Origin of the sequence: Dongia deserti (assembly GCF_003574735.1) — a bacterium.
Classification (GTDB): Bacteria; Pseudomonadota; Alphaproteobacteria; order Dongiales; family Dongiaceae; genus Dongia_A; species Dongia_A deserti.
In genome coordinates, this window is the sequence record NZ_QORW01000002.1 from 398,466 (window position 1) to 445,086 (window position 46,621).

Genomic DNA, 46,621 nt, shown 5'->3' on the forward strand with positions numbered 1-46,621 from the left:
CAGCTACGCGAAGGGCGATCTCGGCGAGACCAGCATCAAGATTCAGGATGTCGACCGCATCATCGCCATCGGCTCCGACGGCATGATGGCGGCGGTGGCGCGGGCGCGGCACGACGTGCTGAAGCCCTATCTCAAGTCGTCGCATTGCGCGATCGGCTCCATCAACTCGCCGATGCAATGCATGATGAAGGAGATCTGCGCCCAGTGCCTGCAGCCGCACAAGGATCCGGTGACGGGCGAGGAGACGGTGGTGTTCTCCTGCTTCAACCAGGACCAGAAGCTGGACGAGGTGGATTTCGGCGCCTTGCGCCAGCGCCTCGGCCAGAACTCGGTGCACGAGAAACTGACCGTGCAGTGGATCGATCATTCCCTGAAGCAGTTGGACGAGAAGCGCGCCACGGCTTGAATGAGCGCTTGAAGGCGCGGACCTGGAACGACCACATATAGTCCGTCCGCGACAGGGGCTCGGTCGCTTTCAGGCGATCCCCGGTCGCGGCAATAGCAGCCCGGCAACCCTGCCGCGCTTAAGGATTTGACCCGAGAAGGCGGCGTCCTGGTGGATGCCGGATCGACGGTATGGCGGACGGCCCGAAGACCCTCTTTATCGCTTGCGGCGCGCTGGCCAAGGAGTTCCTGGCGGTGAGCAAGGCCAGCGGCTGGGACGGGCGCGTCGAGATCACCTGCCTGCCGGCGATCTGGCACAACCGGCCGGAAAAGATCGCAGGCGGCGTGCAGCGCAAGATCAAGGCGGGCAAGAAGAAGTTCGACCGCATCTTTGTGCTCTATGGCGATTGCGGCACCCAGGGCGAGCTGGACCGCGTGCTGGCCGAGGAGGGCGTGGAGCGGATCGACGGGCCGCACTGCTTCCAGTGGTTCGCGAGAACGGCCGACTTCGAGAAGATGATGGACGAGGAGCCGGGCACGTTCTTCCTGACCGACTATCTGGCGCGCCATTTCGAGCGGCTGATCTGGCAGGGATTCGGGATCGAGAAGCATCCGGAATTGCGCGATATGTATTTCGGCAATTACCGCAAGCTGGTCTATCTGGCGCAGACCGAGGACGCGGATCTGCTGAGACGGGCCAAGGCGGCGGCGGAGAAACTGAACCTGGAGTTCGTGCATCGCCGCACGGGGTACGGCGAGCTCGCGGACTTCATGAAGGCAAAGATTGCGTAGGACGAGATGGCACAATTGACTGTGGTTTACTGGCGGGACATTCCCGCCCAGGTGATCGTGAAGAAGGGCCGAGAGACCGCGAAGGTGCAGCTGAACGAGCGCTTCGAGAAGGCGATCGACCGCGCCGCTATGCGCGCCAACCTGCGCGACACGGACTCGTACTTGGCCGAATGGCGCCGCGCCGCGCCGATCGACGTGTCCGATGACCTGCAGGCCGAAGCGGACAAGAAGGCGGCGGAGCTGGAAGCTGCCTTTGATGACGCGAAGCTGAAGGCGCTGGTCGAAAGCGGCGGGGTGGAGAGCAAGTGATGAAGCGCTCGCCCCGATCCCTCGACAGAAAGTCCCCTTCCCCCCTTGCGGGGGAAGGATGCGAAGCCTTAGCGAGCGCCAGCGAGCTTAGGCGAAGCTGGATGGGGGGTAGCGCGGCGATAGTCGTGCGCGCTCGTGAGAGCGCCACACATACGGCAACGTCTGAATCACGGCGCTCGCGCGCTGCGCACCTATCGGCGCGGCCCCCAGCTCCGGCTAAGCTCGGCTGCGCCTCGCTAAGCCTCCGCAACCCTCTCCCGCGAGGGGAGAGGGGAATTGTTGTTGGAAGGTCCTGAGCGATGTACGCCGTCCGCCTGTGGTCGGTGCGCCATGCTCGCGGCCTCAACGCGTTCTACCGCGCGTTCGAGAAGGCGCTGATCGCGCTGCATCCTTTGTGGAACAAGATCGGCTACGAAAAGCTGGAGAAGCCGTTCGAGAGCGTCGAGCGCGTCACCAAGGGCTTCTTGTTCGATTGCCAGATGTGCGGGCAGTGCGCGCTGTCGTCCACCGGCATGTCGTGCCCGATGAATTGCCCGAAGAACCTGCGTAACGGCCCATGCGGCGGCGTGCGCGACAACGGACATTGCGAAGTGAAGCCGGAGATGAAGTGCGTCTGGGTGCAGGCCTGGGAAGGCGCCGCACGCATGGGCCTCCAGGCCGACCACGGCGCCAAGATCCTCGACGTGCAGCGTACGGTCGACAACCGCCTCAAGGGCAAGTCCTCCTGGCTGCGCGTCGTGCGCATCGCCAAGGGGCTTGAGGACCAGGCCGGCAATAAGCCGAAGCCGCCGGCGGCCAAACCCGGTTCGACCAAGGACCTCGCCGCGGTCGCCGCCTCGGTCGAGGCCAAAAAAGAGGGCCAGGCCGCATGAACGACGGCCAGGCCCATTTCGATCCCGCGGCGCCGCTGCCGCTGCTACCCGGCCATTCCTCCGGCGGGCGGCTGGAGCGCGTGCTGCGCCAGGGGCGCTTCGCCGTCACGGCCGAGCTGAACCCGCCGGACAGTGCCGATCCGCGCGATGTCTATGAGCGTGCGCTGGTCCTTTCCGAGGTGTGCGACGCCATCAACGCGACCGATGCTTCGGGCGCCAACTGTCACATGTCGTCGGTCGGTATCTGCTCGCTGCTCACACGCGCGGGCTACGCGGTCATCATGCAGATCTCCTGCCGCGACCGGAATCGCATAGCGATCCAGGGCGACGTGCTGGGCGCCGCGGCCATGGGGGTCGCGAACATCCTCTGCCTCACCGGCGATGGGGTGCAGGCGGGCGATCAGCCGGCGGCCAAGCCTGTATTCGACTTCGATTCGACTTCGTTGCTGGAATGCATCACCACCATGCGGGACAAGGGGCACTTCCTGTCCGGCCGCAAACTGACGACGCCGCCGCGGGTGTTCCTGGGGGCTGCGGCCAATCCGTTCGCGCCGCCTTACGAGTACCGGGCCGTGCACATCGCCAAGAAAATCGCGGCGGGAGCCCAGTTCATCCAAACCCAGTATTGCTTTGACGTGCCGCTATTGCGCAAATTCATGGATCAAGTGCGCGAGCAGGGGCTGCACAAAAAGGCGTTTTTCCTGATCGGCGTCGGACCGCTGCCGTCCGCCAGGACAGCGCGCTGGATGAAGAACAACGTGCCGGGGGTGCATATCCCCGACGCGATCATCGAGCGGATGGAAAAGGCCAAGGACCAGCGGGCAGAAGGCAAGCAGTTGGCGATCGACCTGATCCAAGAGATTAAGGAGATCGAAGGCGTTTCAGGCGTGCATGTGATGGCCTATCGGCAGGAAGAGTTCGTGAACGAGATCATCCAGGCCTCTGGCGTCATGCGGAACAGACAGCAACGGCGCGCGGTCGAACCCGCGGCTACTTCGTGAAAGGATTGCGTATATGACCGATACCGTCATCAGCTCGGCCACCAAGGAAGTGGTGATCGGCTTCGAGCGCCCCTTCGTCATCATCGGCGAGCGCATCAACCCGACCGGGCGCAAGCTGCTGGCGGCGGAAATGGCGGCCGGCGACTACAGCCGCGTCAAGGCCGACGCCCTGGCGCAGGTCGCGGCCGGCGCCCACATGCTCGACGTCAATGCCGGCATCCCGATGACCGACGAACCGCGCATCCTGGCCGAGACCATCCAGCTGGTGCAGTCGTTGACCGACGTGCCGCTGTCAATCGACTCGTCCATTATCGCGGCGCTCGAGGCGGGCCTTGCGGTCTATAAGGGCAAGGCGCTGCTGAACTCGGTGACCGGCGAGGAAGAGCGCCTGGAGAGCGTGCTGCCGCTCGTGAAGAAATACGGCGCGGCGGTGGTCGCCATCTCCAACGACGAGACCGGGATTTCCGAAGACCCGGACGTGCGCTTCGAGGTTGCCAAGAAGATCGTGCACCGCGCCGCCGATTACGGCATCCCGCATTCCGACATCGTGGTCGACCCGCTGGTCATGCCGATCGGCGCCCTGGGCCAAGCCGGCCGGTCGGTCTTCCACCTGATCCGCCGGCTGCGCACGGAGCTGAAGGTCAACACCACCTGCGGTGCTTCCAATATCAGCTTCGGCCTGCCAAACCGGCACGGGCTCAATTCCAGCTTCCTCGCCATGGCCATCGGCGCCGGCATGACCTCCGCCATCACCAACCCGCTCCACACCGAGGAGATGGTGGGCGTGATGGGCGGCGACGTGCTGATGGGCCATGACGCCCATTGCGCGGCCTGGATCCGCAAGTTCCGCGAGCCCTCGGCCGAGGGCGAAGGGGCCGGCACCGGCGGTCGCCGTGGGCGCGAGAACCGGCGCCGTGGCGGCGGTGGCGGCGGAGCGGCCAATGGCGGCTCCGAAGGCGTCCAGGCTGCCGCGAGCCCGACTGCGGAAGTCGTTAATGGATAAACGCCGGTTGGATAATCCGGGCGAAATGGCGTAAGCACTCATCGCCCCCGCATCCGAGCTTTCGGGGCGGGGGCGAAACTACATTCAGGGTTTGTGATTATGGCTGCGGAAGGCGCCGAAATCAGCGTGAAGACAGGCAACAACCACGTTGGCAACGGCAATGGCAATGGCGATCCACTGATCGTCTTCATGCCGTCGGGCCGGCGCGGCCGCTTCCCGCGCGGCACGCCAGTGCTGCAGGCCGCGCGCCAGCTCGGCGTCGACATCGATTCCGTGTGCGGCGGGCGCGCGATCTGCGGCCGCTGCCAGGTGGTGGTGAGCGAGGGCGAGTTCGCCAAGCTCGGCGTCACCTCCAAGGGCGATCACCTTTCCGACTTCTCGGCCGTCGAGCAGCGTTATGCCGACAAGCGAAGCATGAAGCCGGGCCGCCGTCTCTCCTGCCAGGCCGTCCTGCTCGGCGATCTCGTCATCGACGTGCCGGAGGATAGCCAGGTCCACAAGCAGGTGGTGCGCAAGCGCGCCGAGATGCGCGCGATCGAGATCGACCCGGTCGTGAAGCTGCACTACGTCGAGGTCGCCGAACCGGACATGCACGATCCCACCGGCGATCTGCAGCGCCTGGAGAAGGCGCTGAAGGAGCAGTGGGGCCTCACTGACCTCGACACCGACCTGCGCGTGATCCAGGGCCTGCAATCGGCTTTGCGCACCGGCAAGTGGACCGTGACCGTCGCCGTGCATCTCGGCAAGCAGATCACGGCCGTGTGGCCGGGCTTCAAGGACCAGGTTTTCGGCCTCGCGGTCGATGTCGGCTCCACCACTATCGCCGGGCATCTCTGCGAGCTGTCTTCGGGCGAGGTTGTCGCCTCCTCCGGCCTCATGAACCCGCAGATCCGCTTCGGTGAGGATCTGATGAGCCGCGTGTCGTACGTGATGATGAATCCGGGCGGCGATGCCGAGATGACCAAGGCGGTGCGCGATGCGATCAACGATCTCGCTGCCGCGGTCGCCAAGGAAGCGGGCTGCACGGTCCAGGACATCCTGGAAGTGACCTTCGTCGGCAATCCCATCATGCATCACCTGCTGCTGGGGATTAATCCGATCGAGCTGGGTGGCGCGCCCTTCGCGTTGGCGAGCGACGGGCCGACCATGTTCTGGGCCTCGGAGATCGATCTCAAGATCCACCCCAATGCTCGCATTTACGTGCTGCCCTGCATCGCGGGCCATGTGGGTGCCGACACCGCCGGCGTGATCCTCTCCGAAGCGCCGCACGAGGCCGACGAGATGACGCTGGTCGTTGATGTTGGCACGAATGCGGAGATCGTACTGGGCAACAAGGAGAGGCTGCTAGCGGCATCCTCGCCCACCGGCCCGGCCTTCGAGGGCGCGCAGATCTCCTGCGGCCAGCGCGCGGCACCGGGCGCGATCGAGCGCATCCGCATCAACCGCGAGACGCTGGAGCCGCGCTTCAAGGTGATCGGCTGCGACCTCTGGTCCGATCATCCGGATTTCGCCAAGCAGACGGAGGCGACCGGCGTCACCGGCGTGTGCGGCTCCGGCATCATCGAGTGCATCGCGGAGATGTACCTGGCCGGCATCCTGACGCAGGACGGCGTGATCGACGGATCGATGGCCGCAAAGTCGCCGCGCATCCAGCCGGCGGAACGCACATTTTCCTATCTTTTGCACGACGGCACGCCGCAGCTCCGCATCTTCCAGAATGACGTGCGCGCGATCCAGCTGGCGAAGGCGGCGCTCTATGCCGGCGCGCGCCTGCTGATGGATCACCTGAACATCGACAAGGTCGATCGCATCACCCTCGCCGGCGCGTTCGGCAGCCACATCGACGTCAAATACGCGATGGTCCTCGGCATGATCCCCGACTGCGACCTGGCGAAGGTAAGCTCCGCCGGCAACGCCGCCGGCACCGGCGCGCGCATCGCCTTGCTGAATGCCGCCGCGCGCGACGAGATCACGCGCGTGGTGAAGCAGGTGGAAAAGGTCGAGACCGCTGTCGAGCCCAAGTTCCAGGCCCACTTCGTGGAAGCAATGGCCATCCCTCACAAGACCGCGCCCTATCCGCACCTCGCGAAGGCCGTGGCGCTGCCTGCGCCCAAGGTAGTAATGCCGCGGGATGATGACGGCTCAGGCGGCGGCCGGCGCAGACGGCGGCGGGGTTAGTTCGGCGCGATCTCTGGCGCGTGCGCGCCCAGCGTGGCACTCTCGCAGGAAGAGTATTGTCTGCCGACGGTGCAAAGAATGTCCGTGCACGTCCATCTCGCCACGAACGAAGCTGACTACGCGGCCCTCGGTGCGCTTGTCCGCGAATATGTCGAGTGGTGCCGCGCGCGCTTCGCGCAGGATGTCTGGCTGATCAATGAGGCGCTCAGCCATCAGTCCCTGGATCGCGAGCTTGAGAGCCTGGCGACGCGCTACGGTCCGCCCGGCGGCAAGGCCTTCCTGGCCAGGCGCGACGGCGAGATTGTCGGCTGCGGCGCCTATCGCCGACGCTCGGATGAATACTGTGAAATGAAGCGCCTATTCGTGCCGGATCGATACCGAGGCCACAGCATTGGCCGGAAGCTGTGCGACGCGATCATCGCGAGCGCGCGCGAGGACCGCTTCAAGCTGATGCGCCTCGACACCGCCGCGCAAATGAGCGAGGCCGTCTCGCTCTACGAAGCAATCGGCTTCAAGCGCTGCGCGCCGTACAACGACTATCCGGAGCGCCTGATGCCTCACATGGTGTTCATGGAACTGGCGCTGGACAACGGCTGAAGTGTTGCGGCCGCGGGGCCTGATGTTGTAGGTGCTTTACCACTATGATCGACGAAGACGACGACCTTCCGCCCCTGCCGGCGGGAAAGAAGAACTACATGACGCCGGAGGGCCATGCGCGGCTCACGGCCGAGCGGCGCAAGCTGTGGAACGAGGAGCGGCCGGAGGTCGTGCGCGTGGTGGAGTGGGCGGCCGGCAACGGCGACCGCTCGGAGAACGGCGACTACATCTACGGCAAGAAGCGGCTGCGCGAGATCGACCGGCGGCTGCGCTTCCTCGACAAGCGGCTCTCGATCGCCGAGGTCGTCGACCCGCGCCAGCAGCGGAAGCGCGATCGCGTGTTCTTTGGGGCGCACGTAACCTATGCGCGGGAGGATGACAGCGAGGTCACCGTTGAGATCGTCGGCATTGACGAGACCGACACCGGCCGCATCAGCTGGATCTCCCCCGTCGCGCGCGCCTTGATGGGCAAGTCGGTCGGCGACACCGCAACGGTGCCGACGCCCAAGGGCACGGAAATCATCGAGGTCGTAGCGGTCGAGTATCCGGAGTGAAAACTCTCCCCCAACATGGGGGAGGGCTTGGGTGGGAAGCCGCGTTTCGGTGCGAGAGAGTCTTCGCTCGCTTCCCCTTCCCTACCCTCTCCCGTCTCGGGGGAGGAGTTATGTGCACGTCGCTGCGGCGGAGTCCTGAGATCAGCCGCCCACTTCCCACACCTTCGTCCGCCGCGCGATGCGCAGCGTCTCGCCGCGGCCGGCGAGTTCGGTGCCAGGGGATTCGACCGCGGCAGACGCTGCGGCGACACCGAGGCGGCAGGCCTCCAATAGCGGCCGGCCGCGGGCGATCGCGAGCACCGCGGCACCGATGAGCGAATCACCCGCGCCCACCATGCTGATCACCTTGGCCTTGGGCGACTGCAGGCGCCAAGCGCTCTCGGGAAGGATCGCCAGCGCGCCCATGGCGCCGCGCGTGACGATCATCGCCTCGGCCTGGCCGTGTTCCCGCAGGCGATGGCCGACGCGCGCCATGCTCTTCCAGTCCGAGCGGCTTGTTCCGGCCATGTCGCGGAACTCGATATGGTTTGGCTTCACGAGATAGACGCCCGCCTCGAGCGCCTTGCGTAGGGGCGGCCCTGACGTATCGAGGATGAAGCGTCCGCCCTGGCGCCGCACCATGCGAGCAAGGCGGGCATAGAAGTTCGCCGGCACGCCTGGCGGCAGGCTGCCGGTCGCGACCACGTAGTCGTGACCCGCCGCCAAGCGTTCGATCCGCGCGAGCGCCGCCTTTACGTCCTTGGCGCTCCAACGCGGGCCCTGCAGCACCAGGCGGTATTGGCGGCCGTGCGTCGTCTCGTCCACCGTGACGTTCTGCCGCGTGGCACCGGCGATCGGAAACTCGACCACGTCGAGCCCGTCGCGCGCCATCAGCTCGCGGAGCGTGCGCCCCGTGGGCCCGCCGAGCGCCACGAAGGCGGTGCTCTTGCCGCCGAACCGGCGGATGATGCGCGAGACATTGACCCCGCCGCCCCCCGGCTCCAGCACCGCGCCGGCACAGCGCAGCTTGCGGTTCGCCAGCACGCGCGGGACGGAAGTGGAGAGATCAAGGGCAGGGTTGAGGGTAATGGTGAGGATCTTCTTCTGCATCGAGTGGGTCGGGATCCTTGATTGCAATAAGCCTTAGAGTGCGACAGTGCACTGTTGCAGCGCAATAGCACCTATGCGCTGCACACGTTCCTTCCGGCGGAAAGCGCATTTGCTTAGGTGCCCGATCGCTGGCAAGACTTGTCGCAAACATTTCCCAGGGGACGATGTGACAGCCACCGCTACAGCCATTTCGGGCAGCCGGCATCCGGCGCTGGGCGCTCTCTGCCTGTGCGGCGGTGTCATGATCTTTTCCGGCCAGGACTGGATCATCAAGCTGCTGAGCGGCGACTATCCCGTGCATCAGGCGATCGCCATCCGCGGCATCGTCGCCGTGCCGATCCTGCTTGTCATGATTGCCGTCACGGGAGACCTGCGCGCGCTGCTCTCGCCGCGGGCCGGCTGGCTCACGGTGCGCGGCCTCGTGCTGATGGTGGCGTACACGACTTATTACCTGGCTTTCCCCTCCATGCCGTTGGCGAACGTGGTGGCGCTCTGGTTTACGGTGCCGTTGTTCGTGACCTTACTGGCCGGCCCTTTCCTGGGCGAACGCGTGGGCTTGAGGCGCTGGATGGTGACCATCGCCGGCTTCGTCGGCGTGCTCATCATCGTGCGGCCGCTGACCAGCGCCTTTACGCTCGCCTCGCTACTGCCGATCGCCTCGGCGCTCGCGTATTCCATCTCTGCCCTGATGGCGCGGCGCATGGGCGAGACGGAGAGCGCCCCGGTCATGTCCGCCTATCAGAACATGGTCTATCTGCTGGTTGCGCTGGTCCTGGCGGCGATCTTCGGGAGTGGCCGGTTCGAAGGCACCGGCGATCCGAGCCTGGAGTTCCTGGTGCGCGGCTGGGCGATGCCGAGCGCCCGCGACCTGACGCTGCTTGCGGCCTGCGGCGTGATCGCGTCGGTGGCGACCGTCCTGCTGACCCAGGCCTATCGCCTGGCGGAAGCCAACTTCATCGCCTGCTTCGAATATACCGCGATCATCTGGGCGAGCCTGGGCGGCTATTGGTTCTGGAACGAGGTGCCGGACGTCTACACCTTCGTCGGCGCCGCTTTGATCGTCGCAGCCGGCTTCTACATGCTGTTCGCCGCGCAGCCGGCCCCACCGCCGGAGCGCGAACGGATCTAGCTAGATCCGCACCATGTGATTGTCGAAACGGTACTCGCCATTGGCGCCTAGGGGCGATGGCTGCGCGGCATCGCGGGATACGGTGAACAGCTCGCCGCTGCCGCTCGAGACCAGCATCTTCCCGTCCCTGCCGGTCGCGCTCAGTCCGCATCCGTCGTGGATCGCAAGGGTCTCGATCGCGGCGCCGGTCTCGTCCCACAGGCCGATGCAATTGCCGCGCGGTGAGCTGAGCGCGATCAGGCCGGCACTGCTGTCGACGGCCGCTTCGCCGCAATAGCCCCGCAGCCGCGCCCACCCGCCGTGCGGCGTCTCCACCCAGCGCGGCGCGCTGCCGGCGCCGTGCAGGAAGCCCAGGGGAAGATCGAGATCGGGAACGCTCGCCGAGTCCTGCAAGGCAGCCACGACATCGCCTTTCGCTGTCAATATCAGATGCCGGATCGACAGCCGCGCGAATTGCGGCTCCAGCGTGACGCGCTCCAGCAGCTTTTCCGCCTGCCAGTCGACATAGACGAGATCGGAGCGGATGTCCGGCAGATCGCGATCGGCCACATCGTCATGGCGCTTGTCGATGCCGCCATTGGCGATGACCAGCGTCTTGCCGTCCGGCAGCAGCGCCACGTCGTGCGGCCCGATGCCGAAGGTGGGAAACGCGCCGATCCGCTTGTAACCAGAGCGCGCATCATAGATGCCGATTGCGCCTTGATGCTTGCTCTCGTCATTCTCCGTCGCCAGCAGCAGATCGCCGCCTTGCACGAACAGGCCGTGGCCCGAGAAGTGACGCGAGCCGGCGGCCGGTATTTCCATCACCGCGTCGCCCGCCGATGTATCGATGACTAAAGCGAAGGAACCGGGGCGGCGCCCAAAACAGACGGCCTCATTGCTGCCCGGCCGCAGCGCCAAGCCGTGGCCGCGCGCGGCGAGATCGAGATCGAACTGAATCTTGCCATCTTCACCGACCGCCACGACGGCATAGCGGCCAGTAAGTGTTGCGGCAGACGACAGATAGCGGACATTGCTCGCCCATGCCGGCCTGCTGACCAAGAGCGCTGCAGCGCCGCTCGCCAGCAGAGCGCGCCGGGATAGCTTCAAGCTAGTCGCCATCGAGAGCATTGAAACCGATCGGCAGGTTGAGCGTGGTTGTGACCGGGCCCGCCAGCAGGTCGCGCAATTTCATCAACTCGGCGGCGAAGGCTTCCACCTGCTTCCGCTGCGTGGGATCGGCGACCGCCTTGTCGAGCGGCATGCCGACCTGGGCGAGTTCATGCGCGGCCCGATCGACAGTGGCTCTCACATCGTCGGCCACCTGCTTGCCGTCAGGTTGCGCCGAGAGCAGCGCGCCGAGACCCTGCTTCGCGCCGAACAGGTCACGCCAGCCATCGACATTGGTGGTCAGCACCGCGATCGATTGTCCGCTGCGCCAGTATTCTGCCGTGTGCGGCTTGGCCTTTTCGAGTGCACTGCCCAAGGGTGCCAGCAGCTTCATGTCACGCATCGCGATGGTCGCGGTCAGCAGGTCGTTGAGCAGCCGGCCTGCCGCATCGCGACCGCTCGGCACTTCCTCGTCGTTCTCCGACGGATGCTCGATGCGCGACAGGAATGACGACTCTCCTTCGGTCCAGCCGGTCACGACGTCACGCGCGATGGTCTTGAGGTTGTTGCCGATCGCATCGAACAGGCTGCAGCGGAACGAAGTGTTCGGACCATTCAGCTCGGCGAGCGCATCGTCCGCGAAGAGCAGGCGCTCCAGCGCCGGCAGGCCCTGCACGCCAACGGTCGTCGTTGCGAAACGTTTCGGCTCAAGCGCGGCACGATCCTGCTCCTTCAGAACCTCAGCCAGCTGGCGCCCGACCACGTTGCGCTTGTCCGGCCAATATTCGATCCGGAAGGCGCGCTGATGCTCGAAGATCGGGCCGAAGCTGATGTATTGAATCTGCGCCCAGGCAGCGGCAACCGCGGCGAATTGCTGTTGTGCCCCCTTGAGGGCGGCCTCGCTCGGCTGCTTGCAGAGCGCATCGAGCTGCGCCTGCAAACTCTCCGCTCTTTCCCCGAAGGCCCGATAGCTGGGGATGATCACGGTCTTCGCCGTCGCCGCGACCGCAGCCGAATAATCAGCATCCTCCAGCGCCAAGGCGGGATGCGTTGCGATGAGCAGCAGGATGGAGGCGGCGATGGCTCGAATCATAGGCCCTCCAGAAACGCAATCAGCGCTGCACGATCTTGTGCGGACAGCTCCACGGCCCTCTGCTTGGCCTGCGCCGCTTCGCCGCCGTGCCAGAGGATGGCTTCGAGAACCGAGCGTGCGCGGCCATCATGCAGCAGGTTGGCGCCGTCCTTCGCTGCGACGCGGGGGCCCAGACCCCACAAAGGAGCGGTGCGCCAGTCACGCGCGCCGGCGACCGGCGAGACGGAACCGTCCGCGGCGCGGTCGGCCAGTCCCTCACCCATGTCATGGACCAGCAGGTCGCTATAGGGCGAGAACCACATCATCTCGCCGGAGGCAAGTTCCGCCTGCTGTTGCGGCGTATGGCAGCTGCCGCAGCCGATCTTGGCAAAGATCGTTTCGCCTGTGCTTACATCGGCGTTCGGGCGCGATCCGGCAGGTGCCGGCAGAGCGCGCAGATAGGTGACGACCAAGGCGACGATGTTGCTCTCGATTTCGACCGAGCCGGGGGCTGCGCCATGAGGCGCGGCAAGGCAGTCGGCCTCGGCGATGGTGCAATCGCCCCACAGGTCCGGCCGCAACGGCGTGGCCAGGCCGAGGTCGAAATGGAACGCGGCGGAGATCTGATGCACCAGATCCGGCTCGTCACCCTTCCAGCCAAAGCGGCCAGGTTCGATATCCAGCTCGCCATAGTGGCCCATCGCGATCGAGCCGGAGATCCCATCGCCGTTGAGATCGTCCGGATCCGCCAGCGCGGCGAGGCGCGAGAGCGGCACGCGTTCCAGCAAGCCGCTGCCATGGAGATCCGGCGCCAAGCGCGGCGAGATCCAAGCGAGATCGCTCGACCCCTGCTCCCCCATGATCGCGAAGCGCGGCCGGCGCAGCTCGACAGTCGTGCCGTCGGCCAGCTGTTCCGTGTGGCTCTCGAAGCTGAGACGCAGGCTGCCTTCGGGCTTCAGGCCGGGCACGGCCATGGTCTGCACCTGCAGGCCCAGCTCGGGATGCGGCGCCAGCTTGCCGTCCTTGACGGCGCCGACCCGCACGGCGAGACCCGCGGAGGCCGGCAGGTCGCCTTCCTGCAGCGAGACAGCAGCGCGGCCGCCGCCCTGATGGCAGGAGCTGCACGCCCGCGCATTGAAGAGCGGGCCGAGGCCGTCGGCCGCCTTCGTGGAGGACGGCGCGGAGACCCACGGGCGCTCGAACAAGGCCTTGCCCAGCACCGCGTCCATCGAATCCTCGGCCGCCGACGCCGCCCCGCCAAAGGCGACCGCAGCCGACGAAACGACAAGGGTCTTAAGCCACGCGGACATAGCCCATCATCCCGGTTTCCTGATGCTCGATGATGTGACAATGCATCATCCATTCTCCGGGGTTGTCTGCCGTGAAGGCGATCTCAACCCGCTCCTTCGGTCCCACCAACACCGTGTCGGCGAGATGCGGGACGATCTCCTTCTTGCTCGATCGCAGCACGCGGAAAGTATGGCCGTGCAGATGCATCGGGTGCGGATGGGGCGTGCCGTTGAACAGCTCGAAGATGTAGGATCGGCCGCGCTTCAATTCCGCCAAAGGCGGCGGCTTCAGCTTATGATCCTGCCCCGACCAGGACCTGCCGTTGATGGCCCAGAACGTCCGCTGCGGCAGGCAGACCTGATCGATGCCGATGTCGTTCTCTTTCAGATAGGCCTGCAGCTCCGGCGAGACGTGGCCCGCCGTCAACTCGAAAGTCAACCGCTGGGCGCTCGTGAGATCCGGTTCCGGCACGCGGCTGGCAGCCAGCTCCGGCATCGAGCCAATGCCGGGCAGCGCACTTTCGATGAACGAGATCTCCGCCAGCAATTCCGGCTTCGAGCCCCACACGTTCTGCAACCGCACTTTCTGCCAGGGCATGCGGAAGGCAATGTCCGCGCGCATGGCCGGGCCGAGCGTCCAGGTCTTCAAGGGAACCGGCGGTAGCGGATTGCCGTCGGTCGCGATCACGAAGCCCTCCGCGCCCTCGAGCGCCAGCACCACGATGCGCGAGACATCGAGGTTGAGGACGCGCAGCCGCACCCATCCATGCGCCAGCGCCTCGAGCTGTGCATGGGGCTTGGCGTTCACCGTCTCGACGCTGCCGAAGGTGCCGGCGCGCGCCGCGCCCTTGTCGGTCGAAAATGCGTCGAACGAGCCGTCCGGCTTCAGCCGCCAATCCTTGATCGCGACGACGTGATCCGCGAGAAACAGGTTCTTCTCCGCCTCATCCTCCACGATCAGCACGCCGGCAAGGCCACGGCCCAATTGCTCGACCGTGTTGCAGTGGGGATGGAAAAAGAACGTGCCGGCATCCGGCGGCGCGAATTCGTAAGCGAAACTCTCGCCGGTCTCGACCGGCGGCTGGGTCATGTAGGGGACGCCATCCATCGCATTGGGCAGACGGATGCCGTGCCAGTGGATCGCGGTATGTTCCGTGACCGAATTGGTCAGAACCGCGCGGAACGGCGCGTCGCGCCGGGTGCGGAGGACTAACGGCCAATCGTCGCGATACGCCCAGACCGGCGTTGTGGTGCCCGGCAAGAGCGAGAGCGACCGCTCCCGAGCCACCAGCGCAACGGGTGCGCTATCCGCTGCAGCCGGATACGGCAACGGCAGCGCCGCGAGCGCTGCCGTGCCAGCCAGGAAGTGTCGCCGTGTCCACACGGCTCCCGCTATTGAAGGACGGCGGATGGATTGTCGAGGGAGTCGGAGCCTTCGATCGCCACGGCGCCGATCTTCAGCGCGTCCACCGCCTTCTCGATCGCGCGGGTCTGGGCGATCAAGGCGTCGATGGCGTCCTGGACCATCTTGTTGCCGTCGGCATTGCCGTCGCCGATCATCTGGTCATAGGCCATCTTGCCGCTGTCGGCGGTCTCCTTGACCTTGCGCAGCTTGGCTTCGGCGTCGGCCATGGCAGCCCTCACGGCCTTGTCGGCGTCGGGCGAGGCGGCTTTCACCAACTCGGACAGGCTCGGGCCTTTGACCACGCTGCCGTCGGTGCGCTTGTAGCTGCCCTCGTAGATCGCGATCATGCCAACTTCATCGTAATAGTGCGAGTTGTGCGTGTTATCGGAGAAGCAATCGTGCTCCTCCTCCGGATCGTGCAGCAGCAGGCCGAGCTTCATGCGCTCGCCCGCCAGCTCGCCGTAGGAGAGGCTGCCGAGACCGGCGAACATCATGCCGAGCGCGCCGTTGCCGCCGGCATCGCGCAGCGCCTTGCGCGCGGCGCCGTCCGCGGTCCAGTTGGCGACCATCTCCTCGAGGTCATCCACCAGCAGCGAGGCCGCGGTCTTGAGGTACGCCGCACGGCGGTCGCAATTGCCATGAGTGCAGTTGGCGGTGTCGTAGTCGCTGGCGGGACGATTGCCGGCACCCGGGCCGGTGCCGTTCAGATCCTGGCCCCACAGCAGGAACTCGATGGCGTGATAGCCGGTCGCCACGTTGGCCTCGGACTCCGCCGCCTCGTGCAGCTTGTCCGCCAGCAGTTCCTTGGTGATCTTGCTGGTGTCGACAGTCTCGCCGCCGAACGAGATGCTGGTGTTGGCGATCACGTTCGCGGTGTACAGCGGGTTGGCATCCGATTCCGTGCCGTAGGTATCCGCCACGTAGTCGATCAGGCCTTCGTCGAGCGGCCAGGCATTCACCTTGCCCTCCCAGTCATCGACGATCGGGTTGCCGAAGCGATAGCCCTCGGTCTGCTGATAGGGCACGCGCGCGGCAAGCCAGGCCGTGCGCGCGGCCTTGAGGTTCTCTTCCGTCGGCTTGGCGATCAAAATGTCGATCGCCTTCTCCAGCGCCTCGGCGGTCTTCAGCGAATCCTCGTACTTGGCGTGCGCGATGTCGGCGTAGGTGTCGATCACCGCCGCGGTATCGGCCGCCAGCGCCGAAGCGCCGCCCGCCATCCACACGCCACACATCAACGCGCACCACAAACCAGCCTTGCGAACCATCGGTCCCTCCACACATCAATCGTGGCAAGATAATGAGAATGATTATCAGAGGCAATCGCAAATGGGCCGCAGGCCAGGATGCCTCTATACTGCTGGAAAACACCGATTATTTGACATACTGCACGACCTCGAACCCTTCGAAATTGGGGCCGCCGATATAGAGGTCGCGGTGTTGGCCGGCACTCTGGTGCGCCTTGCGGAACGCTTCGGACTTGGTCCAGCCCTCGAAGGCTTCGCGGGAGGCCCACACGGTGTGCGAGGAATAGAGCGTGTGGTCCTCACGCTGCGACCCTTTGAGCAGATGGAACTCGACGAAGCCCGGCAGGTCGCGCAGGTAGGTGTCGCGCTCGCGCCAGATGCGCTCGAACTCCGCTTCGTTGCCCAGCTTTACCTGGAACCGGTTCATGGCAATGAACATGCGTGTCTCCTTTCGGGGGGGTGATCGTTGATGGAAGCGGGCCGGCTGCCCGGCCAAAGAACGATGTAGGGTCGATCGCGTTGCGGGTCGCGCAACAGGCGCGCCGTCACCTCGAACACCTCGCGCATCAGCCCTTCGCTCATCACGTCCGGGACCGCGCCGTCGGCATAGGTGCGGCCGCGATGCAGCACATGGATGCGGTCGGCATACGCGACCGCGTGATTGGGATCGTGCAGGATGGCGATCACGCCCACGCCCTGCTCCGTCATGCGCCGCGCGGCGGACAATGCCAGATGCTGGTGGCCAAGGTCGAGATTGTTGGTCGGCTCATCCAGCAGCAGATAGCGCTCGCTTGCCTCTTCCGCATAGAGCTGCGCCAGCACCCGCGCGAGATGCACCCGCTGCCGCTCGCCGCCGGACAGCGTCAGATATGAGCGTTCCGCCAGGTGGGCGATTCCGGTCTCCTGCATCGCCGCTGCAGCGGCGCGCAGGTCGGTACGGCCCGGATTGCTGCCCATGTGGGGCGAGCGGCCGATCAGCACCAGCTGCAAGGCGGTGAAGGCGAAGCCGAGGCTTGGGCTTTGAGTCAGGACCGCACGACGGCGGCTCAAGTCCCGCGCCGGCCAGGACGAGAGCGGACGGCCATTGAGCTGCACGCTGCCCTCGTCCGGCTCCAGAGCACCCGACAGGCAATGCAGCAAGGTCGACTTGCCCGCGCCGTTGGGCCCGACGATGGCGAGGAACTCGCCCGCCCGAACCGCGACGCTCACCTGGTCCAGGATGCGTCGCGAACCGCGCATGATCGTGATGTTGTTTGCCGTCAGCATCAAAACGCACCCTGCGCCTTCTGGCGCAGCAGAAGCCAGAGGAAGAAGGGTCCCCCGAGGAAACTGGTGATGATGCCGATCGGCAGCTCCGCCGGGACCACGATGGTGCGTGCAAACAGATCCGCCAGCAGCACCAAGCATGCGCCCAGCAGCGCCGACAACGGATAGAGCGTGCGATGGTCCGCGCCCATCATCAGCCGCACCAGATGTGGCACTAGCAGTCCCACGAACCCGATCGCGCCGGTCATCGCCACGATCGCACCGACATCCAATGCAACCAGGGTGATCATCCAGCGCTTGGTGCGCTCGACGTCGAAGCCGAGATGCCGCGCCTCGATCTCGCCCAGCAGCAGCGCATTGAGATGCCGCGCGAAGCGAGCCAAGGCGATGGTCGCAGCCAGGATCAATGGCCCGACGAAAACCAGTCGGTCCCACGTCACGCCGTTGAGGCTGCCCAGCATCCAGAAATTCAGGTCGCGCAGCTCGTTCTCCGAGCTCAAGAAGACCAGCAGGCCAATGCAGGCGGCGGCCATCGCGTTGATCGCGACGCCCGCCAGCAGAAGGGTCGCGACGTCGGTTCGCCCCTCGCGCGTCGCCACGGCATAGATCGCGATGGTGGTGAGGAGCCCGCCCACAAAGGCGGCGATCGGCAGCGCGTGGCGCAATACCGGCGCAGATAGATATTCGAACAGCGGCCAACCGAGGACGATGAAGGCGGCTGCCGCGGTGGCCGCACCGGTCGACACGCCGACCAGGCCGGGATCCGCCAGCGGGTTGCGGAACAGCCCTTGCAACGTGACACCCGCCACGGCCAGGCCTGCGCCGGTCAAAACGCCGAGCGCAATGCGCGGCAAGCGGATCTCGATCAGGATCGTGCGCAAGGCCTGCATGGAGTCATCAACCGGCGCCAGCCCCAGCTGCTGCGCAATGAGGCGCGTGGCGGTGCCCGGCGGGATATGAATCGCGCCGGCATGGATCGTAACGAAGCAGATCGCGACCAGAGCCAGCGCGGCAATCATGGTGGCAATGGCGGTCTTCTGCGCCTGGCGGTGCGTGATCAGGGCGAAATCGGCGGTGGAATGCATGATTGCTAGTTGGCCGCTTCGGGCGGCGCGGCGAAGCCGGGATGCAGCGCCCTCGCCAGATCGCGGATGGCCTGCGGCGTGCGCAACCCGAAGCCGAGGAGCAGCAACGATTCCATGGCGATCACGCGCTTGGCCTTGCCGGCCGGGGTCTGCGCAATGTCCGGCCGCCGAAGCAGCCCTTCGACACCGCCCAGCTTTGCGAGCGTCAGCTCCGTCACCAGCACCACATCCGGTGCGGCGGCGATGATGCCCTCCGACGACGCCGGCTTGAACTCCTCGAAGCCCTCGATGGCGTTGCGCCCGCCGGCGAGCGTGATGATGGCATCGGCCGACGTGTTGCGGCCGCCGACCATCGGCGCGCCTTCGCCCACCGAGAACAGGAACAGCACGCGCGGCTTATCCTTGATCGCGCTCAGGCTGGATCTCAACGCGGCGAAGTCCATCTCGAGCCGTTCCGCCAGCGCATCGCCCTCCGCCTTGCGGTCGATAGCGGCCGCGACGGCCTCGACTTTCTTGATCACGCCCTCCGGCGAATGCTCGTCCGGCACCAGCGCCAGACATGTGCCGGCGGCGCGCAGCTGATCCAGCACCTGCGGCGGCCCGGAATCGGCGATGGCGAGGATCAGCGAGGGCGACAGGCTCAGGATCGGTTCCGCCGACAGCTGCCGCATATAGCCGACCTGCGGCAGCGCCTGCGCTGCCTCCGGATAACGGCTGGTGATGTCGACCGCGATCACGCGATCGCCCGCACCGAGGGCGTACACGATCTCCGTCACGTCGCCGCCGATGGAGATGATGGGGCCTTTCGCAACCGGCAGCGTGCAATCCGCCTGAGCGAGGGGCGCCCAGCCCAGCATGGCCAGCATCGCGCAAGTTCCCAGAACCCCGCGCATGGTTTGCAAGCCTTCCATCTAGAAGTTCATGCCGTAGCTGATGCCCGCCCAGTAGTTGCGGCCGGGCTCCTTGGAGTCCGTGTAGACGCGGGCGTAGGAGGCGTCGAAGATGTTTTCGATGCCGGCATCGATCTGCAGTCCCTCGATCACCGTGCCGGTCGGTGCCCACGAGACATAGAGGTCGTGCACGTCGTATCCGTCGCGCTCGAGGTCCTCCTCATCTTCATTCACCTCATCGAAATCGGCGGCGGCGAACACGCGCCAGCCGACCATCGAATCGATCTCGGGCAGTTTCAGGGCCGCGTCGATGGTGAATTGCGTCGGCGTCAGGGTCAGCGAGCCGAGATAATCGCCTGTGTCGCGATCCTTGCCGTTGATGTCCGAGTAGCCGAAGGCGAAACGGACCCGCTCGTTCTCGTAGCTCGCCTCGACTTCCGAGCCCCAGAGCTTGGCGCGGGCGATGTTTTCTGCGAAGGTCGTGCCGTTGCAGTTCGGCGGGAAGCAGGCGGGCGGCCCGGGCTGGTCGACGCTGAGCGAAATGAAATCCTCGCCCTTGATCCAGAAATAGGAACCCTTGATCGCGAGGCGGTCGCCGCTCGCCAGCACGTCGCTGAAATCAAGGCCGCCACCAACCTCCACCGTCTCGGTGGTTTGGGGCCGCAGTTCTGGGTTGGCCACGAAGAAGTTGGTGCCAAAACCCGGAATCGTGAAGTGCACACCTTCGTTATACATCTCGTTGATCGTAGGCGCGCGGAACGCCTCGCCATAGCTGGCGAACAGCATTGACCAGTCCGTCGGCATGTAGCTCAGGCCCACGCGCGGCGAGACCGCGTCATCCTCGTTGCTGGCGGCGATGTCGCTGGAGGCGGAATAGTGATCGTAGCGCACGCCGCCCAGCAGCAGCACCTCACCGGGGACGAAACCGAACGGTTCCACCACGCGCAGCTCCGTCTGGAAGAAGCCGCCGATGAAGTCGGCCTCCGCGTCCGGCACGCCGTCGCGATCGCCGGAGGCAGATTCACCGTCCTGCTTGTCCTGGTAGCCTTCGGCGCCATAGGTGAAAGTAAGGCCCATGTCTTCCGACAGCGCCACGCGCGATGAGTTCTCCGCCCGAAAGCCGAGGGTATCGACGGCGCGCTCCAGCCTTTCGCCTTCGAGCCCGCTGCCGAGATCGTCGAGGCGCAACGCATCCACCTGGAAGTCCGTGTAGTAGAGCGTGAAATCCAGGCCCAGCAACTTGTCGTCGGGATTCGAATAGGAATAGGCAATGCGCGTCGTGTCGGCGCGCACGTTTTTCTCCGTCAGGTCGTCGCCGCCCAACCCCTGGCCGTTCAGCGGCTCCTCCGCCTCGTTGTCGAAGCGCATGAAGGACGCCTCGATCCGATGGAACTCGGCGAAGTCGACGCCGGCTTTGACCAGGCCGGCGACTATGTCATCCTCGCTGTCGAGTTCGTCGCCGTTGCCGAGCTCGATGTCTCCGGAATTCCGCTTGGTGACACTGCCCAGCAGGTCGATGCCCGCGCCGGGACGGCCATACAGCGTGACGGTTCCCCGCGGCTCGTCATTGACGCTCTGATAGCCGCCACCGACGCGGAAGCCCCAGGTCTGGTCCGGAGCCAGAAGGTCATCGGCGCTCTTGGTGCGGAAGGAGATGACACCACCGCTGCCGCCGCTGCCATAGAGCGCGGAGGCGGCACCGCGCAGCACCTCCACTTCGCCGATCAAGCTGGGATCGAGATAGAAGCGGCCTTCATGACCGGTGTCGATGTTCTGGCGCGCGCCGTCGATGTTGATGACCACATCCGGGCCGGAGAAGCCGCGGATGCTGGGATCTTCGCCGGTGCGCCGCGGGCCGCCAGTGAACTCGACGTTGGGCACCCGGTTCAGGAGGTCGTCCGGCGTCGACGCGTTGCGCAGGTCGGGACGATCAGTGTCGATCACCGTCACCATCCCGGGATACTCGAACACTTCGATCGGATTGCGGGTTGCGGTCACGGAAACCGGCGGCAACACCACGGATGGCGGCGCTTTCGCCATCTCGACCGCAGGCGCGGCCTCTTGCTCCTGCTGTCCGGTTTGCTTCGGCGCGCTCTCCTGCGCCAATGCAACAGTATTTGCCCCGGCGAATCCCAGCAGGATTGCCGCCACGCCAAGCTTGCTCAAAGCCATGCCACGTCCCCCGTTGGCCCATCGTTGAGGTTCCCTGGCTGGCTGGGTCGCTCGATGAGCGATCGTGTGGCTGGCTTGGGTCTATACCGGTCGTGCGCATCGAGCGCGGCACCCCTGCCGCGTCGCGCCGACTGGCTGTTCTTGCGCTACTTCGTGAGCACGAGCCCGCCGCGGCTGGTCCGCCGCAGACGGTAGAGATTGCCCTCATGCTCGATCACCGCCTCGCCCGCCGCACCCAGGAGGCGTGCGCTCAGGAGATGCGGGACTGTCGCAGAGTCGGACGCCGTCTTGACGGCGGCGTCAGGTTTCTGCGGCGCAGATTGCAGGTTGCTCATGTCTCGTCTTCACACGCTGTGGCAGCCCGTCGCGGCCGCCGGTCACGACTCTTAATGCAAATCATTCTCATTTGCAACCCGGTTCTCAGCGCGCGTCTTTCAGGTTGAAGACCGCAGGGACATTGAGCTCGATCGTTTCATGCGGAAGGTCTGCCGGCAGCGGCGGCAGCGGCTGGGCATCCTCGATCATCGCGAGTGCCGCTTCATCGAGCGTCTCCGAGCCGGACGATCGCACGAGCGAATAGCTCAGGACCTTGCCGGACCGGTCCATGCGGAAACGGATGAAGGCGGTACCCTCCACGCTTCGGCGCTGTGCGCTGCGCGGATATTTCTGGTGCTTCTGGAGATGCGCCTGGAGCATTCCCTGCCAGTTCGCCTCAGCCGCGGTGCGGCGTGCGATTTCGGCGGCCGAGGGCGCCGCCGGCGTCGGAGCGGCGGGAACCGGCTCGGCAGCCGCCGCGTCCTGCTGCGTTGCCTGCGGCGCAGGCTTCTGCACGACTGTCGGCTCGAGATCCGGTTCCGGCTTTGGCTTTGGCTTCTGGACGACTTCCTTCTTCGGCTTCTCTTTCGGCTTCTCTGGTTTCGGCTGCTCGACCTTCTTCTTCTCCGGCTCGGGCTTCGGCAGCTCGACCTCCGGTGCCGGGATATCCGGCGGCGTCAGCGGCAATTCCGGGATGGGCAGCAGCAATTGCGTGAGATCGACCGGCGGTTCCGGCTCGGGTTCGGGCACGGGCTCCGGCTCCTGCGGCGCCAGGGTCTGTGGCGCGGGCGGCGCAGCGGGTATCGGCGCCAGCTCCAGCATGATCGCCGCTGGCGGCGGAGTCGGCGGCTCGGTGGTCTCCCACACAATCATCCCGCCAAGAGCGGCGCCTGCATGCAGCAGCAGGATGGTGGCGAGCGCGACACTCCAGCGGGCAAGTCCCGCTTCCGGCCGCCAGTTATGGCCGGCTGCCAGCTGCATCGTCTTGCTCGGCCTGCAGTGCAGGCGGCGCGGATTCCAACCCGACCAGCGCGATCTTGAGATAGCCTGCCGCGCGCAGGAGGTTCATCACGTCCATCAGCGCGCCGTAATCCACCACCTTGTCCGCGCGCAGGAATATGCGCGCCTGCTTATCCTCCTTGGTCGCCTGATCCAAGGCAGCCGCGAGCGCCTCGCGTTTTACCGGATTGTCGCCGAGGCTGAGTTGCAGATCCTTCTGCACGCTGAGGAACAGCGGCTTGTCCGGCCGAGGCTGCGGCGCGGCGGTGGAGGCCGGCAGGTCGACCATGACGTCCACTGTCGACAGCGGCGCCGCCACCATGAAGATGATCAGCAGCACCAGCATGACGTCGATGAAGGGCGTGACGTTGATCTCGTGCGCCTCGGTGAAATCATCGTCGCTGTGCTGCAGCCGCGCCGCCATCGCCGCTACTCCGCAGCTTCGCGCATGTGATCGAGTGCCTGCAGCCGGCGGCGATCAAGATCGCGACTCACCAATTGCTGGATGCCCGCCGCTGCATCACCCAACAGCGTGCGGTAGGACGCGATGACGCGCGTGAAGTGGTTGTAGATCACGACCGCGGGGATCGCCGCGGCGAGGCCGATGGCGGTCGCCAGCAGTGCTTCCGCGATACCGGGGGCGACCACGGCAAGATTGGTGGTCTGCGCCTTCGAGATGCCGATGAAGCTGTTCATGATGCCCCAGACGGTGCCGAACAGGCCGACGAAGGGCGCCGTTGCACCGATGGTGGCGAGCAGGCCCGTGCCGCGCCCGGCCTGGCGCGCGGCGGCATGCAGGATGCGCTCGAACACGGACTCCATCCGCTCCTTGATGCCGGGCCCATCGAGCCCTGCCGACAAGCGCAGCTCGTGATCCGCGGCCTGCACCAGGGCAGCGGCGGCGCCGCGCTTGCCGGCGCTGGACGTAAGGGCGTCGCCGAGCGAGCCCGCCGCCTGCAACGCGCGCAGCATTAGCCGCGTGCGCCGCTTGGACGCAGCGAGTTCCAGGGTCTTCGCCAGCCACACGGTCCAGGTGATGACGGAAGCGATGGCCAGCCCGATCATGACCGCCTTCACCACCCAGTCGGCCTGCATAAACATGCCCCACGGCGACAGGTCGCGCGGCAGCAGCGCGGCATCGGAAGCCAAGGGATCGGCTGATGGGTCGGCGGGCGGATCCGCCAGGGGATCGGCCGTGCCGTCGACGTCGATCGGCTCTTGCCCGCCGGCGGTCGGCGCGCCGGTGGCCGGCGTTCCCGGCGCGGTAGGCTCGGCCGGCGCCTGGTTCACCGGCGCATCGGTCGACTGCGCCAGGGAGGTCTGCGGCACGGCAACGAGCATTGCCATCCATGCCGCACAGAGCGCCGCCCGCGCGCGCGAATAATTCGTTTTACGAGTGAGTGATCGAGGCATCGATTTCGGATCGCTTGCAGCTTGGCGTACATGGCCGCCCGCCACCAAAAGACCGCCGGCGGCACTGGCCATCGATCTCGTCTTTAGCCTAAATGCAAATGCCTCGCAATATCAAACGGCCGATCCGCCCAGCGCGGCCTGGAATGCGTCCCGCGGCACGATGGCGCCGTGGTGGGCGATTACAACGGACGCGCAGCGATGGCCGAGATTGGCTGCCTGGACGGGATCCTCGCCGCGCAGGGTCGCCGCCAGGAACCCGGCGTTGAAGGAGTCACCGGCGGCGGTGGCGTCGACCACCTTCCCATCCTTGATGGCCGGCACGTCGGTCTTGGTTCCGTCCACCGAGACCATGCAGCCGTCCTTGCCCTGCTTAATGACGACGGTGCGGGGCCCGAGGTCATGGATGAAGTCGCCAGCCTCTTCCGCATTGCGGATGTTGTTGAGGCCGGTCTCGTCCTCCAGGCTGGAGAGCACGAGGTCCGTCAGCGCCAGCTGATCGCGGATCTCGCGCCGCGCCACCTCCACCGACGGCCAGCCGCGCGGGCGATAATTGCTGTCGAACGCTACCTTGCCGCCCTTGGCGCGGAACTGGCGCACCAGCTCGAACAGCCGCTCGCGCCCCGCTTCGCCATAGAGCGACAGGCTGATGCCGCTGAGATAGAGCCAGTCGTAGTCCATCAGGGCGTTGCACAGATCGTTCGTGCGCTCATTGGCGAAGATCTCGCGCGCCGGCGCCTGCTGCCGCCAGTAGAAGAAGCGGCGCTCTCCCTTGTCATCCAGTTCGATCGTATAAAGACCCGGCAGCCGGCCGGCGATGCGCTGCACCCAGTCGGTGCCGACACCTTCTTTGCGCCAGTCCTCAATCATGCGCTCGCTATAGGGATCATCGCCCAGCGCCGTGACGTAATCGACGGAGACGCCGAGACGCGCGAGATAAACCGCCGTGTTCAGCGTGTCACCGCCGAAGCCAAGCCGGCGCAGATCCCGCTGCGAATCCGCGGCGGAGAGTTCGAGCATGCATTCGCCGATGGAAGCAACCTTCGTCATGGCAGCTCGTTCGCACGCGGTAGCGTGAACCACAGAAAATTTCCCCTTCTCCCGTTGCGGGAGAAGGATACGAAGCCTTGGCGAGGCGCAGCCGAGCCTAGGCGGAGTTGGATGAGGGGTGGCGCACCGACAGGTGCGCGCGCTCGCAAGGGCGCAAGGATGCAAAATCGTGCAGGAACAGCGCTCGCGCGCTGTGCGCCTGCGGCGCACCCCCTCACCCAGCTTCGGCTAAGCTCACTATGTTCGCTAAGCCTCCGCAGCCCTCTCCCGCGAGGGGAGAGGGGAAGGTTTTGCATGCCTGAACGCATATATAATCGCCTCGCCATCTCACCCGCCGCGCTGCGTGAGCGGGCGTTCGCCGCCGATCCGCGTGGTCATTTGCCGCGCCGCCTCGACCAGCGCCTGCTTGTAGCGTGCATGCTCCTGCAGGCCCTCCTCGCGCGGCGTCAGCAGGCACAAGGTGGCGACGCACTGCCGGCGCTCGTCATAGACCGCCGAGGCAAAACAATGCGTGAAGCGGCCTGCCGTTCCGTCGCAAGAGAAGAAGCCCTCGCGACGCGCCTCTGCCACTTCCTTGAGGAAGGTGCGTTCGCTGAGCCGCTTGCCGTCGGGCAGGATGAAATCGTCGGACGGGATCAGCTTCAGGATCTCCTTGTCATCGAGATGCGAGACCAGGACCCGGCCGGACGCGGTCCAGGGCAGCGACACTGGCTCGCCGACGTCTGAGCTGATCCGGAAGTGGCGCTCCCCCTCCTTCATCTGGGCGACGACATATTTGCGATTGTCGAGCACGCAGAGCTGCGCGGTCTGTCCGGTGACTTCCGACAGGTGGTCCAGGAAACCGGACGCAAGGCGCATCACATCGAAATGCGTGAGGTGTGACAGGCCGAACAGATAGAGCCGCCGCCCCAGGAAGACACGGCCCTCGGCATCGGCACGGTCCAGGATACCGCGGCTCAGCATCAGCCCGACCACGTCATAGATGGTGGATTTGGGCGCACCGATGGCGATGGCGATCTCGTTCGGCCGGAGCGGCTTTTTGGCCTGGTGCAGGCATTCGAGGATCTCGAAAGCGCGATCGATGCCGCGGGTCCGCCCGCCAGCATCCGCTTCCACAGGCTTGGCCGGTTCGACCTTCGCTGCTCTCCGCACCGCGACGGCTCGCCGTCCGGTCTGGGCCACTTTCTGTACCTGGGCCATTCCCGCCGATCCTCAAAATTTCGAGCTCTTCAGGAACTCCGCCAGCCTCTGGGATTTTGGCTTGCGGAACAGTTCCTCGGGCGGTCCTTCTTCTTCGATCCGGCCCTGGTTCATGAATACCACACGGTCGGAAACTTCGAAGGCGAATTTCATCTCATGGGTGACCAGCAGCATGGTCATGCCTTCATTGGCCAGGTCCTTGATGACGTTCAGCACCTCATTGACCAGCTCTGGATCCAGGGCGGAGGTCACCTCGTCGAACAGCATGACCTTGGGATTCATTGCGACGGCGCGAGCGATGGCGACCCGCTGCTGCTGGCCACCCGACAATTGGCCGGGATGGTGGTCGCACCGGTCGCTCATGCCCACTCTTGCCAGCCACTTTCCGGCGATCGCGTTCGCCTCCTCCGCCGGCATCTTCTTCACCTTCGTCAGGCCAAGCGTGACGTTGCGCAAGGCCGTCATGTGAGGAAACAGATTGAACTGCTGGAACACCATGCCGGTCATGGCGCGCTGGCGGGCGATCTCCGATTCCTTGCGCGCCTTGTGCCGCGGACCGGAATAGCCGATCTCCTCGCCATCGATCAGGATGCGGCCCTGATGGAACTCCTCCAGCATGTTGACGCAGCGGAGCAGCGTGGTCTTGCCCGAGCCGCTGGACCCGATGATCGAGACCACGTCGCCGGTCTCCAGCGAAAGGTCGACACCCTTCAGGACCTCAACGTCCTTGAATTTCTTGTGCAGGTTCTCGATCTGGAGGATCGGCTGTACCATTGAACTCGCTCTGTGCTAGCTGGGCAGCGCGACGCGGCGCTCGACCGCCTTGCCGGCCCGCTCGATCGCGTAGTCGATCAGAAAATAGATCAGGCCGGCAAAGAAATAGAATTCCAGGCTCATGAAATTGCGCGAGATGATCTGCCTGCTCACCAGCAACAACTCGGCCACACCGATGACCGACAGCAGGGTGGATGCTTTCACCATCTCGGTGGCGGTATTGATCCAGGCGGGCAGCGCCTGCCGCAGCGCCTGGGGCGCCAGCACGTAGACGAAGATTTGTGGGAAGGTGAGGCCGATCGCCTTGGCAGCCTCGGTCTGTCCGCGCGGCAGCGATTGCAGGGCGCCGCGCAGATTCTCGCCCACATGGGTGCTGCAGAACACCACGAGCGCGAACAGGCCGGCCTGGAACGCGGTCAGCTGGATGCCGATCTGCGACAGCAGGTAGAAACTCGCCAATACCAGCACGAACACCGGCGTGCCGCGCACGAAATCGACATAGATGCGGACAAGGAAGCGCGACACCCAGCCGCCATAGACCAGAACGAGCCCCACAAGTGTGCCGAGGATGGTGCCCAACACGATCGCGAGCATCGAGACCAGAACCGTGGTGCCAAAGCCGTCGAGGATGGCCCAGCGCGAGACCCAAAGCTCATAGAGGAAGGTGCCTGGCTCGACCATGTCAGCGCGAGATCGCCAGCCGCCGCTCGAAGAAGCGCAAGCCGGCAGCGATGAGGTAACAGGCGGCGACGTACATGAGGCTGGCGACCAGCCAGGTCTCGATGACGCGGAAGGTGTTCACGTTGATCTGGCGGGCATAGAAAGTGAGCTCGGGCACCGCGATGGCGGCGGCGAGCGAGGTGTCCTTGAACAGCGAGATGAAATTGTTGCCGAGCGCCGGAAACGCGTTGCGCAGCATGATCGGGATAGTGATCCAAATCTTGGCCTGCCATTCGGTGAGCCCGATCGCGAGCCCGGCTTCGCGCAGGCCACGCGGCAAGGCCAGCAACGCGCCACGGAACACTTCCGTCAGATACGCCCCGGCGTAGATCGAGAGGGTGACCGTGAAGGATTCGACCTTGCCCAGCCGGATGCCGAGGCGCGGCAGCACGAAGAAGCTGAACAGGATGAGCACCAGCAGCGGCGTGTTGCGGATCGCCGTGACATAGCAAGACGCAACACGCCGCCACAAAACGTGCTTGGAGTTCATGGCGAAGGCCGCCACCAGGCCGATCCAGCACCCGGCGAAGATGGAGACGATCGCCAGGCCCAGACCCAAACCCAGGCCGCTCAACAGCAGATCGAAATCCCGCCATACAGCGCCGAAGTTCAGGGTATAGCCCATGGGCAGCGGCCTTGCCGTGCGTAATCACTCCCTCTTACTGGTACTCGACCGGGAAGCCAATGGCCGGCGGTGGCAGATCGACGCCGAACCACTTCTTGAACGATGCTGAGTAGGTGCCGAACTCGACTCCAGTCATGGCCTCATGCAGGGTCGTATTGACGAAGTTGAGCCAATCCTGGTCGCCGCGCCTGACCGCGCAGGAATAGCTCTGCGGATTCCAGCCATAGCCTGCATCCAGATACCGGCCCGGCGTCGTCACGATCAGCCATTTCGCCGAGGATTGGTCGGTCGCCGCTGCGTCGGCGCGGCCGCTGTTCAGCGCCTCGTAGATCAGATCGACGCTGTCGTACTGATCGACCTTCGCTTCCGGCAAGGCGGCGTGCACCATGTCCTCGGCATAGACGTTCTGCAGCACCGAGACCGTCACGCCGCTGCCTGCCGCCTTCAGCTCATCATAGGTCTTGATCTTGCCGTTGGCGGAGACGAGCAGCGCCACACCCTCACGGTAATAGGGGATGGTGAAGTTGACCTGCTGAGCACGCTCTGCCGTGACCGTCATGAACTGGCAGGTGATGTCGACCTTGCCGGTGGTCACGTTCGGGATGCGCGCGTCGGAGGATTGGTCGACGAACTCGATCTTGGTGTCGTCGCCGAACAGCCCCTTGGCGACGATCTTGGCGATGTCGATGTCGAAGCCGACGAGATTTCCGCTCTCGTCCTTGAAGTGCCATGGCGCGTTGGTGCTGCCGGTACCGACGATCAGCTTCCCGCGCGCCAACACCTCGTCCAACTTGCCCTGCTCCTGGGCCAGCGCGGGTGCGGCCGAGACGGCCACCAATGCCGTGAGCCCGGCCAACGCATTGCGCAACATCTGTGACATTGGTTCTCCCTCCATCTCTAAAGCCCCGTCCATCTGTTCCAACCTGTTGGAATGAATTACGTGGGGATGGACAACTCGACTATCTTATGACAATGGAAGATGAGTCAAGCGGAGCGGATGCCTAGGCGATGCGCGCACGCGAGGGGAGCAGGTACGATGACCACCAAGTCCAAGAGCGGCACGAAAATCACGGTCGCAAAGAAGTCATTGAAGGTGCAGATCGGTGCGCCGAAGAGCGGCGCCGGCGGACAGGCATTGCCCTTCAGCCCCGCGATCCGTGCCGGCGATTTCGTCTATGTCTCCGGCCAGGTGGCGCATGACGAGAACGGCGAGCTCATCAATGGCGGCATCATCGCGCAAACCCGGCAGACCATCGAGAATCTGCGCCGCATCCTGGCGCAGGCCGGCTGCACACTGGATGACGTGATCAAGTGCAACGTCTGGCTGGCCGATGCGCGCGATTTCTGGAGCTTCAACAAGGTCTATGCCAGCTACTTCCCCGGCGTGCCGCCGGCGCGCTCGACTGTGCAGTCGCCGCTGATGATCGACGCCAAGATCGAGATCGATTGCGTCGCCTACAAGCCGCTCTGATCAGCGCAGGCGCATGTACTCGTAGGCGTCGCGGATCTCGTCATTGTAGAAGCCGCCCTTCGAGTCCGCTGCCATGAAGGCCTGGTACACCTCAGGTGGCACATCGAGATAGCGATAGGCGCGGCCGTTCGTCAGCTCGATATCGAGCTGCTGCTGCGCCGCGTGATACTGCACGGCCGCGATCGCGCTGGAATGCACCACTTCTATCCGCATGGCGGCTGAAACAGATAACATGCGGCCCGTCGTTTGGCCATTTGATGGAATCCTATCATCTAGTAGAATTCGAGCGGGGAACCCATCAAGCTAGACTGACCATATGGGGCAGCGGAAAACGACGATCCTGGACGTGGCGGCGGCGGCGCAGGTCTCCGTCGCGACCGTCGATCGTGTGCTGAACGGACGCGGCGGCGTGCGGCAGGAGCGGGCGCGGCGCGTGCTCGAATGGGCACGCAAGCTGAAGATCGACCGCGCACTGGATAATCTGCCGATGCGCTGGCTGCGCATCGCGATCCTGGTGCAGAACCCCAGCAATCCGTACCACGGCGCCCTCAAGACCGCGTTCCAGCACGCCCAGCGCGCCTACGAGGCACAGCGCGTCATGTGCCTGCTGCACTATTTCGACAGCCTGGAGCCCGCGGCGGTCGCCCGCGCCATTCATCGCGCCTCGGAGAAGGCCGACGGCCTGGTGATCCTAAGCTATGATCACCCGCGCATCAGCGCGGCCCTGAAGGCGACCAGCAAGCGCATTCCGATCGTGACCGTCGCCAGCGACCTGCCTGCCAGCGGTCGCATTGCCTATGTCGGCAGCGACAATCGCGTGGCCGGGCGGGTGGCCGGCGAATTGATGGGACGCTTCCTAGGTTCCCGGGGCGGGGAGATCCTGGTGGTCAGCGGTATGCACGATTTCATTGGCCACGAGGAGCGCGAGAGCGGCTTCCGCGGCGTGCTGCGCCGGCGCTTCCCGGCCTGCGAGGTGGTGGCGACGGTGGAGAGCCAGGAGCAGCAGGAGCGCACGGAAAGGCTGACGCGCGACGCGCTCAAGCGCTTTCCCAATCTGCGCGGCATCTACAACATCTCCGTCGGCAGCCGCGGCATCGCCTCTGCTCTGAAGGCGCTGGGTAAGGGCGGCGACGTCGTGCTGATTAGCCACGAATTGACCGACGTGCATCGCGAACTGCTGACCGACGGGCTCATGGACGCGGTGCTGGACCAGAATCCGCAGGTCGAGGCCTTGCGTGCCGTCCAGCTGCTGCTGCACTACAATCGCCGCGTTCCCGACGCCGAGGTACCGCTGGAAACGCCCGTGACGATCTATCTGCGCGAGAACCTGCCGCAGAGTTAGGTACAGGCGCGTCCCACTGGAGCTCCCCTTACCCTTATCGGAACAGAGCAATCGCATGTGACGAGCACGCTGATTTCCCCTCCCACACTTGGGGGAGGGAGAACGATGCTCGCTCGGCCAAATGCAATAGAGGGAAGCCGATTTATGTACTTCTATGCTGCCAGCTTCATCTTCGCGCCCGCGCAGAGCTGCGCCAGGTGCGCGCGGCCGAGGGCGGCGTAGCTGGCCGGGTGGGCGATGCGCGGGTCTTGCTCGGCTTCCTGCACCAGCCAGCCGCTGTATTTCGCCTTGGCAAGGATGTCGAACACGCCCTTGAAATCGACCAGCCCGTCGCCCGGCGCGGTGAAGATGCCGCACAGCACCGCTTCGGAGAAGCTGACATCGCGCTGCCGGCACGCCGCCAAGGCATAGCGCCTGATGTCCTTGCAATGCACGTGCTTGATGCGGCTGGCATATTTGCGCGCCACCGCGATCGGGTCGCCGCCCGCGAACGTCATGTGCCCGGTATCGAGCAGGAGGCCGACGGCATCGCCGCTGTTGTCCAGCAGGCGATCGACGTCTTGCGGGGATTCAATCACGGTGCCCATGTGGTGATGCACAGCCATCTGGATGCCCTGGTCTGACATATACGCGGCGACTTCGGTGAAGCGGCTGCCGAGGCGCTTCCACTCCGCGGCGCTCTTGATCACCGGTCGCCGGCTGATCGGCGCGCCGACCTGGTTGATGATCTCGCCGGTCGTCTCGGCGAACACCATCACCTTCGCACCCAGCCCGCGCAGCAGAGCGAGGTGATCCTTCATGGCCGCGATCTCAGTCTTGGCGTCGCGCTCCAGCAGGTTGGCGGAATACCATCCCGACACCAGCGCCAATCCATGACGCTTCAGGATCGGTCCAAGCGCCTTGGTGGAGCGCGGGAACTTGCGCCCGAGCTCCACGCCGGAAAAGCCTGCGGCCTTGGCCTCCGCAAGGCAGGTATCGAGGGAAATGAAATCGCCCAGCCACGGCATGCAATCGTTGGTCCAGCCGATCGGGTTGATGCCCAGCGTCACGCTCATGAAGGAACCTGCATTGCTATTGAAGCGTTGCCCCGTTGCGGCGCAGGGCTGCGAGCTCGGCCTCGAGGTCGACCAGATCCCTGCCGCCCGCCATCATCTCCACCACGCGCTCGCGTCGGATCTCGTCCTTGGCAAAGGTGCCGAGGGAGCGGCCGCGATTGAGCAGTGTGATGGTGTCCGCCACCGGAAAGGCGTGATGGACATTGTGGGTGATGAAGATGACGCCAAGGCCGCGGGCGCGCGCCTGCACGATCAGGCGCAGAACGACCGCGGCCTGATGCACGCCGAGCGCGGAGGTCGGCTCGTCGAGGATCAGGACCTTGGCGCCGAAATAGACGGCGCGGGCGATGGCGAGGCACTGCCGCTCGCCGCCGGAGAGCGTGCCGACCGGCTGGCCCGGGTCGCGGACGTCGATGCCCATGTGCGCCATCTCCTCGCGTGTCACGCGTTCGATCAGCGGCCAGTCCATGCGCTTGAACGGACCCCAGCCGACCACCGGCTCGCGCCCTGCGAAGAAGTTGCGCGCGACGCTCATTAGCGGGACCGTCGCCAGATCCTGGTAGACCGTGGCGATGCCGTGATCCAGCGCATCGCGCGGCGAGGCGAATTGCACGGGCCGATCCTGCAGTCGGATCTCGCCCGTAGTCGGCGCATGCACGCCGGACAGGATCTTGATCAAGGTCGACTTGCCGGCACCGTTGTCGCCCAACAGGCAGTGCACCTCGCCGGCACGAACGGCGAAGGAGACGCCGTTGAGCGCAATCACCGTGCCGAAATGCTTGCTGACGTCGCGCAGTTCGATCAAGGGTGCCATCAGCGCGCCTCCGACGCCTTCTTGCGGACGTAGTTGTTGAAGAGGACGGCCGCGAGCAGCATCGCGCCCATGAAGGCCTTGAACCAGTCGGTGTCGATGCCGGTAAAAAAGATGCCCATCTGTACGACTCCGAAGATGAGCGCGCCGAACATCGCGCCGATGGCCGAGCCATAGCCGCCGGTCAGCAGCGTGCCGCCGATCACCACCGCGATGATCGCTTCGAATTCCTTCTGCAGGCCGCGCGAGGTATCGGCGGAGCCGACGCTCAGCACCTGGATCGCGGCGAACAGCGTGGCGGCGCAGGCGGACATGATGAAGAGGCGGATCTTCACCTTCGCCACCGGCACGCCGACATTGCGCGCTGCATTGGCATCGCCACCGACGGTGAAGATCCAGTTGCCGAAGCGGGTCTGCAGCAGGATCCAGGTGGCGACGGCGGTGAGGCCGAGCCACCACAGGATCGAGACTGGAATGCCCTGCACCGTCGGCAAGCCGTCCGGGCGCTTGTCGATCAGGCCTTGATCAGCCAGCCAGACCAGGACGCTGCCCCCGAACTGGCCGGCAAACAGCGGCGCCAGCCAGTCGCCTTCGGTGAGCTCCTTGATACCCGGTATCTGCGTGCGCCCGGTGATGAGCCGCGTCAGGCCAAGCGTGATGCCGCGCAGGACGAACAACGTCGCCAAGGTGACGATGAAGGAAGGCAGGCCCGTCTTCACGACCAGCCAGCCATTGACATAGCCGACGATCACGGCCGCCGCGAACGCAAGGAGCACGCAGGTCCAGATCGGCCAGCCCAGCACCGTCGAGGGGATCGCGATGATGACGCCGGCAAAGGCAATCATGGATCCGAGGGAAAGATCGAACTCGCCGCCGATCATCAGCAAGCACACGGCGACGGCGAGGATGCCGAGCTGGGCCGAGACTTCCAGGAAGTTGACGGTGCCGCGCGCGCTGAACAGGCCACTGTCGCCTGCAAAGAGTGCGAAGAACAGCAGGACCAGCACGCACCCCGCGGCGGCGCCGAACTCCGGCCGACGCAGCACCTGGTGCACGAAGCCGATCTCGCGCACGCGCTCGTCACGCCGCTTTTGCTGGCTTTCTTCGCTAACCGCCATCAACGGCGCCCTCTCGTCTGCTTCATTAAAGCTGAAAAATCCGCTGGGGCCGACCTTGTGGAGGATGGCCGGCCCCAGCGGCTCGCGAGAGGAAAATCAACGCACGCCTTGCTTGGCGAGCTCGATGACCGAGCCCGCCTCCGCCTTGCCGACGAATCCCGGACCCGTCGGATAATCGGCGATCGGCGCCAGCTTGTAGCGCTTCATCAGGTCGAACGCGACCACGGGGACATAGCCCATCAGATATTGCTGGGCATCGATACCCCACTCCATCTTGCCGTCCATCACGGCCTTGAGGATGGTCGGCGACAGGTCGAAGGTTCCGGTCTTGATCGTGCCGGAGAGCCCCGCTTCCTCGATGGCGGCAAGCGCTGGGTCCGCGCCGGCCGAGCCGACGGTCAGCACGAACTGGGTGTCGGGATGGGCCGCCAGATGCGCGGCGATGCGGCCCTTCATCTCGGTCGGGTCCATCACGCCCTGCAGCACGGGCACTTCCGCACCAAGTCCATCGGCGAAGCCGCGGCAGCGATCATCGAGGCTGATGTTGCCGACCTCGTGATTGACGCACACCGCCTTGGAGGCGCCGAGCGCCTTCACCTTCTCGCCCGCCGCGACGCCGGCGTCATATTCCGACTGGCCCATGTAGAGCAGCGCGCCCAGCTTGCGTGAGAGCTCGGAGCCACCGGAATCGATCACGATGACCGGGATGCCCGACTTGACCGCGCTCTCGACCAGGGGGCCGATGGCGTTCTCGTCGGGAATCGAGACCACCAATCCGTCGGGCTTTGATGCGATTGCCGCATCGAGCAGCTTCTGCATCGCCGGCATGTCGAAGGTCTCGGGTGCGAGATACTCCGCCTTGACCTTCAGGGTCTCCGCCGCTTCGTCCATGCCCTTCTTGACCACGGACCAATATTGGTCCGCCGCCTGGCCATGGGTCACGAACACGACGCGCGTCTCGGCGTGCGCCAATGCCGGCGCGATCACGCAGGCTGCCGCCAGCATCATCAACTTACGGAGTATTTTCATCGTATCCTCCTGTCGGCTTGCTCAGTTGCCCCACAACGGCCGGCCTCACGCGAGGCCACGGCGCCGCTCGCTTGCAATTCAGTGGAGGATGTTGATTGAAGTGTGCCCTGCCGTCTGAAGGATCCGGCACCCGCGCCGCTGCGCCCGCCGATCCTGCCTCCCCCACCCGTTATTCTTATGCTCCCAGCCGGATCATGGTAGCCTGGCGCCCCAGGGCCGGAAGAGCGCAACTTGATGGGATTCCCTCAACCCCCGCCGGGCTGGTCAGCCGGCGTCGGCCAGCACCAGATCGGCGCCTTTCTCGCCGACCATGATGGCAGGCGCATTGGTGTTGCCGGAGGTGACGGTCGGAAAGATCGAGGCGTCGACCACGCGCAGGCGATCGAGCCCGTGGACCCGCAACCGAGGATCGACGACACACTGAGAGGGATCGGGTCCCATGCGGCAGGTGCTGACCGGATGGAACACGGAATAGCAGCGCGCGCGGATATCCGCGACGTGCTCCTCGTCGCTCTGAACGGATAGACCGGGCTTCAGTTCTTCCGCGATCAGCGCCTTCATGGTCGGTGTCGCGGCCAGCCGGCGCAGGAACCGCGCGCCCGCCAGCAGCTCTTCGACATCATGGTTGGTGGAAAGATAGTTTGGATGGATTGCTGGCGCCTCGCGCGGATCGGCTGAGCGGATCTGCAGATGGCCGCGGCTGCTGGGCCGGCAGGGCGAGACGCTCATGATGAAACCCGGGAACGGGTCCGTCCTGGTTAACGCCCTGACGCCGGGCAGCGCCTTCTCGTAGGTGAGCGGCGAGAAGTATAGCTGGATGTCTGGCCTGGCCGAATCCGGGTGCGCACGAAAGAACCCGCCGCCCTGATTCACGCTGAGCGCCAGCGGACCCTTTCGCATCAGCACATATCGCAGGCCAGCGAACAGCTTCCCCCACCAGGGATGGAAGGTGTTGTTGAGGCTCGGCAGCTTGGAGCGGTAGATGTGATCGAAGCAGAGGTGGTCCTGCAGGTTTCGGCCGACCGCTGGCGCGTGATGCAGCACATCGATACCGCAGGACCGCAGCACATCTTCAGGACCGACGCCCGACAGCTGCAGCAGTTGCGGCGAATTGATCGATCCGCCCGACAGGATCACTTCCCTCGCCGCTCGCGCCTCGTGCACTTGCCCGCGCTGCTCATACGCCACGCCGATGGCACGCTTGCCCTTGAACAGGATCCTGGTTGCGAGCGCTTCGGTCTCGACGCGCAGATTGGACCGCTTGCGTGCGGGCCAGAGATAGGCACGCGCGGCCGACATGCGGAACCCGTCGCGGGTGTTGATCTGATAGAACCCGACACCTTCGATCGTTCCGCCGTTGAGATCGGGGTTGTAGGCGAGCCCCGCTTCCTGCCCAGCCTTCACATAGAGCTTGGTCAGCGGATGCATCGCCTTGTCGATCACGCTAACATGCAGCGGGCCGCCGGCACCGTGATGCGCGCTGGCGCCTAGGTCGTGATCCTCCATGCGTTTGTAGAGCGCCAGCACGTCCTGCCAGTTCCAGCCGGGATTGCCCAAGGCGGCCCAATCGTCGAAATCGCCGGCCTGCCCGCGCGAATAGACCATGGCATTGATGGAGCTGGAGCCACCCAGCACCTTGCCGCGCGGGAAGTAATTCACGCGACCGCCGAGGCCGGGGATCGGCTCGCTTTGGTACATCCAGTTGACGGTCGGATCGTAGTAGGTCTTGCCGTAGCCGATCGGCACCTGGATCCAGAAACGCCGATCCGACGGCCCCGCCTCCAGCAGCAGCACGCGATGCCGCCCGCTCGCCGTGAGCCGGTTCGCCAGCACGCACCCCGCCGACCCCGCGCCGACGATGATGTAGTCATACTCGATCACCCTCAAATCCCCTGACAGAGTCGGTTGGCCGTTCGCGTTCCAGTCTCCGCTGGCTTACGCGCCGTAGCCGATGATGGCCTTCACTTCCAGGAAGTCGTGGATGCCCCAATCGGCATATTCGCGGCCGTTGCCGGACTGCTTGTAACCGCCGAAGGGCGCGAAGGTGTCCCAGGCGGGATAGTTGATCTTCACTTGGCCGGCGCGCAACTGCCGCGCGACATGGCGCGCATGCTCGATGTCCTTCGATTCCACGTTGGCGGAGAGGCCGTACGGCGTGTCATTGGCGATCTCGATCGCCTGCTCCTCGCTGTCATATGGCATGATCGAGAGGACTGGCCCGAAGATCTCCTCGCGCGCGATCGTCATCTCCGGACGCACATCGCCGAACACGGTCGGGCGCACGTAATAGCCGCGGTTCAATCCTTCCGGCCTTCCGGTGCCGCCAGTGACCAGCGTCGCGCCCTCCTTGATGCCGGACTCGATAAGCGCCTGGATCTTGTTGAACTGCACCTCGCTTACCACCGGGCCGAGGTTCGTGCCCTCCAATCGTGGGTCGCCGACCTTGTGCGCTTCCGCACTCCGCTTGGCGATGGCGAGCGCGTCGGCTTGCAGCTCGCGCGGCACCAGCATGCGCGTCGGTGAATTGCAGGACTGGCCGCTGTTGTTGAAGCAGCTCTGCACGCCCTTCGTGACCGACCAGGCGAGATCGGCGTCGCGCAGGATGATGTTGGGGGACTTGCCGCCCAATTCTTGGGCGACACGCTTCACGGTGTCGGCAGCTGCCTTGGCGACGAGGATGCCGGCGCGGGTCGAGCCGGTGAAGGACATCATGTCGATGCCGGGATGGGCCGACATGACGGAGCCGACCGACGGGCCGTCGCCATTGACCATGTTGTAGACGCCCGCCGGCACGCCGGCTTCATGCATCACTTCGGAGAAGATGATGCCGGTGATCGGCGCTACCTCGCTCGGCTTCAGGACCATGGTGCAGCCAGCCGCGATCGCCGGCGCGACCTTGCAGGCGATCTGGTTCAGCGGCCAGTTCCACGGCGTGATCAAGCCTACGACACCGATGCCTTCGCGCACGATGCGCGTGCTGCCACGGCCTTCCTCGAACTCGAATGCTTCCAGCGCCTTCAAGGTCGATTCCAGGTGCGCCAGTCCGGCGGCGGCTTGGCTGTCCCGCGCCATGGCGATCGGCGCGCCCATCTCGGCGGACACTGCCTGGGCAATATCCTCCATGCGCGCGCGATAGCAGGCGACGATGCGCTTCACGAGGGCCACGCGCTCGGCCTTGCTGGTCTGCGAATATTTCGGGAAGGCGGCCCTGGCGGCTGCGACCGCGCGGTCGACGTCCACCGCGGATCCGATGGAGATCGCGGTGAACGGCTCTTCCGTCGCGGGGTTGATGACGTCCAGCTTGCGCGGCGTCACCGGATCCACCCAGGCGCCGTTGATGTAGAACTTCAGGTGATTGGACATGATGCCTCTGCCGTTGGCTCGCCCTCTGCGGCGGAGATTAGCGAAACGCCGCGGAACGCGATAGCATGCCCGTCCAAGCCATCTTTCCTTTGTCTCATGGGTCCCCACCGTGAAAATCAAGAGCCTGGAAACCTTCAGCACGCCTTTCGTGGGCTTCGTGCGCGTAACGGCCGAAGACGGAATGCAGGGCTGGGGGCAAGTATCGCCCTACAATGCGGACATCACCTGCCAGGTGTTCCACCGGCAAGTGGCGCGCTGGGCGCTCGGCGCCGACGCCGATGACATCGCAGCCCTGACCGACTCAATTCCTGAGCGGGAGCATAAGTTTCCCGGCTCGTACCTGATGCGTGCCCTGTGCGGGCTCGATACCGCGCTGTGGGACCTGCGCGGCAAGCGCGCGGGGAAAAGCGTTTGCGAGCTGCTGGGCGGCAAGCCGAGGCCGTTCCCGGTCTATGCATCCAGCATGAAGCGCGGCGAGATCACGCCCAAGGACGAAGCGGCGCGCTTTGTCCGACTCAGGGACGAGCACGGCTACACCGCGTTCAAGTTCCGCATCGGCAAGGAATGCGGCCATGACGAGGATGAATGGCCGGGCCGCACTGATGAGATCGTTCCGCTGATCCGCAAGACGCTCGGCCCCTCCGCGCGCCTGCTGGTGGATGCGAACAGCGGCTACACGCCGAAGAAGGCGATCGAGATCGGCCGCTTCCTCGAGGATCACGGCATCTGCCATTTCGAGGAGCCGTGCCCCTATTGGGAGTATCACTGGACCAAGCAGGTGACCGACGCGCTCGATCTCGACGTCACCGGCGGCGAGCAGGATTGCGATCTCGCTCTGTGGCGCTTCGCGATCGAGATGCGCGCGGTCGATGTGCTACAGCCGGACGTCTGTTACCTCGGCGGCATCAATCGCACGCTGAAGGTCGTGGAGATGGCGAAATCCGCCGGCCTGCCCGTCACGCCGCATTCCGCCAACCAGTCGCTGGTGACGGTCTTCACACTGCATCTCATGGGCGCGATCGAGAATGCCGGCCCGTATGTGGAGTTCTCGATCGAGGGCGCCGACTACTACCCGTGGGACAGCGGCCTCTACGAGCCGGCGCTTATTGCGCGCGACGGCAAGGTGCAGATTCCGGACGGACCCGGCTGGGGCGTGGAGATCAGTCGCGACTGGCTGGACAAGGCGGCGTATCAGATCAGTAGTCTGTAGCGCGAAGCGTCTGCTCCGTCGCTGCAGGATTCAGTTGACGACAGGCGGTGTCACGCGGCTGACAGTGACCTCGCTGCCTTCCTTCTTGCGGATGACGCCGTAGACCACGCCGGGCTGGCTGTGATCGAAAGCGATGCCCTGCCCGGCGATCTCGGCCGGGATGGTGCCGACCCATTTCAGCTCCGAGCCTATCGTGGGCAGATCCATGATATAGAGTTCGGCATTGTCGTGGCCCGTGACGTAGAGCTTGCCGTCCGGGCCCCAGGAGCCGCCGGAATTGCTCATGTCATCGAACTTCTCTACCAGCGCGTCCGGAAATACCCAGGCTTCGGCCACGCGCCAGTTGGCGTCGAAGCGCACGAGCTGCGTGTTGTACTTGTTGCCATAGGCGAGCGGACTCTTATCAGACACGCGGTCGTAGTTTGCGAAGGCGCCCCACCAGATCCCGTTTGCGTCGCGGTCGAGCCAAGTGAGCGAGCCACGCGCGCTGCCGAGACTGTGGCTTTCGATGTGCTTCATCGTCGCGGCGTCCCAGATCTCGATCGAACTCGTCATCGGCCATGCCGGATAGTTGGAATGAGCAGCGTACAGCTTGCCATCTACTACTGCCGCGCTGTCCAGGTGGATCGTCAAACCATCCGCGTCGCCCTCCCACTTGGCGATGAGGGCGCCGGTCTTCTTGTCGTATTTGGCGATCACCGTGTTGTCGACGGCGTAGAACGCATCGGCATCGACGCCGACGCCCTGGCGTGCTTCCTTGATCTGAAAGCGCTGGATGAGTTCGGACGTGCCCATCGGAGGACCCGCTTCCTCGGCAAGCGCCGGCAGCTTGGCGAACATGAGAACAGCGAAGGAAAGCCAGCGAAAGCCCACCATCGGACAGCCTCCTTGAGGACTCATTCCATGGCCCGGTTAGCGCGGTGCCCCGGCCAGAGCGACGACGCCCGCGCGACGATTTGGTGAATCCTAGCGCTCGCGCCCGCAGGGCTCGCAATAGCCTTCAGACACCTACGGTTCCTCCCGTCGCGGCGCGGCGCGGTGGACAGCGCTCCGCACAACAGGCGACGAGACGCGCTGTTACGGACATGCTGGTTTTCTGGATCGGATGCGTGTTCGTTGGAGTTGGTTGCGGGGAAACGAAACAATATTCATGGACCGGCCGATCTCTGGCTCACGCCCGTCGTGTCGCTGCTGCTGGCCGCCTGAGCGAGCAGGAAAGCTAGTTACATTCGTTCTCAACCTTGTTAATAATTAAGACCAGAAAGAAGAGCGCGTTGCGGGTTCAAAATCCGTCGCGCTCTTTTCGTTTTTAGCGAGGCAAAGAATGGCGAAGAGAGCAAGAGTAGGCAGCTGGCCGGGGCGGACACCGAACCTCAGGGGCGCGGTCAAGTACACCATTGAACCAGAGACCTTTGATGCCCTGGATGAGGGCATCAAAGGTCTCTACGACAAGCAGGAAGACGGCTCGTTCCGTCTGAGCGTCGAGGGCGCTACCTCGAAGGCCAAGCTCGACGAGTTCCGGGAGAACAACCTCTCTCTCGCACGAGAGAAAGATCGCATGGCCCAGGAACTCAGCAAGCTCGTTCCGCCCGAGAAGGTGAACGAGATCGCCGAACGTCTCGCGCAAGAACGCACCGAGCACCTGAACCAACGTCTCACCCAGACGCTGGTCGAGAAGCACATCGCCGCCCTCGCCGGCACCTCCGGCGTGCGGCCCGAGGCACTAGAAGACGTAATGCGGCGTGCCCACGATGTCTTCAAGGTGGCCGGCGACGGCAAGCTCGTTCCGCGCAGCGCCACGGGCGACGACCTGAACGATCCGTCTGCGCTGCTCAAGCCCGAAGAGTGGCTGTCCTCCCTGAAGACCACGCATCCCCACTACTTTGCCGCATCGAACGGCGGCGGCAGCACCGGCTCGTCTCGTGACTCGCACGGCCGCTTCAAGACCGAATCCAAGATTCGCTTCAAGGAAGACCTAGTGAGCACCGCGGCCAAGAGCGCGTTTATCCGCGAACACGGTTTCAAGGCCTGGGAAGAACTGCCGCTGAAGCACAAGCCGAACCCGTATCAGCAGTGGCAGAAGAAGCACGGCAAGGAGCAGCAGGAATGAGCCGAGCGAAGGCGAGACTATTGAACACACTCAAGCTGAACAGGAGCGATTTGAACATGAACAAGAGCAGCAAGCGCACCCGGACAGCGTCCGATCCCAGAGCGCAGACGATAGGCGTCGGTCCCGGCACGCCGAAGCAGCCGCGCAACTGGAGCAGCATCGATCCTCGGACGCGCAGCATCGGCGTCGGACCGGGAACGCCGAAGAAGAAGCGCGAGCGCCGACGCTGAAGTGCACCCGCGCCAGGACCTGCCGATGCTGCTGGGCCTAACGGTGCCCGAGACCGTGCGCTTCCTACGAGAGCACCACGACCGCGTGGCCCGGATCAAGCGCGGCAAGGAGGTCTGGTTCACCGAGGAGCACGTGCAAGAACTTAAGGTTCTTGCACAGACTTGGCTGGAATCCCGGAACACCAAGCCCGGGCTCCCGCCCCCGCCCCCCGGCACGATTCGCGGTATCTGCAACGTCGCCCGGGCGCTAGGGCTTAAGCCCTACATCACGGAGCAGTTCCTGCGGGACCTCGACGTCGAAACAAAGGACGGCGTCACCAAGGGACAGATCGACGATCTCAAGTCCGTCGTCGATCTCTGGCTCGCCGAGCGTCGTCGCGACCAGCAGCGGACGCTCGTCGCCGAGCGCGAGCTGCGGCAGCTGGGTCGCGGACTGATCAAGGCGGTCGGTGAGAGAAACAGGAACGCGCTCAACGACAACGACGCGAAGGCGCTGCTGGCCGAGGAGCGCCGGCAGCTGGTGGAACAGCGCAAGCTCCGCAGGTGCCTGCGCTGCGGCAAGACCTTCTTGAGCTGGCACGTCGGCAACCGGCTGTGCACAGGCTGCGGCGGCGTCGGAGACGCCGGGATGGAATAAGCATGGAAGATTCTCAAGTGCGAATAGTCTGGATCTGGATCTATGAGCGGGGCGGCGAGGACGTGGCGCAGGTGTCCTTCGAGTTCACCGGAACGACCGACACGGCCGACACCGTGACGTTCTCCGTTGCCGTGCCTATGAAGGCGCTGCTGAGCGTTAATCGGTTCTGCAGTGTATTACTGCAGAACCGATTAGACCTGACCGGGTCGGAGAAGCCTCAGGACCTCTACGAGGTCGATCGGCTGGACCGCATCATCCGCGCGCTGGAGAACGTTCACCCGAGAATCTGGTTGAACATGGTGCGCGCCGCGCGCATCCACAGCGCCAACGCCGTGCTGGACAACCGCATTCACTCCTGGATGTGCGGTAACGGCCAGGACCCGAGTGGAGATGACGCGGCGTGATGACGGCGCAACAACACGAGTGGGCGATCATAGAATTGCAGGGGTTCGAAGCCTACAACGGCGGCGTCAAGCGGCGGCAGTGTCCCTATGACCGAAATTCGCCCGCGTCGTTCTACTGGCAGGCCGGCTGGTTCAACGGCCTGACCTTCGAGCTGTACCGCCTGCGACCCTGGCCTCTAGAGGCCACGGCGACGGTTCATTAGTCCCTCTGCTCGGTTCTACTCTCGGTACGAAGGCTAAAGATACTTAGCTTTCGTTCGGCATCTTTAGCATTCGCTAACCCCACCGCATCATGCCTTGACCGCCGTTCGAGTCGGTCTTAAGTAATCAGCGCGCCCAGAGAGGCGCATCCCCAGAAAGAAGAAAGGCGACCGTCATCGGTCGCGACCTCTGTCGAGCATGGTGTTCGGCGGATGCAACTCTTTTTGAGGAAACACGAACATGGTTAAGGCTAAGACTACTAAGACCAACACCAACATCGATCGGATCATCGGCATCGCCGCTGATCACTCCGACGTGCTGGAGGCCGTGGAGAAGCACAAGAATACCTACGGGTTCGACAAGCTTTTCGCGATGCAGTTTGCCCTCGGGCAGCCGCATCCGGGTTGTTATGACGCGTCCGAAGGATTGGAGTTCGACGTCGAGTACAAGCAGTGCCTGATCAAGCTGCGCGACATCGCGCACGAGCGCGAGGTCTGGTTCTACGAAAACGAGGAGGCCCTGGCGCTCGCCGCGTACGTCGACGCTGAGGTCAACCGGCACGCCGAGTACCACGCTTGGCTGGACGGCAACTAAGGAGGTGCGGTGATGGGAAACCGTGTGAAGGCCTTGTTTGTGTTCGTGAACAGCACCGAGAAGGTGCTGGCCAAGGCATGCAAGTTCTTTAGCGTCGATGACATCAATCTGATCGTCGCCGCCAGCCGCGTTTTCGGTACCAGCCTTAGGCGCGTCAACATCCTGGACGAACAGGCGGTGAAGTTGAAGGCGCGCGGGCAGCTGCAGCGGCTGAACAAGATGGCAAGACAGCAGGGGTATCACTTCCATCGCGAGGTTCTCGCGATGGGTCTGATGGTCTTTTTCAACGCCATCGTTGCGGATAAGCGTCAACAGAAGCGCTAACCGGGAGCGGCGGCGGCCCGATCTAGGGTTGCCGCCGTTTTCACAATCTTCGAAGGTGTTGGCAAATTCTCGAAAGGCGGTCGAACCACCGGTTTATAATTGCGGAATGGATAGACGATTGATCCTGGTAGGCGTGCTCGGCCTGATCTGCGCGCCTGCGGTTGCGGACGAGCAGATCACCATCAGGCCGGGCTTTCGCGATCGTTGGATCATCGAGGATGATGTCGGCAGGAACCTGGGCACGATCAGGCGTCTCAACGACCGCACGCTGGTGATCGAGGATATGAACGGGCGCGACATCGGGACGATTCGCGACGACCACGAGATCGACCTGGGCCGCTGCGGCGACGAGCGCGCGCCGCTGAGTTGCCTGTTCGACGGCGAGGACGAGGATGACTGACCGAGCGCCGATCGTGGCGGCGTATGCGCGTTACTCGACTCTCGGCCAGAAGGAAGCCTCGATCGAAGACCAGCTGCGCAACTGCCGCGCCCATGCCGACCGACAGGGCTGGGCGATCTCGCGCGTGTTCGAGGACCGGGGCATCTCCGGCACCGTCACCGACAGGCCGGGCTATCAGGCGATGTTGGCCGCCGCCCGGGCCGCGCGGTTCGACGTGCTGATCGTCGATGACCTGAGCAGACTTTCCAGGGATAAGATCGAGTTCGGCCGCCTGATCCGCGAGCTGAAAAGCCGGGGCATTCGCGTCATCGGCGTGTCAGATGGCTTCGATAGTCTGGCCGAGAGCGCGGACGTCCAGGAGGGCGTGCGCGGCATCATCAACTCGGTCTTCATCAAGGACCTAGCGAAGAAAACTCATCGCGGTCTGATGGGCAAGGCACTCAAAGGCGAGAACACGGGCGGCCGGACCTATGGTTATCGTACGATCATCGAGGAAGACCCGGTTCGGAAGGACGCGGACGGGCGTCCGCTGATCACCGCCCGCCGGTTGGCGATCAATGACGAGCAGGCGCGCTGGGTTCGCCAGATCTTCACCTGGTATGCAGACGGCTGGTCTCCGCAGATGATCGCCCGCAAACTTAACGAGCTGGGAGTACGGACCGCGCGCGGCGGCAGCTGGTCGCACACCGCTATATACGCGGCCGAGGGCAAGGTCGGCTTTCTCAACAACGAGATCTACATCGGCAAGCGTCGTTGGAACCGCGCGACGTTCGACGAGGTGTATGACGACCCGCGCAACCCCGATCGGTTCAAGCTCGTGCGGCGCGAGAAGTCGGAGTCGGAGTGGGTGGTCAACGATGCGCCGGAGCTGCGCATCGTTGACCAAGAACTGTGGGATAAGGTGAAGGCGCGGCAGCAGCAGACGTACGACGCTGGCAGAAAGATCAAGGAGGCGCTGCACGCTCGCGCGCGGGTTGGCGGCGGGCCGAAGCACCTGTTCTCAGGTGTGCTGAAGTGCGGCGTCTGCGGCGAGAACTACGTCGCCATCAGCAACGGCAAGTACGCGTGCAGCAACCACCGCAATCACGCCGGCTGCTCTAACGGCCTGCGCGTCAAGCGCGACCTGTTGGAGCGCCGGCTGCTCTACACGCTCCGGCACGACCTGTTCACGCAGGAGCACCTGTCGGGTTTCGCCGAACGCGCCAAGAGGCTGGCCGCGGATCAGAAGCGCGAGCGGCGCAAGGCTGAGCTGATCAGGAAGACGCGGCTGATCGAGGTCGAGAAGGAAATTGGCAACATCCTCGCCGCGCTCAGGCAGGGCATTATCACGGGATCCACGAAGGCGGAACTGGAGAGATTGGAGTCGGAGCGCGATCAGCTTCAACGCGTGTCCAACGCTGGGATGACGATGGAGACCGTCGTCGAGGCGCTGCCGTCGCTGGTCGAAAGGTATAGGCGGAAGCTGGCCGGCGTGGAAGACTTCGACGCCGACGACATCCCTGCCCTACGGCAGCTCATCGCCAGCGTTACAGGCGGCGAGATCAAGCTCCATCCGAGCGCCAACGGTTACCTGCGGGCAGAGGTGCGCGGGCATTATATCGGGCTCTATAAGGACTGGGAGATGTGGGACGAGACCCTCTGGTCTACCGTGGGCGGACCGGTCAGCGGCTTCGGATGGTGGTCCAAGAATGTGGTTGCGGGGAGAGGATTTGAACCTCTGACCTTCAGGTTATGAGCCTGACGAGCTACCGGGCTGCTCCACCCCGCGATCCAGGGATCAGGTATCAGTAATCAGGTATCAGAGGGTTT

At 64.7% G+C, this 46,621-nt stretch carries 51 protein-coding genes and 1 tRNA gene (1 of these 52 running past the window's edge); 22 read left to right on the forward strand and 30 right to left on the reverse strand.

Features of this window, described 5'->3' with window-relative positions:
• The 9 genes from DTX69_RS04865 to greB form a co-directional block, all read left to right on the forward strand.
• Positions 1–406, forward strand: partial view of an FAD-dependent oxidoreductase gene (locus DTX69_RS04865; RefSeq protein ID WP_119300368.1) — the 3' end only. Its footprint begins 3,065 nt before the window's first position; only the last 406 of its 3,471 coding nucleotides appear in the window; the start codon falls outside the window, past its left edge; the stop codon is at positions 404–406.
• 170 nt (positions 407–576) lie between these two features.
• Positions 577–1,176, forward strand: coding sequence for a DUF1638 domain-containing protein (locus tag DTX69_RS04870; RefSeq protein ID WP_119300369.1), 600 nt, complete (start codon positions 577–579; stop codon positions 1,174–1,176).
• Between the two features lie 6 nt (positions 1,177–1,182).
• Entirely contained in the window at positions 1,183–1,485 is a 303-nt protein-coding gene (locus tag DTX69_RS04875) for a virulence factor (protein WP_119300370.1), read from the forward strand.
• Positions 1,486–1,784: 299 nt separating this feature from the next.
• On the forward strand, positions 1,785–2,357 hold the full coding sequence (locus tag DTX69_RS04880; RefSeq protein ID WP_119300371.1) for a methylenetetrahydrofolate reductase C-terminal domain-containing protein: 573 nt from the start codon (positions 1,785–1,787) through the stop codon (positions 2,355–2,357).
• On the forward strand, positions 2,354–3,358 hold the full coding sequence (locus tag DTX69_RS04885; RefSeq protein ID WP_119300372.1) for a methylenetetrahydrofolate reductase: 1,005 nt from the start codon (positions 2,354–2,356) through the stop codon (positions 3,356–3,358). Before DTX69_RS04880 ends, DTX69_RS04885 begins: the two co-directional genes overlap by 4 nt.
• 13 nt (positions 3,359–3,371) lie before the next feature.
• Positions 3,372–4,361: a methyltetrahydrofolate cobalamin methyltransferase gene (locus DTX69_RS04890; protein WP_119300373.1), complete on the forward strand. Its 990-nt coding sequence runs from the start codon at positions 3,372–3,374 to the stop codon at positions 4,359–4,361.
• Positions 4,362–4,460: 99 nt separating this feature from the next.
• On the forward strand, positions 4,461–6,539 hold the full coding sequence (locus DTX69_RS04895; RefSeq protein ID WP_119300374.1) for an ASKHA domain-containing protein: 2,079 nt from the start codon (positions 4,461–4,463) through the stop codon (positions 6,537–6,539).
• Between the two features lie 78 nt (positions 6,540–6,617).
• The gene (locus DTX69_RS04900; RefSeq protein WP_119300375.1) at positions 6,618–7,136 is read left to right on the forward strand and encodes a GNAT family N-acetyltransferase; all 519 of its coding nucleotides are present in this window, start codon (positions 6,618–6,620) and stop codon (positions 7,134–7,136) included.
• Between the two features lie 44 nt (positions 7,137–7,180).
• A complete protein-coding gene (gene greB / locus DTX69_RS04905) occupies positions 7,181–7,690 on the forward strand; it encodes a transcription elongation factor GreB (protein WP_119300376.1) in 510 nt (169 codons plus the stop codon).
• Positions 7,691–7,831: 141 nt separating this feature from the next.
• Here the strand turns inward: greB and DTX69_RS04910 are convergent, their stop codons facing one another.
• A complete protein-coding gene (locus tag DTX69_RS04910) occupies positions 7,832–8,779 on the reverse strand; it encodes a 1-phosphofructokinase family hexose kinase (RefSeq protein WP_119300377.1) in 948 nt (315 codons plus the stop codon).
• Between the two features lie 166 nt (positions 8,780–8,945).
• On the opposite strand from DTX69_RS04910, the gene DTX69_RS04915 reads away from it, so the two are divergent.
• Complete coding sequence (locus DTX69_RS04915) at positions 8,946–9,908, forward strand: DMT family transporter (RefSeq protein ID WP_162916674.1); 963 nt, start codon at positions 8,946–8,948, stop codon at positions 9,906–9,908.
• Here DTX69_RS04915 and DTX69_RS04920 read toward each other — a convergent pair whose 3' ends face one another.
• The 20 genes from DTX69_RS04920 to DTX69_RS05015 form a co-directional block, all read right to left on the reverse strand.
• Positions 9,909–10,997 (reverse strand): DUF1513 domain-containing protein, encoded by a 1,089-nt coding sequence (locus DTX69_RS04920; RefSeq protein WP_162916676.1) that lies wholly within the window; start codon positions 10,995–10,997, stop codon positions 9,909–9,911.
• 1 nt (position 10,998) lies between these two features.
• Positions 10,999–12,090 (reverse strand): imelysin family protein, encoded by a 1,092-nt coding sequence (locus DTX69_RS04925; RefSeq protein WP_119300380.1) that lies wholly within the window; start codon positions 12,088–12,090, stop codon positions 10,999–11,001.
• Complete coding sequence (locus tag DTX69_RS04930; RefSeq protein WP_119300381.1) at positions 12,087–13,379, reverse strand: di-heme oxidoredictase family protein; 1,293 nt, start codon at positions 13,377–13,379, stop codon at positions 12,087–12,089. The genes DTX69_RS04925 and DTX69_RS04930 overlap by 4 nt, the downstream gene beginning before the upstream one ends.
• Positions 13,363–14,742, reverse strand: a complete 1,380-nt coding sequence (locus tag DTX69_RS04935; protein ID WP_284735546.1) for a multicopper oxidase family protein — start codon at positions 14,740–14,742, stop codon at positions 13,363–13,365. The genes DTX69_RS04930 and DTX69_RS04935 overlap by 17 nt, the downstream gene beginning before the upstream one ends.
• A gap of 8 nt (positions 14,743–14,750) precedes the next feature.
• Positions 14,751–16,028, reverse strand: a complete 1,278-nt coding sequence (locus DTX69_RS04940; RefSeq protein ID WP_119300383.1) for an imelysin family protein — start codon at positions 16,026–16,028, stop codon at positions 14,751–14,753.
• Between the two features lie 106 nt (positions 16,029–16,134).
• The gene (locus DTX69_RS04945) at positions 16,135–16,446 is read right to left on the reverse strand and encodes an antibiotic biosynthesis monooxygenase family protein (protein WP_119300384.1); all 312 of its coding nucleotides are present in this window, start codon (positions 16,444–16,446) and stop codon (positions 16,135–16,137) included.
• Positions 16,431–17,273 carry a heme ABC transporter ATP-binding protein gene (locus DTX69_RS04950; RefSeq protein WP_119300385.1) on the reverse strand — a complete coding sequence of 281 codons (843 nt, stop codon included), beginning with the start codon at positions 17,271–17,273 and terminating at the stop codon, positions 16,431–16,433. The genes DTX69_RS04945 and DTX69_RS04950 overlap by 16 nt, the downstream gene beginning before the upstream one ends.
• The gene (locus tag DTX69_RS04955; RefSeq protein WP_119300386.1) at positions 17,273–18,358 is read right to left on the reverse strand and encodes a FecCD family ABC transporter permease; all 1,086 of its coding nucleotides are present in this window, start codon (positions 18,356–18,358) and stop codon (positions 17,273–17,275) included. Before DTX69_RS04955 ends, DTX69_RS04950 begins: the two co-directional genes overlap by 1 nt.
• A gap of 5 nt (positions 18,359–18,363) precedes the next feature.
• Positions 18,364–19,224, reverse strand: coding sequence for a heme/hemin ABC transporter substrate-binding protein (locus DTX69_RS04960; protein ID WP_162916678.1), 861 nt, complete (start codon positions 19,222–19,224; stop codon positions 18,364–18,366).
• 45 nt (positions 19,225–19,269) lie between these two features.
• Positions 19,270–21,420 carry a TonB-dependent receptor domain-containing protein gene (locus DTX69_RS04965; protein WP_119300388.1) on the reverse strand — a complete coding sequence of 717 codons (2,151 nt, stop codon included), beginning with the start codon at positions 21,418–21,420 and terminating at the stop codon, positions 19,270–19,272.
• Between the two features lie 146 nt (positions 21,421–21,566).
• Positions 21,567–21,755 carry a hemin uptake protein HemP gene (gene hemP / locus DTX69_RS04970; protein ID WP_119300389.1) on the reverse strand — a complete coding sequence of 63 codons (189 nt, stop codon included), beginning with the start codon at positions 21,753–21,755 and terminating at the stop codon, positions 21,567–21,569.
• Between the two features lie 85 nt (positions 21,756–21,840).
• Positions 21,841–22,716: an energy transducer TonB gene (locus tag DTX69_RS04975; protein WP_119300390.1), complete on the reverse strand. Its 876-nt coding sequence runs from the start codon at positions 22,714–22,716 to the stop codon at positions 21,841–21,843.
• Positions 22,694–23,158 carry a TonB system transport protein ExbD gene (gene exbD, locus DTX69_RS04980; RefSeq protein ID WP_119300391.1) on the reverse strand — a complete coding sequence of 155 codons (465 nt, stop codon included), beginning with the start codon at positions 23,156–23,158 and terminating at the stop codon, positions 22,694–22,696. The genes DTX69_RS04975 and exbD overlap by 23 nt, the downstream gene beginning before the upstream one ends.
• Positions 23,159–23,163: 5 nt before the next feature.
• Positions 23,164–24,081 carry a tonB-system energizer ExbB gene (gene exbB / locus DTX69_RS04985; RefSeq protein ID WP_284735547.1) on the reverse strand — a complete coding sequence of 306 codons (918 nt, stop codon included), beginning with the start codon at positions 24,079–24,081 and terminating at the stop codon, positions 23,164–23,166.
• A gap of 177 nt (positions 24,082–24,258) precedes the next feature.
• Positions 24,259–25,194, reverse strand: a complete 936-nt coding sequence (locus DTX69_RS04990; RefSeq protein ID WP_119300393.1) for a sugar kinase — start codon at positions 25,192–25,194, stop codon at positions 24,259–24,261.
• A gap of 327 nt (positions 25,195–25,521) precedes the next feature.
• A complete protein-coding gene (locus tag DTX69_RS04995; protein WP_119300394.1) occupies positions 25,522–26,394 on the reverse strand; it encodes an IclR family transcriptional regulator in 873 nt (290 codons plus the stop codon).
• A 12-nt stretch (positions 26,395–26,406) separates the two neighbouring features.
• Entirely contained in the window at positions 26,407–27,168 is a 762-nt protein-coding gene (locus DTX69_RS05000) for an amino acid ABC transporter ATP-binding protein (protein ID WP_119300395.1), read from the reverse strand.
• 15 nt (positions 27,169–27,183) lie between these two features.
• Positions 27,184–27,849, reverse strand: coding sequence for an amino acid ABC transporter permease (locus DTX69_RS05005; protein ID WP_119300396.1), 666 nt, complete (start codon positions 27,847–27,849; stop codon positions 27,184–27,186).
• Position 27,850: 1 nt separating this feature from the next.
• Positions 27,851–28,513, reverse strand: coding sequence for an amino acid ABC transporter permease (locus DTX69_RS05010; protein ID WP_119300397.1), 663 nt, complete (start codon positions 28,511–28,513; stop codon positions 27,851–27,853).
• Positions 28,514–28,547: 34 nt separating this feature from the next.
• On the reverse strand, positions 28,548–29,393 hold the full coding sequence (locus DTX69_RS05015; protein ID WP_284735548.1) for a transporter substrate-binding domain-containing protein: 846 nt from the start codon (positions 29,391–29,393) through the stop codon (positions 28,548–28,550).
• A gap of 156 nt (positions 29,394–29,549) precedes the next feature.
• Between DTX69_RS05015 and DTX69_RS05020 the strand changes: the two genes are divergently transcribed.
• Entirely contained in the window at positions 29,550–29,984 is a 435-nt protein-coding gene (locus DTX69_RS05020) for a RidA family protein (protein WP_119300399.1), read from the forward strand.
• On the opposite strand, the gene DTX69_RS05025 is transcribed toward DTX69_RS05020, so the two are convergent.
• Positions 29,985–30,218: a KTSC domain-containing protein gene (locus DTX69_RS05025; protein WP_284735549.1), complete on the reverse strand. Its 234-nt coding sequence runs from the start codon at positions 30,216–30,218 to the stop codon at positions 29,985–29,987. It lies immediately after the preceding gene.
• An 82-nt stretch (positions 30,219–30,300) separates the two neighbouring features.
• On the opposite strand from DTX69_RS05025, the gene DTX69_RS05030 reads away from it, so the two are divergent.
• Positions 30,301–31,326: a substrate-binding domain-containing protein gene (locus DTX69_RS05030; protein ID WP_119300400.1), complete on the forward strand. Its 1,026-nt coding sequence runs from the start codon at positions 30,301–30,303 to the stop codon at positions 31,324–31,326.
• A 152-nt stretch (positions 31,327–31,478) separates the two neighbouring features.
• On the opposite strand, the gene iolE is transcribed toward DTX69_RS05030, so the two are convergent.
• From iolE to DTX69_RS05060, 6 genes are all read right to left on the reverse strand, one after another.
• Positions 31,479–32,381 carry a myo-inosose-2 dehydratase gene (iolE, locus tag DTX69_RS05035; protein WP_119300401.1) on the reverse strand — a complete coding sequence of 301 codons (903 nt, stop codon included), beginning with the start codon at positions 32,379–32,381 and terminating at the stop codon, positions 31,479–31,481.
• Between the two features lie 16 nt (positions 32,382–32,397).
• Positions 32,398–33,195 carry an ATP-binding cassette domain-containing protein gene (locus DTX69_RS05040; RefSeq protein WP_284735550.1) on the reverse strand — a complete coding sequence of 266 codons (798 nt, stop codon included), beginning with the start codon at positions 33,193–33,195 and terminating at the stop codon, positions 32,398–32,400.
• A complete protein-coding gene (locus DTX69_RS05045) occupies positions 33,195–34,310 on the reverse strand; it encodes an ABC transporter permease (protein WP_119300402.1) in 1,116 nt (371 codons plus the stop codon). Before DTX69_RS05045 ends, DTX69_RS05040 begins: the two co-directional genes overlap by 1 nt.
• A 96-nt stretch (positions 34,311–34,406) precedes the next feature.
• Positions 34,407–35,339 (reverse strand): rhizopine catabolism ABC transporter substrate-binding protein, encoded by a 933-nt coding sequence (locus DTX69_RS05050; protein ID WP_119300403.1) that lies wholly within the window; start codon positions 35,337–35,339, stop codon positions 34,407–34,409.
• A gap of 264 nt (positions 35,340–35,603) precedes the next feature.
• Entirely contained in the window at positions 35,604–37,220 is a 1,617-nt protein-coding gene (locus DTX69_RS05055; protein WP_119300404.1) for a GMC family oxidoreductase, read from the reverse strand.
• 54 nt (positions 37,221–37,274) lie between these two features.
• Positions 37,275–38,702, reverse strand: a complete 1,428-nt coding sequence (locus tag DTX69_RS05060) for an aldehyde dehydrogenase family protein (protein WP_119300405.1) — start codon at positions 38,700–38,702, stop codon at positions 37,275–37,277.
• 109 nt (positions 38,703–38,811) lie between these two features.
• Between DTX69_RS05060 and DTX69_RS05065 the strand changes: the two genes are divergently transcribed.
• A complete protein-coding gene (locus DTX69_RS05065) occupies positions 38,812–39,912 on the forward strand; it encodes a mandelate racemase/muconate lactonizing enzyme family protein (protein WP_119300406.1) in 1,101 nt (366 codons plus the stop codon).
• Positions 39,913–39,942: 30 nt separating this feature from the next.
• On the opposite strand, the gene DTX69_RS05070 is transcribed toward DTX69_RS05065, so the two are convergent.
• Positions 39,943–40,788, reverse strand: coding sequence for a cycloisomerase (locus DTX69_RS05070; protein WP_119300407.1), 846 nt, complete (start codon positions 40,786–40,788; stop codon positions 39,943–39,945).
• 448 nt (positions 40,789–41,236) lie between these two features.
• Here DTX69_RS05070 and DTX69_RS05075 point away from each other — a divergent pair, with 448 nt between their 5' ends.
• From DTX69_RS05075 to DTX69_RS30945, 9 genes are all read left to right on the forward strand, one after another.
• Positions 41,237–42,022: a hypothetical protein gene (locus tag DTX69_RS05075; RefSeq protein WP_119300408.1), complete on the forward strand. Its 786-nt coding sequence runs from the start codon at positions 41,237–41,239 to the stop codon at positions 42,020–42,022.
• A 56-nt stretch (positions 42,023–42,078) separates the two neighbouring features.
• Positions 42,079–42,252 carry a hypothetical protein gene (locus DTX69_RS05080; RefSeq protein WP_162916680.1) on the forward strand — a complete coding sequence of 58 codons (174 nt, stop codon included), beginning with the start codon at positions 42,079–42,081 and terminating at the stop codon, positions 42,250–42,252.
• Between the two features lie 25 nt (positions 42,253–42,277).
• The gene (locus tag DTX69_RS05085; RefSeq protein ID WP_162916682.1) at positions 42,278–42,889 is read left to right on the forward strand and encodes a hypothetical protein; all 612 of its coding nucleotides are present in this window, start codon (positions 42,278–42,280) and stop codon (positions 42,887–42,889) included.
• Positions 42,890–42,891: 2 nt separating this feature from the next.
• The gene (locus DTX69_RS05090; RefSeq protein WP_119300411.1) at positions 42,892–43,293 is read left to right on the forward strand and encodes a hypothetical protein; all 402 of its coding nucleotides are present in this window, start codon (positions 42,892–42,894) and stop codon (positions 43,291–43,293) included.
• Entirely contained in the window at positions 43,290–43,496 is a 207-nt protein-coding gene (locus DTX69_RS05095; RefSeq protein ID WP_162916684.1) for a hypothetical protein, read from the forward strand. Before DTX69_RS05090 ends, DTX69_RS05095 begins: the two co-directional genes overlap by 4 nt.
• Positions 43,497–43,734: 238 nt before the next feature.
• Positions 43,735–44,088, forward strand: coding sequence for a hypothetical protein (locus tag DTX69_RS05100; protein WP_119300413.1), 354 nt, complete (start codon positions 43,735–43,737; stop codon positions 44,086–44,088).
• A 12-nt stretch (positions 44,089–44,100) separates the two neighbouring features.
• On the forward strand, positions 44,101–44,412 hold the full coding sequence (locus DTX69_RS05105; protein ID WP_119300414.1) for a hypothetical protein: 312 nt from the start codon (positions 44,101–44,103) through the stop codon (positions 44,410–44,412).
• A 106-nt stretch (positions 44,413–44,518) separates the two neighbouring features.
• Positions 44,519–44,812: a hypothetical protein gene (locus tag DTX69_RS05110; protein WP_162916686.1), complete on the forward strand. Its 294-nt coding sequence runs from the start codon at positions 44,519–44,521 to the stop codon at positions 44,810–44,812.
• Positions 44,805–46,547, forward strand: coding sequence for a recombinase family protein (locus DTX69_RS30945; RefSeq protein ID WP_407643972.1), 1,743 nt, complete (start codon positions 44,805–44,807; stop codon positions 46,545–46,547). Before DTX69_RS05110 ends, DTX69_RS30945 begins: the two co-directional genes overlap by 8 nt.
• Here DTX69_RS30945 and DTX69_RS05125 read toward each other — a convergent pair.
• Positions 46,504–46,580 (reverse strand) — tRNA-Met (locus DTX69_RS05125). The two genes, DTX69_RS30945 and DTX69_RS05125, sit on opposite strands and share 44 nt — an antisense overlap.
• Positions 46,581–46,621 lie beyond the last annotated feature (41 nt).

Excerpts from the sequence above, each read along its gene's own strand:
- DTX69_RS04870 (WP_119300369.1), top strand. The coding sequence starts at position 577 with ATGGCGGACGGCCCGAAGACCCTCTTTATCGCTTGCGGCGCGCTGGCC.
- DTX69_RS04875 (WP_119300370.1), top strand. The coding sequence starts at position 1,183 with ATGGCACAATTGACTGTGGTTTACTGGCGGGACATTCCCGCCCAGGTG.
- DTX69_RS04880 (WP_119300371.1), top strand. The coding sequence starts at position 1,785 with ATGTACGCCGTCCGCCTGTGGTCGGTGCGCCATGCTCGCGGCCTCAAC.
- DTX69_RS04885 (WP_119300372.1), top strand. The coding sequence starts at position 2,354 with ATGAACGACGGCCAGGCCCATTTCGATCCCGCGGCGCCGCTGCCGCTG.
- DTX69_RS04890 (WP_119300373.1), top strand. The coding sequence starts at position 3,372 with ATGACCGATACCGTCATCAGCTCGGCCACCAAGGAAGTGGTGATCGGC.
- DTX69_RS04895 (WP_119300374.1), top strand. The coding sequence starts at position 4,461 with ATGGCTGCGGAAGGCGCCGAAATCAGCGTGAAGACAGGCAACAACCAC.
- DTX69_RS04900 (WP_119300375.1), top strand. The coding sequence starts at position 6,618 with ATGTCCGTGCACGTCCATCTCGCCACGAACGAAGCTGACTACGCGGCC.
- greB (WP_119300376.1), top strand. The coding sequence starts at position 7,181 with ATGATCGACGAAGACGACGACCTTCCGCCCCTGCCGGCGGGAAAGAAG.
- DTX69_RS04910 (WP_119300377.1), bottom strand. The coding sequence starts at position 8,779 with ATGCAGAAGAAGATCCTCACCATTACCCTCAACCCTGCCCTTGATCTC.
- DTX69_RS04925 (WP_119300380.1), bottom strand. The coding sequence starts at position 12,090 with ATGATTCGAGCCATCGCCGCCTCCATCCTGCTGCTCATCGCAACGCAT.
- DTX69_RS04930 (WP_119300381.1), bottom strand. The coding sequence starts at position 13,379 with ATGTCCGCGTGGCTTAAGACCCTTGTCGTTTCGTCGGCTGCGGTCGCC.
- DTX69_RS04940 (WP_119300383.1), bottom strand. The coding sequence starts at position 16,028 with ATGGTTCGCAAGGCTGGTTTGTGGTGCGCGTTGATGTGTGGCGTGTGG.
- DTX69_RS04945 (WP_119300384.1), bottom strand. The coding sequence starts at position 16,446 with ATGTTCATTGCCATGAACCGGTTCCAGGTAAAGCTGGGCAACGAAGCG.
- DTX69_RS04950 (WP_119300385.1), bottom strand. The coding sequence starts at position 17,273 with ATGCTGACGGCAAACAACATCACGATCATGCGCGGTTCGCGACGCATC.
- DTX69_RS04955 (WP_119300386.1), bottom strand. The coding sequence starts at position 18,358 with ATGCATTCCACCGCCGATTTCGCCCTGATCACGCACCGCCAGGCGCAG.
- DTX69_RS04960 (WP_162916678.1), bottom strand. The coding sequence starts at position 19,224 with ATGCTGGCCATGCTGGGCTGGGCGCCCCTCGCTCAGGCGGATTGCACG.
- DTX69_RS04965 (WP_119300388.1), bottom strand. The coding sequence starts at position 21,420 with ATGGCTTTGAGCAAGCTTGGCGTGGCGGCAATCCTGCTGGGATTCGCC.
- hemP (WP_119300389.1), bottom strand. The coding sequence starts at position 21,755 with ATGAGCAACCTGCAATCTGCGCCGCAGAAACCTGACGCCGCCGTCAAG.
- DTX69_RS04975 (WP_119300390.1), bottom strand. The coding sequence starts at position 22,716 with ATGCAGCTGGCAGCCGGCCATAACTGGCGGCCGGAAGCGGGACTTGCC.
- exbD (WP_119300391.1), bottom strand. The coding sequence starts at position 23,158 with ATGGCGGCGCGGCTGCAGCACAGCGACGATGATTTCACCGAGGCGCAC.
- exbB (WP_284735547.1), bottom strand. The coding sequence starts at position 24,081 with ATGGCAATGCTCGTTGCCGTGCCGCAGACCTCCCTGGCGCAGTCGACC.
- DTX69_RS04990 (WP_119300393.1), bottom strand. The coding sequence starts at position 25,194 with ATGACGAAGGTTGCTTCCATCGGCGAATGCATGCTCGAACTCTCCGCC.
- DTX69_RS04995 (WP_119300394.1), bottom strand. The coding sequence starts at position 26,394 with ATGGCCCAGGTACAGAAAGTGGCCCAGACCGGACGGCGAGCCGTCGCG.
- DTX69_RS05000 (WP_119300395.1), bottom strand. The coding sequence starts at position 27,168 with ATGGTACAGCCGATCCTCCAGATCGAGAACCTGCACAAGAAATTCAAG.
- DTX69_RS05005 (WP_119300396.1), bottom strand. The coding sequence starts at position 27,849 with ATGGTCGAGCCAGGCACCTTCCTCTATGAGCTTTGGGTCTCGCGCTGG.
- DTX69_RS05010 (WP_119300397.1), bottom strand. The coding sequence starts at position 28,513 with ATGGGCTATACCCTGAACTTCGGCGCTGTATGGCGGGATTTCGATCTG.
- DTX69_RS05015 (WP_284735548.1), bottom strand. The coding sequence starts at position 29,393 with ATGTCACAGATGTTGCGCAATGCGTTGGCCGGGCTCACGGCATTGGTG.
- DTX69_RS05020 (WP_119300399.1), top strand. The coding sequence starts at position 29,550 with ATGACCACCAAGTCCAAGAGCGGCACGAAAATCACGGTCGCAAAGAAG.
- DTX69_RS05025 (WP_284735549.1), bottom strand. The coding sequence starts at position 30,218 with ATGTTATCTGTTTCAGCCGCCATGCGGATAGAAGTGGTGCATTCCAGC.
- DTX69_RS05030 (WP_119300400.1), top strand. The coding sequence starts at position 30,301 with ATGGGGCAGCGGAAAACGACGATCCTGGACGTGGCGGCGGCGGCGCAG.
- iolE (WP_119300401.1), bottom strand. The coding sequence starts at position 32,381 with ATGAGCGTGACGCTGGGCATCAACCCGATCGGCTGGACCAACGATTGC.
- DTX69_RS05040 (WP_284735550.1), bottom strand. The coding sequence starts at position 33,195 with ATGGCACCCTTGATCGAACTGCGCGACGTCAGCAAGCATTTCGGCACG.
- DTX69_RS05045 (WP_119300402.1), bottom strand. The coding sequence starts at position 34,310 with ATGGCGGTTAGCGAAGAAAGCCAGCAAAAGCGGCGTGACGAGCGCGTG.
- DTX69_RS05050 (WP_119300403.1), bottom strand. The coding sequence starts at position 35,339 with ATGAAAATACTCCGTAAGTTGATGATGCTGGCGGCAGCCTGCGTGATC.
- DTX69_RS05060 (WP_119300405.1), bottom strand. The coding sequence starts at position 38,702 with ATGTCCAATCACCTGAAGTTCTACATCAACGGCGCCTGGGTGGATCCG.
- DTX69_RS05070 (WP_119300407.1), bottom strand. The coding sequence starts at position 40,788 with ATGGTGGGCTTTCGCTGGCTTTCCTTCGCTGTTCTCATGTTCGCCAAG.
- DTX69_RS05075 (WP_119300408.1), top strand. The coding sequence starts at position 41,237 with ATGGCGAAGAGAGCAAGAGTAGGCAGCTGGCCGGGGCGGACACCGAAC.
- DTX69_RS05080 (WP_162916680.1), top strand. The coding sequence starts at position 42,079 with ATGAACAAGAGCAGCAAGCGCACCCGGACAGCGTCCGATCCCAGAGCG.
- DTX69_RS05085 (WP_162916682.1), top strand. The coding sequence starts at position 42,278 with ATGCTGCTGGGCCTAACGGTGCCCGAGACCGTGCGCTTCCTACGAGAG.
- DTX69_RS05090 (WP_119300411.1), top strand. The coding sequence starts at position 42,892 with ATGGAAGATTCTCAAGTGCGAATAGTCTGGATCTGGATCTATGAGCGG.
- DTX69_RS05100 (WP_119300413.1), top strand. The coding sequence starts at position 43,735 with ATGGTTAAGGCTAAGACTACTAAGACCAACACCAACATCGATCGGATC.
- DTX69_RS05105 (WP_119300414.1), top strand. The coding sequence starts at position 44,101 with ATGGGAAACCGTGTGAAGGCCTTGTTTGTGTTCGTGAACAGCACCGAG.
- DTX69_RS05110 (WP_162916686.1), top strand. The coding sequence starts at position 44,519 with ATGGATAGACGATTGATCCTGGTAGGCGTGCTCGGCCTGATCTGCGCG.
- DTX69_RS30945 (WP_407643972.1), top strand. The coding sequence starts at position 44,805 with ATGACTGACCGAGCGCCGATCGTGGCGGCGTATGCGCGTTACTCGACT.